The sequence below is a fragment of the Stutzerimonas balearica DSM 6083 genome (assembly GCF_000818015.1).
In the GTDB taxonomy this organism is placed as follows: Bacteria; Pseudomonadota; Gammaproteobacteria; order Pseudomonadales; family Pseudomonadaceae; genus Stutzerimonas; species Stutzerimonas balearica.
Genome location: NZ_CP007511.1, coordinates 2,177,266 through 2,233,285, shown reverse-complemented (window position 1 = coordinate 2,233,285; position 56,020 = coordinate 2,177,266). Strand labels below are relative to the sequence as shown.

55 protein-coding genes and 1 tRNA gene (2 of these 56 running past the window's edge) are annotated in these 56,020 nt (G+C 63.6%); 32 read left to right on the top strand and 24 right to left on the bottom strand.

Annotated elements, in window-relative coordinates:
• From CL52_RS10145 to CL52_RS10105, 10 genes are all read right to left on the bottom strand, one after another.
• Nucleotides 1-1,099: the 5' portion of an isocitrate lyase gene (locus tag CL52_RS10145; protein WP_043220327.1), read on the bottom strand. 500 nt of this gene lie to the left of the window's left edge; the window shows 1,099 of its 1,599 coding nt (coding positions 1-1,099); it begins with the start codon at nucleotides 1,097-1,099; the stop codon falls past the left edge of the window.
• A gap of 475 nt (nucleotides 1,100-1,574) precedes the next feature.
• Nucleotides 1,575-2,381: a secretin N-terminal domain-containing protein gene (locus CL52_RS10140; RefSeq protein WP_043220325.1), complete on the bottom strand. Its 807-nt coding sequence runs from the start codon at nucleotides 2,379-2,381 to the stop codon at nucleotides 1,575-1,577.
• Nucleotides 2,378-2,971 (bottom strand): DUF7931 domain-containing protein, encoded by a 594-nt coding sequence (locus CL52_RS21060; protein WP_143008628.1) that lies wholly within the window; start codon nucleotides 2,969-2,971, stop codon nucleotides 2,378-2,380. The genes CL52_RS10140 and CL52_RS21060 overlap by 4 nt, the downstream gene beginning before the upstream one ends.
• 29 nt (nucleotides 2,972-3,000) lie before the next feature.
• Nucleotides 3,001-3,435 carry a GNAT family N-acetyltransferase gene (locus tag CL52_RS10135; protein WP_043220324.1) on the bottom strand — a complete coding sequence of 145 codons (435 nt, stop codon included), beginning with the start codon at nucleotides 3,433-3,435 and terminating at the stop codon, nucleotides 3,001-3,003.
• The gene (locus tag CL52_RS10130) at nucleotides 3,428-4,594 is read right to left on the bottom strand and encodes a ribosomal protein uL16 3-hydroxylase (protein WP_043220322.1); all 1,167 of its coding nucleotides are present in this window, start codon (nucleotides 4,592-4,594) and stop codon (nucleotides 3,428-3,430) included. Before CL52_RS10130 ends, CL52_RS10135 begins: the two co-directional genes overlap by 8 nt.
• 76 nt (nucleotides 4,595-4,670) lie before the next feature.
• Nucleotides 4,671-6,041 (bottom strand): adenylosuccinate lyase, encoded by a 1,371-nt coding sequence (gene purB, locus CL52_RS10125; protein WP_043220320.1) that lies wholly within the window; start codon nucleotides 6,039-6,041, stop codon nucleotides 4,671-4,673.
• 93 nt (nucleotides 6,042-6,134) lie between these two features.
• Nucleotides 6,135-6,755 (bottom strand): high frequency lysogenization protein HflD, encoded by a 621-nt coding sequence (hflD, locus tag CL52_RS10120; RefSeq protein ID WP_041105570.1) that lies wholly within the window; start codon nucleotides 6,753-6,755, stop codon nucleotides 6,135-6,137.
• The gene (gene mnmA, locus CL52_RS10115) at nucleotides 6,752-7,882 is read right to left on the bottom strand and encodes a tRNA 2-thiouridine(34) synthase MnmA (protein WP_052264546.1); all 1,131 of its coding nucleotides are present in this window, start codon (nucleotides 7,880-7,882) and stop codon (nucleotides 6,752-6,754) included. The genes hflD and mnmA overlap by 4 nt, the downstream gene beginning before the upstream one ends.
• Nucleotides 7,883-7,950: 68 nt before the next feature.
• On the bottom strand, nucleotides 7,951-8,391 hold the full coding sequence (locus CL52_RS10110; protein ID WP_041105568.1) for an NUDIX hydrolase: 441 nt from the start codon (nucleotides 8,389-8,391) through the stop codon (nucleotides 7,951-7,953).
• A gap of 113 nt (nucleotides 8,392-8,504) precedes the next feature.
• Nucleotides 8,505-10,724 (bottom strand): NADP-dependent isocitrate dehydrogenase, encoded by a 2,220-nt coding sequence (locus CL52_RS10105; RefSeq protein ID WP_041105567.1) that lies wholly within the window; start codon nucleotides 10,722-10,724, stop codon nucleotides 8,505-8,507.
• A 352-nt stretch (nucleotides 10,725-11,076) separates the two neighbouring features.
• Here CL52_RS10105 and icd point away from each other — a divergent pair, with 352 nt between their 5' ends.
• The gene (icd, locus tag CL52_RS10100; protein ID WP_043220318.1) at nucleotides 11,077-12,333 is read left to right on the top strand and encodes an NADP-dependent isocitrate dehydrogenase; all 1,257 of its coding nucleotides are present in this window, start codon (nucleotides 11,077-11,079) and stop codon (nucleotides 12,331-12,333) included.
• Between the two features lie 112 nt (nucleotides 12,334-12,445).
• Here the strand turns inward: icd and cspD are convergent, their stop codons facing one another.
• Nucleotides 12,446-12,712 carry a cold shock domain-containing protein CspD gene (gene cspD, locus CL52_RS10095; RefSeq protein ID WP_043223101.1) on the bottom strand — a complete coding sequence of 89 codons (267 nt, stop codon included), beginning with the start codon at nucleotides 12,710-12,712 and terminating at the stop codon, nucleotides 12,446-12,448.
• A 207-nt stretch (nucleotides 12,713-12,919) separates the two neighbouring features.
• On the opposite strand from cspD, the gene clpS reads away from it, so the two are divergent.
• Nucleotides 12,920-13,288, top strand: coding sequence for an ATP-dependent Clp protease adapter ClpS (clpS, locus tag CL52_RS10090; protein WP_043220316.1), 369 nt, complete (start codon nucleotides 12,920-12,922; stop codon nucleotides 13,286-13,288).
• Nucleotides 13,289-13,317: 29 nt separating this feature from the next.
• Nucleotides 13,318-15,588 carry an ATP-dependent Clp protease ATP-binding subunit ClpA gene (gene clpA / locus CL52_RS10085; RefSeq protein WP_043220314.1) on the top strand — a complete coding sequence of 757 codons (2,271 nt, stop codon included), beginning with the start codon at nucleotides 13,318-13,320 and terminating at the stop codon, nucleotides 15,586-15,588.
• A gap of 83 nt (nucleotides 15,589-15,671) precedes the next feature.
• Here the strand turns inward: clpA and infA are convergent, their stop codons facing one another.
• The 4 genes from infA to trxB form a co-directional block, all read right to left on the bottom strand.
• Complete coding sequence (gene infA / locus CL52_RS10080) at nucleotides 15,672-15,890, bottom strand: translation initiation factor IF-1 (protein ID WP_002553999.1); 219 nt, start codon at nucleotides 15,888-15,890, stop codon at nucleotides 15,672-15,674.
• Nucleotides 15,891-15,981: 91 nt separating this feature from the next.
• Nucleotides 15,982-16,689, bottom strand: a complete 708-nt coding sequence (locus CL52_RS10075; protein ID WP_041105563.1) for an arginyltransferase — start codon at nucleotides 16,687-16,689, stop codon at nucleotides 15,982-15,984.
• 52 nt (nucleotides 16,690-16,741) lie between these two features.
• The gene (aat, locus tag CL52_RS10070) at nucleotides 16,742-17,422 is read right to left on the bottom strand and encodes a leucyl/phenylalanyl-tRNA--protein transferase (RefSeq protein ID WP_043220311.1); all 681 of its coding nucleotides are present in this window, start codon (nucleotides 17,420-17,422) and stop codon (nucleotides 16,742-16,744) included.
• A 45-nt stretch (nucleotides 17,423-17,467) separates the two neighbouring features.
• Complete coding sequence (gene trxB / locus CL52_RS10065; protein WP_041105561.1) at nucleotides 17,468-18,415, bottom strand: thioredoxin-disulfide reductase; 948 nt, start codon at nucleotides 18,413-18,415, stop codon at nucleotides 17,468-17,470.
• Nucleotides 18,416-18,627: 212 nt separating this feature from the next.
• Here trxB and ftsK point away from each other — a divergent pair, with 212 nt between their 5' ends.
• The 6 genes from ftsK (at nucleotide 18,628) to cysG (ending at nucleotide 26,321) form a co-directional block, all read left to right on the top strand.
• Nucleotides 18,628-21,036 (top strand): DNA translocase FtsK, encoded by a 2,409-nt coding sequence (gene ftsK, locus CL52_RS10060; protein WP_074519851.1) that lies wholly within the window; start codon nucleotides 18,628-18,630, stop codon nucleotides 21,034-21,036.
• 18 nt (nucleotides 21,037-21,054) lie between these two features.
• A complete protein-coding gene (gene lolA / locus CL52_RS10055) occupies nucleotides 21,055-21,681 on the top strand; it encodes an outer membrane lipoprotein periplasmic chaperone LolA (RefSeq protein WP_041105559.1) in 627 nt (208 codons plus the stop codon).
• A 43-nt stretch (nucleotides 21,682-21,724) separates the two neighbouring features.
• Nucleotides 21,725-23,050: a replication-associated recombination protein A gene (locus CL52_RS10050; RefSeq protein WP_043220306.1), complete on the top strand. Its 1,326-nt coding sequence runs from the start codon at nucleotides 21,725-21,727 to the stop codon at nucleotides 23,048-23,050.
• A complete protein-coding gene (gene crcB / locus CL52_RS10045; RefSeq protein ID WP_041105557.1) occupies nucleotides 23,047-23,421 on the top strand; it encodes a fluoride efflux transporter CrcB in 375 nt (124 codons plus the stop codon). Before CL52_RS10050 ends, crcB begins: the two co-directional genes overlap by 4 nt.
• A gap of 66 nt (nucleotides 23,422-23,487) precedes the next feature.
• Nucleotides 23,488-24,768, top strand: coding sequence for a serine--tRNA ligase (gene serS / locus CL52_RS10040; protein WP_041105556.1), 1,281 nt, complete (start codon nucleotides 23,488-23,490; stop codon nucleotides 24,766-24,768).
• A gap of 158 nt (nucleotides 24,769-24,926) precedes the next feature.
• Entirely contained in the window at nucleotides 24,927-26,321 is a 1,395-nt protein-coding gene (gene cysG, locus CL52_RS10035; protein WP_043220303.1) for a siroheme synthase CysG, read from the top strand.
• 49 nt (nucleotides 26,322-26,370) lie between these two features.
• Here the strand turns inward: cysG and CL52_RS10030 are convergent.
• Nucleotides 26,371-26,460: transfer RNA gene (locus tag CL52_RS10030), tRNA-Ser, on the bottom strand.
• 121 nt (nucleotides 26,461-26,581) lie between these two features.
• On the opposite strand from CL52_RS10030, the gene CL52_RS10025 reads away from it, so the two are divergent.
• From CL52_RS10025 to CL52_RS09960, 14 genes are all read left to right on the top strand, one after another.
• A complete protein-coding gene (locus CL52_RS10025) occupies nucleotides 26,582-27,247 on the top strand; it encodes a Bax inhibitor-1/YccA family protein (protein WP_041105554.1) in 666 nt (221 codons plus the stop codon).
• 92 nt (nucleotides 27,248-27,339) lie between these two features.
• A complete protein-coding gene (gene tusD, locus CL52_RS10020) occupies nucleotides 27,340-27,732 on the top strand; it encodes a sulfurtransferase complex subunit TusD (protein WP_043220298.1) in 393 nt (130 codons plus the stop codon).
• Complete coding sequence (gene tusC, locus CL52_RS10015) at nucleotides 27,732-28,091, top strand: sulfurtransferase complex subunit TusC (RefSeq protein ID WP_041105552.1); 360 nt, start codon at nucleotides 27,732-27,734, stop codon at nucleotides 28,089-28,091. Before tusD ends, tusC begins: the two co-directional genes overlap by 1 nt.
• On the top strand, nucleotides 28,091-28,393 hold the full coding sequence (tusB, locus tag CL52_RS10010) for a sulfurtransferase complex subunit TusB (protein ID WP_043220296.1): 303 nt from the start codon (nucleotides 28,091-28,093) through the stop codon (nucleotides 28,391-28,393). The genes tusC and tusB overlap by 1 nt, the downstream gene beginning before the upstream one ends.
• A complete protein-coding gene (locus CL52_RS10005; protein WP_043220293.1) occupies nucleotides 28,390-28,725 on the top strand; it encodes a TusE/DsrC/DsvC family sulfur relay protein in 336 nt (111 codons plus the stop codon). Before tusB ends, CL52_RS10005 begins: the two co-directional genes overlap by 4 nt.
• Complete coding sequence (locus CL52_RS10000) at nucleotides 28,722-29,696, top strand: glycosyl transferase family protein (protein WP_376752656.1); 975 nt, start codon at nucleotides 28,722-28,724, stop codon at nucleotides 29,694-29,696. Before CL52_RS10005 ends, CL52_RS10000 begins: the two co-directional genes overlap by 4 nt.
• A gap of 85 nt (nucleotides 29,697-29,781) precedes the next feature.
• A complete protein-coding gene (locus CL52_RS09995) occupies nucleotides 29,782-30,789 on the top strand; it encodes a glutathione S-transferase family protein (RefSeq protein WP_043220289.1) in 1,008 nt (335 codons plus the stop codon).
• A 189-nt stretch (nucleotides 30,790-30,978) separates the two neighbouring features.
• Entirely contained in the window at nucleotides 30,979-31,809 is an 831-nt protein-coding gene (locus CL52_RS20335) for a winged helix-turn-helix domain-containing protein (RefSeq protein WP_052264545.1), read from the top strand.
• Nucleotides 31,806-32,279: a hypothetical protein gene (locus CL52_RS09985; RefSeq protein WP_043220286.1), complete on the top strand. Its 474-nt coding sequence runs from the start codon at nucleotides 31,806-31,808 to the stop codon at nucleotides 32,277-32,279. The genes CL52_RS20335 and CL52_RS09985 overlap by 4 nt, the downstream gene beginning before the upstream one ends.
• 82 nt (nucleotides 32,280-32,361) lie before the next feature.
• Complete coding sequence (locus tag CL52_RS09980) at nucleotides 32,362-32,583, top strand: carbon storage regulator (RefSeq protein WP_041105546.1); 222 nt, start codon at nucleotides 32,362-32,364, stop codon at nucleotides 32,581-32,583.
• A 120-nt stretch (nucleotides 32,584-32,703) separates the two neighbouring features.
• Nucleotides 32,704-33,159, top strand: a complete 456-nt coding sequence (locus CL52_RS09975; protein ID WP_043220284.1) for a hypothetical protein — start codon at nucleotides 32,704-32,706, stop codon at nucleotides 33,157-33,159.
• Nucleotides 33,160-33,291: 132 nt separating this feature from the next.
• On the top strand, nucleotides 33,292-34,062 hold the full coding sequence (locus CL52_RS09970) for an EAL domain-containing protein (RefSeq protein ID WP_043220282.1): 771 nt from the start codon (nucleotides 33,292-33,294) through the stop codon (nucleotides 34,060-34,062).
• Nucleotides 34,063-34,215: 153 nt separating this feature from the next.
• Complete coding sequence (locus tag CL52_RS09965) at nucleotides 34,216-34,944, top strand: hypothetical protein (RefSeq protein WP_043220280.1); 729 nt, start codon at nucleotides 34,216-34,218, stop codon at nucleotides 34,942-34,944.
• 132 nt (nucleotides 34,945-35,076) lie between these two features.
• A complete protein-coding gene (locus tag CL52_RS09960; protein WP_052264544.1) occupies nucleotides 35,077-35,733 on the top strand; it encodes a response regulator transcription factor in 657 nt (218 codons plus the stop codon).
• On the opposite strand, the gene CL52_RS09955 is transcribed toward CL52_RS09960, so the two are convergent.
• Nucleotides 35,700-37,724, bottom strand: a complete 2,025-nt coding sequence (locus CL52_RS09955) for a sensor histidine kinase (protein WP_052264543.1) — start codon at nucleotides 37,722-37,724, stop codon at nucleotides 35,700-35,702. The two genes, CL52_RS09960 and CL52_RS09955, sit on opposite strands and share 34 nt — an antisense overlap.
• 129 nt (nucleotides 37,725-37,853) lie before the next feature.
• On the opposite strand from CL52_RS09955, the gene CL52_RS09950 reads away from it, so the two are divergent.
• The 7 genes from CL52_RS09950 to CL52_RS09920 all read left to right on the top strand — a co-directional run bounded on the left by CL52_RS09950 (nucleotide 37,854) and on the right by CL52_RS09920 (nucleotide 45,603).
• Nucleotides 37,854-38,288, top strand: coding sequence for a YqaA family protein (locus CL52_RS09950; protein ID WP_041105542.1), 435 nt, complete (start codon nucleotides 37,854-37,856; stop codon nucleotides 38,286-38,288).
• A 60-nt stretch (nucleotides 38,289-38,348) separates the two neighbouring features.
• Complete coding sequence (locus tag CL52_RS09945; protein WP_043220278.1) at nucleotides 38,349-39,413, top strand: AraC family transcriptional regulator; 1,065 nt, start codon at nucleotides 38,349-38,351, stop codon at nucleotides 39,411-39,413.
• Between the two features lie 133 nt (nucleotides 39,414-39,546).
• Complete coding sequence (locus tag CL52_RS09940; RefSeq protein WP_043220275.1) at nucleotides 39,547-40,314, top strand: SDR family NAD(P)-dependent oxidoreductase; 768 nt, start codon at nucleotides 39,547-39,549, stop codon at nucleotides 40,312-40,314.
• Nucleotides 40,315-40,325: 11 nt separating this feature from the next.
• On the top strand, nucleotides 40,326-41,510 hold the full coding sequence (locus CL52_RS09935) for an acetyl-CoA C-acyltransferase (protein WP_043220272.1): 1,185 nt from the start codon (nucleotides 40,326-40,328) through the stop codon (nucleotides 41,508-41,510).
• An 11-nt stretch (nucleotides 41,511-41,521) separates the two neighbouring features.
• Nucleotides 41,522-42,661: an acyl-CoA dehydrogenase gene (locus CL52_RS09930; protein ID WP_043220271.1), complete on the top strand. Its 1,140-nt coding sequence runs from the start codon at nucleotides 41,522-41,524 to the stop codon at nucleotides 42,659-42,661.
• Nucleotides 42,662-42,801: 140 nt separating this feature from the next.
• Nucleotides 42,802-44,427 (top strand): long-chain fatty acid--CoA ligase, encoded by a 1,626-nt coding sequence (locus CL52_RS09925; protein WP_043220269.1) that lies wholly within the window; start codon nucleotides 42,802-42,804, stop codon nucleotides 44,425-44,427.
• Nucleotides 44,428-44,496: 69 nt separating this feature from the next.
• Nucleotides 44,497-45,603, top strand: a complete 1,107-nt coding sequence (locus CL52_RS09920) for a CaiB/BaiF CoA transferase family protein (protein WP_052264542.1) — start codon at nucleotides 44,497-44,499, stop codon at nucleotides 45,601-45,603.
• A gap of 962 nt (nucleotides 45,604-46,565) precedes the next feature.
• Here CL52_RS09920 and CL52_RS09915 read toward each other — a convergent pair.
• Nucleotides 46,566-48,518, bottom strand: coding sequence for a DNA topoisomerase III (locus tag CL52_RS09915; protein ID WP_043220266.1), 1,953 nt, complete (start codon nucleotides 48,516-48,518; stop codon nucleotides 46,566-46,568).
• A 207-nt stretch (nucleotides 48,519-48,725) separates the two neighbouring features.
• On the opposite strand from CL52_RS09915, the gene CL52_RS09910 reads away from it, so the two are divergent.
• Nucleotides 48,726-49,097 carry a YgaP family membrane protein gene (locus tag CL52_RS09910; RefSeq protein WP_043220263.1) on the top strand — a complete coding sequence of 124 codons (372 nt, stop codon included), beginning with the start codon at nucleotides 48,726-48,728 and terminating at the stop codon, nucleotides 49,095-49,097.
• Here the strand turns inward: CL52_RS09910 and CL52_RS09905 are convergent, their stop codons facing one another.
• The 5 genes from CL52_RS09905 to CL52_RS09885 form a co-directional block, all read right to left on the bottom strand.
• A complete protein-coding gene (locus CL52_RS09905; RefSeq protein WP_043220261.1) occupies nucleotides 49,098-50,249 on the bottom strand; it encodes an acyl-CoA dehydrogenase family protein in 1,152 nt (383 codons plus the stop codon).
• Nucleotides 50,250-50,313: 64 nt separating this feature from the next.
• Nucleotides 50,314-51,405 carry an enoyl-CoA hydratase/isomerase family protein gene (locus CL52_RS09900; RefSeq protein ID WP_041105532.1) on the bottom strand — a complete coding sequence of 364 codons (1,092 nt, stop codon included), beginning with the start codon at nucleotides 51,403-51,405 and terminating at the stop codon, nucleotides 50,314-50,316.
• Nucleotides 51,398-52,297 carry a 3-hydroxyisobutyrate dehydrogenase gene (gene mmsB, locus CL52_RS09895; RefSeq protein WP_041105531.1) on the bottom strand — a complete coding sequence of 300 codons (900 nt, stop codon included), beginning with the start codon at nucleotides 52,295-52,297 and terminating at the stop codon, nucleotides 51,398-51,400. The genes CL52_RS09900 and mmsB overlap by 8 nt, the downstream gene beginning before the upstream one ends.
• Nucleotides 52,298-52,461: 164 nt before the next feature.
• On the bottom strand, nucleotides 52,462-53,235 hold the full coding sequence (locus CL52_RS09890) for an enoyl-CoA hydratase (RefSeq protein WP_041105530.1): 774 nt from the start codon (nucleotides 53,233-53,235) through the stop codon (nucleotides 52,462-52,464).
• 42 nt (nucleotides 53,236-53,277) lie between these two features.
• On the bottom strand, nucleotides 53,278-54,783 hold the full coding sequence (locus CL52_RS09885) for a CoA-acylating methylmalonate-semialdehyde dehydrogenase (protein WP_041105529.1): 1,506 nt from the start codon (nucleotides 54,781-54,783) through the stop codon (nucleotides 53,278-53,280).
• 143 nt (nucleotides 54,784-54,926) lie between these two features.
• On the opposite strand from CL52_RS09885, the gene CL52_RS09880 reads away from it, so the two are divergent.
• A complete protein-coding gene (locus CL52_RS09880; protein ID WP_043220259.1) occupies nucleotides 54,927-55,853 on the top strand; it encodes a LysR family transcriptional regulator in 927 nt (308 codons plus the stop codon).
• Here CL52_RS09880 and CL52_RS09875 read toward each other — a convergent pair.
• On the bottom strand, nucleotides 55,826-56,020 hold the 3' portion of the coding sequence (locus CL52_RS09875; RefSeq protein ID WP_249345531.1) for a hypothetical protein. 537 nt of this gene lie beyond the right edge of the window; only the last 195 of its 732 coding nucleotides appear in the window; its start codon lies off the right edge, out of view — the gene reads right to left on this strand; its stop codon occupies nucleotides 55,826-55,828. The genes CL52_RS09880 and CL52_RS09875 overlap by 28 nt on opposite strands.

Sequence of the window (56,020 nt, the reverse complement as noted above, 5' to 3'; positions counted from 1 at the left end):
CAACCATGCCCTTGATCTGGCCAACGTGCGGCTTCTCGGTCTCGATCCACAGCAGGTCAGCGCCGTTCTGCAGGGAGGTGATGCAGTCCAGGACGCAACGGTCTTCGCCAGTGCCCTTGCGGAACTGGAACAGACCGGAAGCGAGGCGCTTCGGCTTCAGCAGCTTGCCGTTGGCCTTGATGACCACGTCGCCGTTGGCGATGTCGGCAGCGGAGTCGATGTAGTCGCCGTCCAGGAAGCTGTTGTACAGGTCGCCCAGGTCGCCCGGCTCGTTGGTCACGGCGATCTGCTTGGTCAGGCCGGCACCCAGGGAGTCGGTACGGGCAACGATCACGCCATCGTCAACGCCCAGCTCGAGGAAGGCGTAGCGAACAGCGTTGATCTTGGCGAGGAAGTCGGCGTGCGGAACGGTAACCTTGCCGTCCTGGTGGCCGCACTGCTTCTCGTCGGAAACCTGGTTTTCGATCTGGATGCAGCAAGCACCGGCTTCGATCATCTGCTTGGCCAGCAGGTAGGTGGCTTCGGCGTTACCGAAACCGGCGTCGATGTCGGCGATGATCGGTACTACGTGGGTTTCGTAGTTGTCGATCTGGTTCTGGATTTCCTGCTCCTTGGCCTTGTCGCCAGCTTCGCGAGCGGCGTCCAGCGCGGTGAACAGCAGGTCCAGTTCGCGGGCGTCAGCCTGGCGCAGGAAGGTGTACAGCTCGCCGATCAGACCGGAAACGGCGGTCTTCTCGTGCATGGACTGGTCCGGCAGCGGGCCGAACTCGGAGCGCAGGGCAGCAACCATCCAGCCGGACAGGTACAGGTAGCGCTTGTTGGTGGTCTTCAGGTGCTTCTTGATCGAAATCAGCTTCTGCTGACCGATGAAGCCGTGCCAGCAGCCCAGGGACTGGGTGTACAGGGAAGAGTCGGCGTCGTACTCGGCCATGTCCTTGCGCATGATGGCCGCGGTGTACTTGGCGATGTCCAGACCGGTCTTGAAGCGGTTCTGGGCGCGCATGCGAGCTACGGATTCCGGGTTGATGGCGCTCCAGCTGCTGCCGAATTTCTCTTTCAGGGCGGCAACGGCCTTGATGTCGTCTTGATATGCGGACATGGTCAATCCTTTCAGGTGATTCGAGTTTGGTTGAACACTGACTATTCCCACCGAAACCTACGTGCTATCGCTGATCAGTGCGGGCAACACGCGGCAGATTGTCGATTTTCGACTGGCAGGAGCGAACCGGAGGAGGGGATTCGGACAGCGGCAACCTGATCGGCGTACCTGGCCCACAGCCGGCGTGGCTGCCGTGGGGCAATGGGCGACACATGACCTGGTTGATACGTCTAGCGCTTCCCCGTCCCTCGGGACGACTCGTTCCAGTCGCAACCTCGTCAGTCCGCCTTGTGGGCAGTGCAGTCACGGAACGGCTCGGCTGGTTGGCTTGAGCACGCTCCGGAGACCCTTTACCAGGGCCCCTGGTTAGCGGGAGCGGGCCAATGATGCGCCGGTGCCAGAGGTCCGTCAATGCCTTTTGTAGTGTTTTTTTCTCGTCACTACATGATTTATCCGAAGGTCTAGGTCGGCTCCTCTAGGGTAGCTGCTCGACCTTCAGCCTGACGCTTACATCCTGTGCGCCCTGGGTCGAATAGCGGCGGACGAGCCCGTGACCTTGCCCGCTTTCGCTTTCGCTGACACCGCCTATGGTGAGCCATTCGCCCAATCGCCCAGTGACGCGAGTATCGGCTGCCTGGGTGTGGATGACGCCCGGACGATAATCATCGGCGCGGTCGTTCGAGCTGCTGAGGGTCACTTGAACTTGCTCGCCGGTTACGTTTGCCGTCACGTAGAAGCCGCGGAGCACGTCCCGGTACTCGGTCTGCCGATACATTTGTCCATAGCCATCGGTGCCCGATGTCGTCAACGGTACGGTCTGTCCAACCTGAATCAGCGCCGGATACCCTTCGGTGACCTGGAGCTGCTGTACGCCGCCGTTTCGACTATGGGTGCTGCGGCGGATGATGCGCACCTGATTGCCGCTCGCGTGGCCCTCCCCGGTCGACAGTTCGACATCGCCACTTCGTACGCTGCCATCGATCGAGTATCCGCTTTGCGAAGACGTGCCTTGGTCCTGTGTATCGACAGTGATCAGCAGCCGCTTCGGCGCGGTATCAAGCTGGGCTACGACCGCTCGCAGTTCCTTGATCACGGGCTCAGGGGCATTGATGACCAGCTGGTTGCCGTAGGCGCTGACACGACCCTGATCGGCAACCACCGAGCGCGCTATGTCCAGCATCTCCTCCGCTTGGCGGTAGTTCAGCGGTATGACCTCGGTGGCGGCTGACAGCGGCAGGGCCACGCTGAATAGCAGCATGGCGACAATGGCTTTGAAGCTCATATGCGAAAGCTCCGTAGGTTCGGATCGGTAACGCTGAGTTCCCAGGCACGGTCAAACAGCGCTCTTTGTTGGCGGACCTTACCTGGTGCGTGATAACTGACACGTGCTTCCGGCCGGTCCGCCTGTGTCCGTACGATTAGCGCATTATCGTCGGCGATTACGAACTCGCAATTGTCGCAATCGCTGGCCGAAGCGAGACGGCGAATGCGAAGATTGCTGGTGAGTCTGTGGCTCAGGTCAAGCAATCGGTGACCGGTGCGCAAGGCGCGCGTCGGGTCGGCGACAATCACCGCAAGCCCGTTTCGCGGATGGCTCAGCAGCAGTCTGACGCAGGCCTCAACAAAGTCGGCGTCTCCGTACAGCCAGGGATCCAGTGCCTGGCTATAGATAAACAGTGACCGGCGTGCTTGTTGCGCGAGCGCTAGCGTGTGCTCGCGCAACTGGGTGGCCGTGGTGAGAAGCGTCGTCTCCGCAGACGGAGAGGGTGTATCGCCTTCGGCAACGCTTCGCGTGGACGCGTATGAAGGTTCCGGGTTGCATAACGCGAAGCGGCCTGGCGAAACGAATTCGACGGCCGGCAGCTCGGCCACCGAAGCCGCTTGACCAGGCCTGCGCTCAGTCACGCCTGGCTATCGCTGCGGCGCAGCATGTCGACGTGGGGGATGCCGGCCTCCAGGAACTCATCGCTGACGACCTTAAAGCCGAGGCGCTCGTAGAAGCGAGTTGCATGGACTTGCGCGGTCAGCTTTTGCTCAACCAGGCCTCGCCGCTCGGCTTCTCCGATCACGGCCTGCATCAAGGCATTGCCGACGTTAAGCCCGCGCCAATCCCGCAGGACCGCGACGCGCCCGATCTGGCCATCTGCGAGCAATCGGGCCGTGCCTATCGGATAGCCGCCTTCGGTCGCCAGAAAGTGAATGGCCTCTGCATCATCCGTATCCCACTCTTGCTCAGGTGGAACGGCCTGCTCGGCGATGAAGACCGCTTCTCGAATGCGGCGCAGATCGGCGTTGTCTTTTTGCCAATCGGCGATTCGCACTTGGACATCATTCATCGGCGAACTCCAGACTTCCTTGTTTTACCAATTCCCAGAGAAGGGTGCGCGCGTCTTCGTTATCGACCCAGGGCGAAAGATTATCAACATGCAGGGCATCAGCCGAACAGACAAGTCGCAGTAGATCCCGCAGACCTGCTGGCAGCAGCCGACTCTGACCGCTGGCAAACAACAGCAGGCCGATATCCACTTCGCTCCAGGCAAGCCTGGCCGATGGATTGCGAACCAGTACGGCGCCGTCACGAATGGCCGAGCGGAAGTCGGCAAGAGCGAGTTCGGCACCTTCGACACGCTCAGGATAGCGGGGCTCGGTCATGAACTGGCCGAACCAGGTGAGCAAAAGACGCTCGTCCCCCATGTGTTCGGCAAGCAGCCCCTTCAGCCGCTCAAGCGCATCACGCTGGATTTCGAAGGGATCTTCCACTGGCTGAAGATCGGCATCGCCATAGCGCTCTTCGTCCGGCAGGAATTGCGCGAGGAAGTCGGTGAAATGCGTCAGCACTTCTGCGGCGCTCGGGGCACGGAACCCTACCGAATAGGTCATGCAGGCGTCCTCGGCAGTACCGAAGTGCGCCAGGCGCGGCGGCAGATAGAGCATGTCGCCAGGCTCGAGTACCCACTCGTCGGTTCCCTGGAAGTCGGCAAGAATGCGCAGGTCGTCGTGCGGCAGGAGCGGGCTATCGCTGTCGCACATCTGACCGATGCGCCAGCGGCGCTTGCCGTGCGCCTGCAGCAGGAACACATCGTAGTTGTCGTAATGCGGACCTACGCCGCCCCCAGGCGCTGCATAGCTGATCATGACGTCGTCGATCCGCCAGTTCGGCAGGAAACGAAAATGCTCCAGCAGATCGGCCACATCGGGAACCAGCTGATCGACCGCCTGGACCAGCAGCGTCCAGTCCTTTTCGGGCAGTTGCTGGTAGGTGTCTTCGCTGAACGGGCCGCGGCGCAGTTCCCAAGGGCGGTCGCCACGTTCGATCACCAGGCGCGATTCGACCTCTTCCTCGAGGGACAGCCCGGCGAGCTCGTCTGGCGAGATTGGGCTTTGGAACTCCGGAATCGCCTGTCGAATCAGTAGCGGCTTCTTTTGCCAGTAATCGCGCAGGAACTGTCGTGCGCTGATACCGCCCAAGACTTGAAGTGGAATATCAGAAGTCATGCGTAAGACCTTGCCCCGAATAAGGGGCTGCAAATAAAAACGCCCGGCGCAGCCGGGCGTCCGTAAAGTAGATCGCTCAAATGCGCTTGGCCTGCGCCGTCGCGTTACCCACGTAGGTCGCCGGCGTCAGCTTGCGCAGTTCGGCCTTGGCCGACTCAGGAATGGCCAGGCCATCGATGAAAGTCTGGAGCGCTTCGGGCGTGATGCCTTTGCCGCGGGTCAGGTCCTTGAGCTTTTCGTAGGCGTTTTCCACTGCGTAACGGCGCATCACGGTTTGTACCGGTTCGGCCAATACTTCCCAGCAGGCATCCAGGTCGTCGGCCAGGCGCGGCGCATTGAGCTCGAGCTTGCCGATGCCCTTGAGGCTGGCTTCGTAGGCGATGACGCTATGGGCAAAACCGACGCCCAGGTTGCGTAGTACCGTAGAGTCGGTCAGGTCGCGCTGCCAACGAGAGATCGGCAGCTTGCTGGCCAGATGCTGGAACAAGGCGTTAGCGATGCCCAGGTTGCCCTCGGAGTTCTCGAAGTCGATCGGGTTGACCTTGTGCGGCATGGTCGAAGAGCCAATCTCGCCGGCGACGGTCTTCTGCTTGAAGTAGCCGAGCGAGATGTAGCCCCAGACGTCACGGTCGAAGTCGATGAGGATGGTGTTGAAACGGGCGATGGCGTCGAACAGCTCGGCGATATAGTCGTGTGGCTCGATCTGTGTCGTATAGGGGTTCCAGGACAGACCCAGATCGCTCTCGATGAACTCACGAGCATTGGCTTCCCAATCCACGTCAGGATAAGCCGACAGATGCGCATTGTAGTTGCCCACTGCGCCATTGATCTTACCGAGCAGCGGCACCGCTTCGACCTGAGCGATCTGACGCTCCAGTCGATACACCACATTCGCCAGCTCCTTGCCCATCGTCGTGGGAGAGGCGGGCTGGCCGTGGGTACGTGACAGCATCGGTACGTCGGCAAACTGAATGGCCAGGGCGCGGATGGCTTCGGCGATCTGACGCATCAGCGGCAGTAGTACGGTGTCGCGGCCTTCGCGCAGCATCAGGGCGTGCGAGAGGTTGTTGATGTCCTCGCTGGTACAGGCGAAGTGAATGAATTCATTGATCCGAGCAAGCTCCGGGAGGCGCTTGGCTTGCTCTTTGAGGAGGTATTCCACCGCCTTGACGTCGTGATTGGTCGTGCGCTCGAACTCCTTGACGCGCTCGGCGTGCTCGAGCTGAAAATCCTCCGCCAGCTGGTCGAGCAGTGCGTTTGCTTCGGCCGAGAACGGTGCGACCTCGGGAACGCCCGGATGGGCGGCCAGGCGCTGGAGCCAGCGAACCTCAACCTGAACGCGATAGCGTATCAGGCCGAACTCGCTGAAGATCGGGCGCAGGGCGCTGGTTTTGCCGGCGTAGCGGCCATCGACGGGGGACACCGCCGTGAGCGAAGAAAGCTGCATAAGGGCGTTCTCGACAGGTGAGGCACGAAAAGAGGGCGCAGATTATACACGAAAGCGCCAACCGGGCCGGCGCTCGCGTGCGTTGGCGTACGGTCAGGTGCGCAGCCTTGGGTAGAGCGCATCGAGCAGCTTGCGCCGGCTGAATATCAGTTGCCAGCGATGCCCACCCAACTGGCGCCAGAGCCGTGCGGAGCGGATTCCCGCCAGCAGCAGGGCGCGAATCTTGGCGGCGTTGTCCGATTGCTGCAGGTGCCGCATGTCGCCCTGGACCTGAATGCGTTGCCGGAATGTACTGAGCGTGTCCTGATAGAGCGAGGCAAACGAAGCGACGACGTTTGGATGATCGATGCCGAAGTGCCCCACCTGGGCCTCGATCTGGTCGAGACGGCTGGCTATCACTTCCAGCATGTCGCCGCGTTTGTCCAGCTGGCGCTCCAGCCCGATCATCGCCAGGGCGTAGCGCAACGGCTCGCGCTGAAGTGCACTGGACTCGCGCTCCAGTGCACCGACCAAGGCGCGATAGCCATCGCGCAGGTTCAAATCATCGCCGCCATAGATTTCGACGGTCGATTGCGGTGAGCGGATCAGGAGGCTTCGCAGCAGGCACGCTACCGGAGCCGGCGCAGACTGTCCGGTTCGGGCAATACGGTCAACCTGTGCCGCGGCTTCGAAGACTGCCCCGAGTGCGATCAACTGCTCGTCCAGGCGTGTCATGGGCGAGCGCCCTCGAACCAGGCTTCGGCGTGCTCGATGACGCCGCCACCGAGGCAGATATCACCGTCGTAGAAGACCACCGACTGACCGGGCGTCACGGCGCGTTGAGGGGTGTCGAACACCACGCGATAACCGTCGGCGGCAGGCTCTAGCGTGCAGGGCTGGTCATCCTGGCGATAACGCACTTTCGCGGCCAGGCGCAGCGGGCGCACCACCTCGATCGGGTTGACCCAATAGATTTCCGAGACCGACAGCGCGCGCGCGAACAGGCGAGGGTTGTCGTTGCCCTGGCCGACGATGAGCGCGTTGCGGGCGAGATCCTTTTCCACTACGTACCAAGGCTCATCGCCGGCGTCCTTCAGTCCGCCGATGCCGAGCCCCTGACGCTGCCCGATCGTGTGGTACATCAAGCCATGATGTCGGCCGATGACCTTGCCCTCGGTTGTCTCGATGTCACCGGGCTGGGCCGGCAGATACTGCTTGAGGAAATCGCTGAAACGGCGTTCGCCGATAAAGCAGATGCCCGTCGAGTCCTTCTTTCGGGCGGTCGCCAGATCATGGCGCTCGGCGATCGCGCGTACTTCGGGCTTCTCCAGTTCGCCCACCGGAAACAGCGACTTGGCGAGTTGCTCGCCAGCGACGGCGTGCAGGAAATAGCTCTGATCCTTGTTCGGATCCAGCCCCTTGAGAAGCTCGCTGCGGCCTTCGGTATCTCTTCTGCGGACATAGTGACCGGTGGCAATCAGGTCGGCACCCAGCATCAGGGCGTAATCGAGAAAGGCCTTGAACTTGATCTCCCGGTTGCAAAGGATGTCGGGGTTAGGTGTCCGCCCTGCCTTGTACTCGGCGAGGAAATGCTCGAACACGTTATCCCAGTACTCGGCCGCAAAATTGGCCGTATGCAGCTTGATGCCAAGCCGATCGCAGACCGCCTGAGCGTCTGCCAGGTCCTCCTTGGCGGTGCAGTATTCGGTGCCGTCATCCTCCTCCCAGTTCTTCATGAACAGCCCTTCGACTCGATAGCCTTGCTCGAGTAACAGGAGGGCTGACACGGAGGAGTCGACGCCGCCGGACATGCCGACGATAACGCGTGGTTTTTCGGGATTGACGGGTGTCGAGCTGGGCATAGGGATTCGCGGAGTATCCGAAAAGAGCGGGATTCTAACAGGGCGTCGGAGATGACACGAAACGGTCGTCAGTCACGCACGACCGCCAGATCGTGGAGCGGCCCTGACAGGTAGTCGTCGACGCAACGTAGGACCAGTTCGCTGCGCCAGCGTTGGGGCTGGCCAGCCAGCTCGTCGCGGGTTAGCCAGAGCGCCCGAACGATGCCATCGTCCAGAGCGCGTTGGGGGTCGTGAGCCAGGGGCCTGGCGGCAAAGCAGACGCGCTGATAGGTGACGCCATTGCTTGGTGCGGTGTACAGATATACGCCGACAACCCCCGTCAACTCGACTTGCCATGCGGTTTCCTCGAGGGTTTCGCGTATAGCTGCCTGGCGTAGGGTTTCATTCGCTTCCAGATGCCCGGCGGGCTGGTTGAGAACTGCGCGACCTGCCTTGATCTCCTCAACGAAAAGAAACGCGCCTTGATGTTCGACGATGGTGGCGACGGTGATGTGCGGTTGCCAGGTCATATGAGCGTCCGAGCGAAAGAATTCAGGATGATACCAAGCCGGCGTTCGTACAAAAAAAGAAGCCCCGGCGCGAGGCCGGGGCTTCTTCAGCTGCGTTACGAACGTCGACTGCGTTACGCCAGTGCAGCCAGGGCGGCGTTGAAGGTTTCGCTCGGGCGCATCACCTTGCTGGTCAGCTCAGGGTTCGAGCGGTAGTACCCGCCGATATCCGCTGGCTTGCCCTGCACGGCGGTGAGCTCGGAGACGATCTTCTCCTCGTTTTCGGTCAGCGCCTTGGCCAACGGTGCGAAGTGGGCGGCGAGCGCTGGATCTTCGGTCTGGGCAGCCAGCTCCTGCGCCCAGTACAGCGCGAGATAGAAGTGGCTGCCGCGGTTATCCAGGCCGCCAATTCGGCGTGCAGGCGACTTGTTGTTATCGAGCAGTTTGCCGGTAGCGGCATCGAGGGTCTTGCCGAGTAGCTTGGCCTTCGGATTGTCGGACTTGATGCCCAGCTCCTCCAGCGACACGGCCAGTGCCAGGAACTCACCCAGCGAATCCCAGCGTAGGTAGTTTTCCTCGATCAACTGCTGGACATGCTTGGGAGCCGAGCCGCCGGCGCCGGTTTCGTACATGCCGCCGCCCGCCATCAGCGGAACGATGGAGAGCATCTTGGCCGAGGTGCCCAGTTCCATGATCGGGAACAGGTCGGTCAGGTAGTCGCGCAGGACGTTGCCGGTGACGGAGATGGTGTCCTTGCCGCGGATCATGCGCTCCATGGAGAAACGAATAGCTTCGTTGTAGCCCATGATGCGAATGTCCAGACCACTCAGATCATGGTCCTTCAGGTAGGTTTCGACCTTCTTTTGCAGCTCGCAGTCGTGGGCGCGCTCGGGATCGAGCCAGAATACCGCCGGAGTATCGGACTGGCGGGCACGGGTGACGGCCAGCTTCACCCAGTCACGGATCGGAGCGTCTTTGGTCTGGCAGGCGCGCCAGATGTCGCCTTTCTCGACTTCATGCTGCATCAGCACGGTGCCGTCGGCCAGCACAACGCGCATGGTGCCGTCTGCAGTCATCTCGAAGGTCTTGTCATGCGAACCGTACTCTTCGGCCTTCTGAGCCATGAGGCCGACGTTCGGTACGCTGCCCATGGTGGTCGGATCGAAGGCGCCATTGGTCTTGCAGAAGTTGATCATCTCTTGGTAGATGCGAGCGTAGGTGCTCTCCGGCATCACCGCCTTGGTGTCCTTCTGCTTGCCATCCTTGCCCCACATCTGGCCGGAGTTGCGGATCATCGCCGGCATCGAGGCGTCGACGATCACGTCGCTGGGGATGTGCAGGTTGGTGATGCCCTTGACCGAGTCGACCATCGCCATTTCCGGACGGTGGGCGTAGACCTCGTGAATGTCGTGCAGGATTTCTTCCTGCTGCGACGCCGGCAGGGTCTTGATCTTGTCGTAGACGCTGGAGAGGCCGTTGTTGGGGTTGACGCCAATCTCTTCGAACAGTTTGCCCCACTTGTCGAACACGTCCTTGTAATAGACGGTCACGGCGTGGCCGAAGACGATCGGGTGGGAGATCTTCATCATGGTCGCCTTGACGTGCAGGGACCACATCACGCCGGTCTCCTTGCAGTCCTGCAGCGTGTCTTCAAAGAACGAGCGCAGCTTCTTGCAGCTCATGAACATGCTGTCGAGCACTTCGCCTTCCTGCAAAGCCAGCTGCTTCTTCAGCTCTACCTGGCCATCCTTGCCGACAAATTCGATGCGCACGTCGCCAGCCTTGTCCATGGTGATGGACTGCTCGCTGGAGAAGAAGTCACCGCCGCGCATGTAGTCGGCGTGGGACTGGGAGGCCTTGCTCCACTTGCCCATCGAGTGCGGATGCTTGCGGGCATAAGCCTTGACGGCAGCCGGCGCGCGGCGGTCGGAGTTACCTTCGCGCAAAACGGGGTTTACGGCACTGCCGAGGACCTTGCTGTAGCGGGCGCGGACTTCTTTTTCAGCCTCGCTGTGCGGCTCATCGGGAAAATCCGGAACGTTGTAACCCTGGGCCTTGAGTTCGGCGATGGCGGCCTTGAGCTGGGGTACGGAAGCGCTGATGTTCGGCAGCTTGATGATGTTGGCGTCCGGCGACTGGGTCATTTCGGCCAGCTTGGCCAGGTCGTCCTCAATACGCTTGTCGGCATCGAGTTGATCGGCGAACGCGGCGAGGATACGGCCGGCAAGAGAGATATCGCGAGTCTCGACCGAGATGTCGGCAGAAGCGGCGAAGGTTTCGACTATGGGAAGCAGCGAGTAGGTGGCGAGGGCGGGGGCTTCGTCGGTGAAGGTATAGGTAATCTTCGAAGGCATTTGGCGTTGACTCTCTCTCTTTGCTGAGCGTGCACAGAACCACGATGCGCGCGGGTAGGCGCTCCTGCACTCGTAGAGCCGGATATCGGGGTTCGCCGCGGTGATGTGAATGCACCCAAAGGACGAGCATCGAATGAGGTAATCACTCGGCGGGTCCAGATAGACGATTTGTCCGGTTAGGGATGGCTCGCCTGTATGACTCGGCAGTCATCGCCCGAGTATATCACTGCGGCTTGCTGTCCAAGAATGCTTTGCCGAATACGACGAACGAACTGTAGTTTCGCCCCTGTCGGTAGGCTACTCTCGGGGGTGAGTGCAACTGCTGTTTTTAACCAGAGAAACGGAGTCCAGCATGGGATACCAAAAGATCCAGGTGCCTGCCCACGGTGACAAAATCACCGTAAACGCCGACCACACCTTGAACGTGCCCAATAACCCGATCATTCCCTATATCGAAGGGGACGGTATTGGGATCGACATCACGCCGGTGATGATCAAGGTGGTCGACGCTGCGGTGGAAAAAGCCTACGGCGGTCAGCGCAAGATCGCCTGGATGGAAGTCTACGCGGGCGAGAAAGCTACTCAGGTCTATGACCCCGATACCTGGCTGCCGAAAGAGACGCTCGAGGTTGTCCGTGATTATGTGGTATCCATCAAGGGGCCGCTTACCACTCCGGTTGGCGGCGGCATTCGGTCGCTGAACGTTGCGCTTCGCCAGGAGCTCGACCTTTATGTGTGCCAGCGTCCGGTTCGCTGGTTTACCGGCGTGCCCAGCCCGGTCAAGAAGCCGGGTGACGTGGATATGGTGATCTTTCGGGAGAACTCCGAGGACATCTACGCCGGTGTTGAATGGAAGGCGGGCACTCCCGAAGCAGAGAAGGTCATCAAATTCCTGACCGAAGAAATGGGCGTCAAGAAGATTCGCTTTACCGAGAACTGCGGTATTGGCATCAAGCCGGTTTCTCAGGAGGGCACCAAGCGCCTGGTGCGCAAGGCGCTGCAATACGCGGTTGATAACGACCGTAGCTCTGTGACTATCGTGCACAAGGGCAACATCATGAAGTTCACCGAAGGTGCCTTCAAAGAGTGGGGCTATGAGGTGGCACGCGACGAATTCGGAGCGGAGCTGCTAGATGGCGGGCCCTGGATGAAATTCAAGAACCCAAACACCGGTAAGGAAATCGTCGTTAAGGACGCCATCGCCGATGCGATGCTGCAGCAGATTCTGTTGCGCCCCGCCGAGTACGACGTTATCGCGACCTTGAACCTCAATGGCGACTATCTCTCTGATGCCTTGGCTGCGGAGGTCGGCGGTATCGGAATCGCGCCGGGTGCGAACCTTTCGGACACCGTCGCGATGTTCGAGGCAACGCACGGGACGGCTCCCAAGTATGCGGGGCAAGACAAGGTCAACCCTGGATCGCTGATCCTTTCGGCTGAGATGATGCTGCGTCACATGGGCTGGGTCGAGGCCGCGGAGCTCGTTATCAAGGGTGTCGAGGGCGCCATTGCTGCCAAGACCGTGACCTACGATTTCGAGCGACTGATGGAGGGGGCGACCCTGCTGTCCTGCTCGGCTTTCGGCGACGCTGCCGTATCGCACATGTGAAGCAAGAAAGGCCGATCGCAGATCGGCCTTTCTTTCCGAGCGACTGGGCTGCCAGGCATTACCTATCGCCTAGCAGCTCATGCAGCCTTTCGCGGGTGTGGCAGAGCAGACACTAAGCGGGAGCCTTGATGTTTCCTTTCTCGGCAACCTGGGTCTGGGCGGGGGCCTCCACCGTCGCCTGCGGCCTGATCTCCACGGCGTGCAGCCCCTTGGGCCCTTGCAGAATGTTGAACATGACTGCTTGCCCGGCTTTCAGTGTCCGATAGCCTTCCATCTGGATCGCTGAATAATGGGCGAACAGGTCCTCATCGCCGCCGTCTGCTACGATGAATCCATAGCCCTTGGCGTTGTTGAACCACTTGACCTTACCGCTTAGCATGCTGTTGTCCCTCTGCAAAGGAGTCCGTCACCGGAGTAACATCCGTTTCATTCCGCGCTCGATGGGCGTGCTGCCAATGTTGCGCTCGTATACCCGTAGCAGGCATAGACTGTTTGTATCACTGTTTTTCGGTTAGTCAAGGCAGCTCGTCTGCCGGCTGCGAAGCTTTCATCCATTCGGCCTAGTGCCGATTCTCAGAACGTACTCATGCGTGCATTTGCTTATATTCGACTAACATTCAACCAGGATCGGGCGCCCGAGGATGACCAGCATCACGAGGGTTCCGGACTGGCCGTTGAAGAGGCCAAGCCGGCGCTGAAGGCACCCTCGATGTATAAAGTTGTCATGTTCAATGATGACTACACACCGATGGACTTCGTAGTCGAGGTGTTGCAGTCGATCTTCAACCATAACCGCGAACTGGCCACCAAGATCATGTTGGCAGTGCATACCGAGGGTCACGCTGTATGCGGGGTCTATACCCGTGACGTGGCTGAAACCAAAGCGATGCAAGTCAATCAATATGCAAGGGAATGCCAGCACCCGCTGCTTTGTGAGATCGAGAAGGACGGTTAACTCCGACTGCTGGGGTAAGAGGTGAAGCTATGTTGAACCGTGAACTCGAAGTCACCCTGAATCTGGCTTTCAAAGAGGCACGTGCCAAGCGCCATGAATTCATGACGGTTGAACACCTCCTGTTGGCCCTGCTGGACAATGAAGCGGCCGCCACCGTACTGAGGGCTTGTGGCGCCAGCCTTGATAAGTTGAGACACGATCTACAGGAGTTCATCGACTCCACCACGCCATTGATTCCCCAGCACGATGAGGAGCGCGAAACACAGCCGACGCTGGGTTTTCAGCGCGTTCTTCAGCGTGCGGTGTTCCACGTACAGAGCTCTGGCAAGCGGGAAGTAACTGGAGCCAACGTGCTGGTTGCCATCTTCAGCGAGCAGGAAAGCCAGGCGGTGTTCTTGCTCAAGCAGCAGAACGTCGCGCGTATCGATGTCGTCAATTACATTGCGCACGGTATCTCCAAGGTCCCGGGAAGTGGCGCCAGTCCCGATTCCGAGTCGGAGATGCAGGATGACGAGAGCGGAGATACCGCTGCCGGCAAGAATCCGCTCGATGCCTATGCCAGCAATTTGAACGAGCAAGCTCGCCAGGGTCGTATCGATCCCTTGGTCGGCCGCGAACACGAGGTTGAGCGTGTCGCGCAGATCCTGGCGCGTCGGCGCAAGAACAACCCGCTGCTGGTGGGCGAAGCCGGTGTGGGCAAGACCGCCATCGCTGAGGGCTTGGCCAAGCGGATCGTGGATGGACAGGTACCTGATTTGCTGCGCGACAGCGTCGTCTATTCATTGGATCTCGGTGCCTTGCTGGCGGGAACCAAGTATCGCGGGGATTTCGAGAAGCGCTTCAAGGCACTGCTCGGGGAGCTGCGCAAGCGTCCGCAGGCGATCCTGTTCATCGACGAGATCCACACGATCATTGGTGCGGGGGCAGCATCCGGTGGTGTCATGGACGCCTCCAACCTGCTCAAGCCGCTCTTGTCCTCAGGTGAGATTCGCTGCATCGGTTCGACCACCTTCCAGGAGTTCCGCGGAATCTTCGAAAAAGATCGCGCACTGGCTCGCCGTTTTCAGAAGGTCGACGTATCCGAGCCTTCGGTTGAGGACACGGTCGGCATCCTTCGAGGGCTGAAGGGCCGTTTCGAGCAGCACCACAACATCGAGTACAGCGATGAGGCGCTGCGCGCGGCTGCCGAGCTGGCGTCACGCTATATCAACGACCGTCACATGCCGGACAAGGCAATCGATGTGGTCGACGAGGCGGGTGCGTTTCAGCGGCTGCAGCCGGAAGAGGCTCGGGTCAAGCGCATTGGCGTCGAGCAGATCGAGGACATCGTGGCGAAGATCGCCCGCATCCCGCCGAAGCATGTTTCGAGCTCTGACAAGGAGCTGCTGCGCAATCTCGAGCGTGATCTGAAGCTCACGGTATTCGGCCAGGACGATGCGATCGATTCGCTGGCGACCGCGATCAAGCTTTCGCGCGCGGGCCTTAAGGCGCCAGACAAACCGGTCGGCTCGTTCCTCTTTGCCGGGCCCACCGGGGTGGGCAAGACCGAGGCCGCACGGCAGCTCGCTCGAGCCTTGGGAGTCGAACTGATCCGCTTTGACATGTCCGAATACATGGAGCGACACACGGTGTCGCGCTTGATCGGCGCGCCGCCTGGCTATGTCGGCTTCGACCAGGGTGGCTTGCTCACCGAGGCGATCACCAAGCAGCCTCATTGCGTACTGTTGCTTGACGAGATAGAGAAGGCGCACCCGGAGGTATTCAACCTGCTCCTGCAGGTCATGGACCACGGCACGCTAACTGACAACAACGGCCGCAAGGCTGACTTCCGCAACGTAATCATCATCATGACGACCAATGCCGGGGCGGAGACGGCTGCGCGAGCGTCCATCGGCTTCACGCTGCAAGATCATGCCTCTGATGCAATGGAGGTGATCAAGAAGAGCTTCACGCCGGAGTTCCGCAACCGGCTTGACACGATCATTCAGTTCGGCCGACTCAGCCACGAAGTCATCAAGAGCATCGTGGACAAGTTCCTCATCGAACTCCAGGCGCAGCTGGAGGACAAGCACGTCACGCTCGAGGTGTCGGATGCAGCAAGGGGTTGGCTGGCCGAACATGGTTACGATGCCAGAATGGGTGCCCGGCCGATGGCGCGTCTGATCCAGGACAAGATCAAGCGCCCGCTGGCAGAAGAAATTCTGTTTGGCGAGCTGGCCGATCATGGTGGGGTCGTGCGGGTCGATATACGGGACGACGAACTCTTCTTCGAGTTCGAGACAACCGCTGAGCTGGTGTAGTGGAGGAGGGCGGCGCAACGTCGCCTTCACCGGCCCCAAAACAAAAATGCCCGGTTTGAACCGGGCGTTTTTCTCGCGCTCGATTAGCGTGCGCGGTAGGTGATGCGCCCCTTGCTCAGGTCGTAAGGGGTGAGTTCTACACGAACCTTGTCACCAGTAAGAATGCGGATGTAGTTCTTGCGCATCTTGCCGGAAATATGCGCAGTAACGACGTGCCCGTTCTCCAACTCCACGCGGAACATGGTGTTGGGCAGGGTGTCGACGACAGTACCTTCCATTTCGAAGCTGTCTTCTTTCGACATTCAGCAAAGCCCTCGATATCAATGAACGCCGACTGATACGTCGGCAAAAACGGCAAGTATTGTGCCTGAATTCCCCTGATGCGCCAAGCCGTCAGCTCAGTGTTATCCAGCGCTGGCTGACCAGCAGTTCGATGGGGCGGTACTCGGTCTTGTAATTCATCTTGCGGCAGTTCTTGATCCAATAGCCCAGGTAAACGGCCTTCAGTCCCAGTCGCGCCGCTTCGGCGACCTGCCAGAGAATGGCGTAGCGCCCGAGGCTTCGGCGCTCTTCGTTGGGGTCGTAGAAGGTGTAGACCGCCGAAAGGCCGTTCGGCAGCACATCGGTGACCGCCACCGCCAGTAGCCGGCCGTCGAGTCGAAACTCGTAAAAACGACTGAATGGCAGGTCGCGCACGAGGAAGGTGTTGAACTGCTCGCGGCTCGGTGGATACATGTCGCCATCAGCGTGCCGCTTCTCGATGTAGGTCGCGTACAGCGAGTAGTACTCCTCGGTGAAGCCCGCGCGCACCGCTTGGACTTTCAGGTCCGCGTTACGTTTGATAATGCGTTTTTGCTGGCGGCTGGGTAACAGCGCGTTGGCGGGAATGCGGGCAGGAATGCAGGCAGAGCATCGTTGGCAGTGAGGTCGATAGAGGTGGTCTCCGCTGCGACGAAAGCCCATCTCGGAAAGCTCGGCATATACCTGCACATCCATCGGCTGGCTGGGGTCGAGAAACAGCGTCGTGGCCTGTTCGTCGGGCAGATAGCTGCACGGATGGGGCTGGGTTGCGTAGAACTTGAGGCGGGCCAGTGAAGTCATGGTCAACTCTCACGAAACTTGCGTTCAGTGTAGGTCAGCTTGCCTTGCTCGACTACGCACGCCAATTCGTTTCGCCAGGTCGTTGCAGATGCTGAGCGAGCAGCCGTTTGAACTCGCTGCGAGGAATCGGGCGGGCGCCGAAACTGGCTAGATGGTGCGTATGCATCTGGCAGTCAATCATTTCGAATCCCCAGTCGCGCAGTCGTTCCACCAGTTGCACGAAACCAACCTTGGAGGCGTCCGTCTCCCGGCTGAACATCGACTCGCCAAAGAACAGGCGCCCCATTGCCAGGCCGTATAAGCCGCCTACCAGGACACCCTGTCGCCACACCTCTACTGAGTGCGCAATACCCCGCTCATGCAGGCGGATATACGCGTGCTGCATAGCAGGCGTGATCCAGGTTCCTTCGGCATAGCTGCGGGGCTCGGCGCAGCCTTGGATGACCTCGGCGAACGCCTGGTCGAAGGTAACCCGCAGCTCGCCTTGGCGGATGCGCTTGCGCAGGCTTCGCGATACGTGTAGTTCGCCCGGGAACAACACGGTCCGTGGATCGGGAGACCACCAGAGTATGGGCTGACCCTCCTGGTACCAGGGGAAGCAGCCGTGCCGGTAGGCCGCGACCAAGCGCTCGGCGCTCAGATCGCCGCCGGCTGCCAGCAGCCCGTTCGGCTCACGTAGCGCCTGTTCAAGCGGAGGAAAGCCGAGATCATCGCGTTGCAGCCAGGTCAGCATAGGCCGTGCCGTCAGGAGGGGAGGCGGGCCAGGCCCGCCTTCGCGTCAGTTGTCGAGAAACTTCTCTGCATCCAGCGCAGCCATGCAGCCGGCACCGGCCGAGGTGATGGCCTGGCGATAGACGTGATCGGCAACGTCGCCGGCTGCAAAAACGCCTGCGATGCTGGTGGCGGTGGCGTCACCCTCACTGCCGCCTTTGATGGAGAGGTAGCCGTCTCGCATCGCCAGCTGGCCAGCAAAGAGATCGGTGTTGGGCTTGTGGCCGATGGCGATGAACACGCCTGCCAGGTCCAGGCGTGCCTCTTCGCCAGTCAGGGTGTGCTTCAAGCGCACGCCGGTCACGCCGCTGTCGTCGCCCAGCACCTCTTCGAGCGTATGGTTCCAATGCAGGCGGATGTTGCCGTTGGCAGCCTTTTCCATGATCTTGTCTTGCAGGATTTTTTCCGAGCGCAGCTTGTCGCGGCGATGGATCAGGTGCACTTCCTTGGCGATGTTTGACAGGTAGAGCGCTTCCTCGACCGCAGTGTTGCCTCCGCCCACGACAGCCACCACCTGGTTGCGATAGAAGAAGCCATCACAGGTGGCGCACGCTGAAACCCCGCGGCCCGCGAACGCCTCTTCCGACGGCAGCCCCAGATACTGTGCCGATGCGCCGGTTGCGATGATCAGGGCGTCGCAGGTGTAGGTGCCGCTGTCACCCTTGAGTGTGAAGGGGCGCTGCTGCAGTTCTGCGGTATGGATGTGATCGAAGAGGATCTGGGTATCGAAGCGCTCGGCATGCTTTTGCATGCGCTCCATCAGCGCGGGGCCGGTAAGACCTTCGACGTCGCCGGGCCAGTTGTCGACTTCGGTTGTAGTGGTCAACTGGCCGCCAGGCTGGATTCCGGTGATCACGAGCGGCTTGAGGTTGGCGCGTGCAGCATACACCGCGGCGGTATAACCGGCCGGGCCGGAGCCAAGGATGATCAGACGCGAATGCTTGACTTCACTCATAAAAAGCCCTCATAAGCCTTTGTTGCCAAATAGAAAAGCGTGCTCCAGTCGAGCCGCGCGGTGAAAAGTGGCGTTTATGCTACACCGAAGTCGAGGCGAATTGCCCGGGCAGCGGAACCGACATGCGATCAGGCCGACAAACCCGTACAATGCCCGGCTTACGGCTGTTACCGGTTCATCGAGCGCGCTGAAAGCGCAGGAAAAGAAGCGTTTTGAAGAACTCCTCTCCCTCTGCGACGGTCTCGTCGTGGCGACAGCAACTCCATTACCGCCTCAAGGAAGGCGCCTTGATTGCCCTGGGTGTGCTGTGCGCATACCTGTGGATGGCGCTGCTCACCTACGAGCCCTCCGACCCCGGGTGGACGCACACCAGTAATGTCCAGCAGGTACAGAACGCTGCCGGGCGTGCTGGTGCCTGGTTCGCCGACGTGCTGTTCATGGCGCTCGGTTATTTCGCCTACCTGTTTCCCTTGTTGCTGGCGATCAAGACCTGGCAGGTTTTCCGCGCACGTCATCAAGCCTGGCGTTGGAACGGTTGGCTATTCTCGTGGCGCCTGATCGGCCTGGTGTTCCTGGTCTTGTCGGGTTCGGCCTTGGCCTACATCCATTTCAATGCCGCCGAGGTCCTGCCGGCTTCGGCGGGCGGCGCACTTGGCGAGAGCCTGGGCCAGCTCGCGGTCAACTCGCTCAATGTGCAAGGCAGCACGCTGGGGCTGCTTGCGCTGTTTCTCTTCGGGCTGACAGTGTTCACCGATCTGTCCTGGTTCAAGGTGATGGACCTGACCGGCAAGATCACGCTCGATCTGCTGGAGTTGATCCAGAGCGGCTTCAGCCGGTGGTGGTCGGCACGCAGCGAGCGCAAGCAGCTGGTGGCTCAACTGCGCCAGGTCGACGAGCTGGTCAATGAGGTCGCGGCGCCTGTGGTGCGCGACCGGAAGGAGCAGGCGAAGGTCAAGGAACGTCTGCTGGAGCGCGAAGAATCGCTTGTTCGTCACATGAGCGAGCGTGAGAAGCGCCCGGCGCCGGTCATCGAGGCACCGGTTGCGCCGAAGGCACCCGAGCCGAGCAAGCGGGTCATGAAGGAAAAGCAGGCGACGCTGTTTGTCGACCCGCTGATCGAGGGGAGTCTGCCCCCCATTTCACTGCTCGACGTCGCCGAAAAGCAGCAGAAGCAGTACTCGCCCGAGTCGCTCGAAGCGATGTCGCGCCTGCTCGAAATCAAGCTCAAGGAATTTGGCGTCGAGGTGACCGTCGAGTCGGTCCATCCCGGCCCGGTGATCACGCGTTTCGAGATCCAGCCGGCTCCGGGGGTAAAGGTCAGTCGCATCTCCAATCTGGCCAAGGACCTGGCTCGCTCGCTGGCGGTGATCAGCGTGCGAGTGGTCGAAGTGATACCGGGCAAGACCACCGTCGGTATCGAGATCCCCAACGAGGATCGCCAGATCGTGCGCTTCTCCGAGGTGCTGTCGTCGACTCAGTACGACGATGCGAAATCGCCGGTGACGCTCGCCCTCGGGCACGATATCGGTGGCAAGCCGGTGATCGCCGATCTGGCCAAGATGCCGCACCTGCTGGTCGCCGGTACCACGGGTTCGGGTAAGTCGGTCGGTGTCAACGCGATGATCCTGTCGATCCTGTTCAAATCCACGCCAGAAGAGGCGCGGATGATCATGATCGATCCCAAGATGCTCGAGCTCTCCATCTACGAAGGCATTCCGCACCTGCTGTGCCCCGTTGTCACCGACATGAAAGAAGCTGCCAATGCCTTGCGCTGGAGCGTCGCGGAGATGGAGCGGCGCTACAAGCTGATGGCTGCGATGGGTGTGCGCAACCTTGCGGGTTTCAACCGCAAGGTCAAGGAGGCCGAGGAGGCGGGTGCTCCGCTGCACGACCCGCTCTACAAGCGCGAGTCGATGGATGACGAACCGCCGTACCTGAAAGCGTTGCCTACCATCGTGGTGGTCGTCGACGAGTTCGCCGACATGATGATGATCGTCGGCAAAAAGGTCGAAGAGCTCATCGCGCGGATCGCGCAGAAGGCCAGGGCCGCCGGCATTCACCTGATTCTCGCGACGCAGCGGCCGTCGGTGGATGTGATTACCGGCCTGATCAAGGCAAACATTCCAACCCGCATGGCCTTCCAGGTGTCCAGCAAGATCGATTCGCGCACGATTCTCGATCAAGGTGGCGCCGAACAATTGCTCGGCCATGGGGACATGCTCTATCTCCCGCCGGGAACCGGCCTGCCGATCCGCGTACACGGCGCTTTCGTCTCCGATGATGAAGTCCATCGCGTGGTCGAGGCCTGGAAGGCGCGTGGCGCCCCGGACTACATCGAAGACATTCTTGCGGGTGTCGAGGATTCCGGCAGCGGCTTCGACGCCGGTGGCAGCGGTGGCGAAGGCGGCGAGGGCAGCGAAGAGGATCCGCTGTACGACGAAGCGGTACGCTTCGTTACCGAGAGCCGACGAGCTTCCATTTCCGCGGTGCAGCGCAAGCTGAAGATCGGCTACAACCGTGCCGCGCGTATGATCGAAGCCATGGAAATAGCCGGCGTCGTCACCTCGATGAACACCAATGGTTCGCGCGAAGTCATCGCGCCACCGCCCATTCGCGACTGAGTCGTAGCGAGGCTTTTCATGCAGCTGATTCGCCTGTTTTCCCTGTTCGCCCTGTTGCTCGTGCTGGCCCCCGTGCAGGCCGACGAGAACGCCTCTACCAAGCGCCTGACAAGCCTGCTCAGCCAGGCCGACACGCTGACCGGACGATTCTCTCAGCTGTCGCTCGATGCCAGCGGGACCCAGCTGCAGGAAACCTCGGGGGAGCTTGCGCTAAAGCGCCCGGGGCAGTTCCGCTGGCATACCGATGAGCCGATGGAGCAGCTGCTGGTTTCCAATGGCGAAAAGGTCTGGCTCTACGATCCTGATCTGCAGCAGGTCACCATCCAGCAGCTGGACCAGCGGCTGACGCATACCCCGGCGTTGTTGCTGTCGGGTGACGTTTCGACGATCAGCGAGAACTTCGAGGTCTCGCACAAGGAAGTGGGCGACGTCATCGATTTCACGCTTCGGCCCAAGGCGCGAGACACCCTGTTCGACAGCCTGCGGCTGTCCTTTCGCGGCGGCGTCATCAACGACATGCAACTGATCGACAGCGTCGGTCAGCGGACCAACATCCTGTTCATGGGCGTGAAGATGAACGAGCCGTTGAAGTCGGGGCTGTTCCAGTTCGAGATCCCTGAGGGGGCAGATGTCATCTCCGAGTAATGGTCGGCCACGCGACGGCCAGGCGATCAAGGTAAAGCACTGAATGGACCTGTTCAGTCGGGAGCCCGTTGCCCAGCCGCTGGCGGCTCGCCTGCGTCCGGCAAGTCTGGACGAGTACGTCGGGCAGGAGCATCTGCTTGCCCGCGGCCGACCACTGCGCGAAGCGCTGGAACAGGGCGCGTTGCATTCGATGATCTTCTGGGGGCCTCCCGGGGTCGGTAAGACTACCCTGGCACGGCTCCTGGCCAAGGTGTCGGACGCGCACTTCGAGACAGTCTCGGCGGTGCTTGCCGGCGTAAAGGAGATTCGCCAGGCGGTCGAAATCGCCAAGCAGCAGGCGGCCCAGTATGGACGGCGGACCATCCTGTTCGTCGATGAAGTCCATCGCTTCAACAAGTCCCAGCAGGACGCTTTCCTGCCCTACGTCGAGGACGGCACGCTGATCTTCATCGGCGCGACTACGGAAAACCCGTCGTTCGAGTTGAACAATGCACTGCTGTCCCGAGCGCGCGTGTACGTCCTCAAGAGTCTTGATGAAAGCGCATTGCGCAATCTGGTCGCACGCGCGCTGAGCGAATCCAAGGGGCTTGGGGAGCTGCGTTTGCAGCTGCCGGAAGCCAGCTTCCAGATCCTGCTCGCGGCGGCCGATGGCGATGGTCGGCGTCTGCTCAACCTATTGGAAAACGCTTCGGACCTTGCCGAGCCTGGCGGCAGCATCGAACCGGAGTTGCTGCAGAATTTGCTGGGTGATAGTCGACGTCGTTTCGACAAGGGGGGCGAAGCCTTCTACGACCAGATTTCGGCATTGCACAAGTCGGTGCGCGGTTCCAACCCGGACGCAGCCCTGTACTGGTTCGCGCGAATGCTCGATGGCGGGTGCGACCCGCTGTACATAGCCCGCCGCGTGGTGCGAATGGCCAGCGAGGAAATCGGCAATGCCGACCCCAGAGCGCTGGCGCTGTGCCTCGATGCCTGGGATGTGCAGGAGCGCCTTGGCAGCCCCGAGGGTGAGTTGGCGGTCGCGCAAGCGATCGTCTACCTGGCCTGCGCGCCGAAGAGCAATGCCGTCTACACGGCCTTCAAGGCAGCGATGCGCGATGCGGCAGAGCACGGTTCGCAGGAAGTGCCGCTGCACCTGCGCAACGCCCCGACTCGCCTGATGAAAGAGCTCGGCTATGGCATGGAGTACCGCTATGCCCACGATGAGCCTGATGCCTACGCCGCTGGCGAAGACTATTTTCCGGAAGCGCTGCAGCCGCGCCGCTATTACCACCCAGTGCCGCGCGGCCTGGAGAGCAAGATTCGCGACAAGCTCGAGCACCTGGCACAGCTCGACAGTGCCAGCCCGATCCAGCGGAGGAAGCGTTGATGCGCATGCTGCTGGCCGTCGCGCTGGGTGGAATCGTCGGTACGCTGATGCGTTTCGGCATATCGCTATGGGTGTCCAACCAATGGCCGCGGCATTTCTACTTTGCCACCCTGACCGTCAATCTGGCTGGCTGCCTGATCATCGGCTTCCTCTACGCGCATTTTCTGACGCGCCCAGAGGTATCGCCGGAGCTGCGCGGGGCGCTGATCATCGGCTTTCTCGGTTCGCTGACGACCTTTTCCAGTTTTTCGCTCGATAGTTTGCGGCTCCTGGAAAGCGGCCAGGTGCTGACCGCGCTGCTGTATACGAGTGGCAGCGTCGTCGGCGGATTGCTGGCGGCATGGGCCGGCCTGGCGCTCGCCAGGTTATGAATGACGTGCGATCGCCAGTAAACTGCGCAACCCCTTTGCAACCCTTTCAGTCAGACGAGACCAACCATGCTTGATTCCAAACTGGTACGCACCCAGCTGCGCGAAGTCGCGCAGCGCTTGGCGACCCGAGGCTACAAGCTGGACGTCGAGCGCATCGAGGCGCTCGAAGCCCAGCGCAAGGTGGTGCAAACCCGTACCGAACAGTTGCAGGCCGAGCGCAATGCGCGCTCCAAGTCCATCGGGCAGGCCAAGCAGCGCGGCGAGGACATCGCCCCCTTGCTCGCCGACGTGGATCGCATGGGTACCGAGCTTGATTCCGGCAAGCAGGAGCTTGACCGTATCCAGAGCGAGCTGGACCAGCTGATGCTGAGCATTCCGAACCTGCCGCATGAATCCGTGCCGGTCGGAGACGACGAGGAGGGCAATGTCGAGGTGCGTCGCTGGGGTACGCCGCCGACGTTCGATTTCCAGGTACGCGACCATGTCGCGCTCGGCGAACAGCACGGCTGGCTCGATTTCGAAACGGCCGCCAAACTGTCCGGTGCACGTTTTGCGCTGATGCGCGGGCCTATCGCCCGGCTGCACCGTGCGCTGGCGCAGTTCATGCTCGATCTGCATACCCGTGAGCACGGCTACGAGGAAACCTACACGCCTTACCTCGTTCAGGCTCCGGCGTTGCAGGGCACCGGCCAGCTGCCGAAGTTCGAGGAAGATCTGTTCAAGATCAGCCGCGAGGGCGAAGCGGATTTCTACCTCATCCCCACAGCCGAGGTGTCGCTGACCAACATTGTCGCGGGCGAGATCCTCGATGCCAAGCAGCTGCCGCTCAAGCTCACGGCGCATACGCCATGCTTCCGCAGCGAGGCCGGTGCATCCGGTCGCGACACCCGGGGCATGATTCGTCAGCACCAGTTCGACAAGGTCGAGATGGTTCAGATCGTCGAGCCGGCGAAGTCCTTCGAGGCGTTGGAAGAACTGACCGGCCACGCCGAGCGTGTACTGCAGTTGCTGGAGTTGCCTTATCGCGTGCTCGCGCTGTGCACCGGCGACATGGGCTTTGGCGCGACCAAGACCTACGACCTGGAAGTCTGGGTGCCAAGCCAGGACAAGTACCGCGAGATTTCCTCGTGTTCGAACTGTGGTGACTTCCAGGCGCGTCGCATGCAGGCGCGCTATCGCAACCCGGAGAGCGGCAAGCCCGAGCTCGTCCATACGCTCAACGGTTCGGGCTTGGCGGTGGGCCGTACGCTGGTCGCGGTGCTGGAGAACTACCAGCAGGCCGACGGCGCGATCCGCGTGCCGGAGGTGCTCAAGCCCTATATGGGCGGTCTCGAGACGATCGGTTGACCGGGCCCGGGCGAGCGTGCCGAGGCCGGCCCTGGATGTGGTAGTCCGAAGGGCCAGGCCTCATCGCACGGTAGCCGCCGCGCGCTTACTTGATGCTCGACAAGGGCACGCGCAGCGGCAGCCGCTGTGATGGATACCCCAACTGCCAGGATTCGCTCATGGATTACCTTCCGCTGTTTCACGATCTAAAGGGCCGGCTGGTGCTCGTCGTCGGCGGCGGCGAGGTCGCCTTGCGCAAGGCGCGACTGCTGGCCGATGCCGGCGCCTGCGTGCGCGTGGTAGCGCCGAGCATCGATCAATCGCTGGTTGCGCTTGTCGCAGAAAGCGGCGGTGAGAGCCGGGCGCGCAACTACACGGCCGATGATCTGCACGGCTGCGTGCTGGCGATTGCCGCTACCGATAGCGAGCCTACCAATGCACAGGTATCCGCCGACGCCCGTACGATCGGGATCCCCGTGAACGTGGTGGATGCGCCGGAACTGTGCAGTGTGATCTTTCCGGCCATCGTCGACCGCTCGCCGCTGATGATCGCGGTATCCAGCGGCGGCGACGCGCCCGTACTGGCGCGGTTGATGCGTGCCCGCATCGAGACGTGGATACCTGCTGCCTACGGCCAGCTCGCGGGTCTGGCGCGGCGCTATCGGGCGAGGGTCAAGGCGCGCTTCGCCAACGTCCAGCAGCGCCGCATCTTCTGGGAAGAAGTGTTTCAGGGGCCGATCGCTGAACAGGCGCTGAGCGGGCGACAGGCGCAAGCCGAGCAGTTGCTGGAGGAAAAGCTCGCGGGCGACAGGGAGCAGCTGCTGGGTGAGGTTTATCTGGTCGGTGCTGGGCCCGGTGATCCGGATCTTTTGACGTTCCGTGCCTTGCGCCTGATGCAGCAGGCCGATGTCGTGTTGTATGACCGCCTGGTTGCCCCGGCCATCCTCGAACTGTGCCGGCGCGATGCCGACCGGATCTACGTGGGCAAGCAGCGGGCCAATCACGCGCTGCCTCAGGAGCAGATCAACCAGCAACTGGTCGCTCTGGCGAAACAGGGCAAGCGCGTGTTGCGGCTCAAAGGGGGGGATCCGTTCATCTTCGGGCGTGGCGGTGAAGAGATCGAAGAGCTCGCAGCCAATGGTGTGCCATTCCAAGTGGTGCCGGGAATCACCGCAGCCAGTGGTTGCGCCGCATACGCCGGCATTCCATTGACCCATCGGGATCATGCGCAATCGGTACGCTTCGTCACCGGTCACCTGAAGGACGGTAGCTGCGACCTGCCATGGGCGGAGCTGGCCGCGCCGGCGCAGACGCTGGTTTTCTATATGGGGCTGGTCGGACTGCCGGTGATTTGCGAGCAGCTCATCGCACACGGCCGCGCCGCCTCGACACCGGCGGCACTGGTGCAGCAGGGCACCACGCGCAATCAACGGGTTTTCGCCGCAACGCTGGCCGATTTGCCCGGGCGGGTGGCCACCGAACAGGTGCAGGCTCCGACGCTGCTGATCGTGGGGGAAGTCGTCCAGTTGCGCGAAAAGCTCGCCTGGTTCGAGGGCGCTGCGCAGACAGAATAGCGGTAGCCCGAAAAAAAGCCCCGGAGAACCGGGGCTTTTGCTATGCAGATGGCGGAGGCGGTGAGATTCGAACTCACGGAAGAGTTTCCCCTTCGGCGGTTTTCAAGACCGCTGCCTTCAACCACTCGGCCACACCTCCGCATGAAGCGGGCGCCATAGTACCGGATCGAAACAGACTGTCAAACTCTGAGCGCAGAGTTCTGCCTCGCCTCTGTTATAGTCCGGGCAAATTCTCTTCGATCATCGTCAGGAGCGTCGCCATGCGAGAACACGAATACGCGCTTAGCCACGCAGAAGTGGAGCAGCGCGAAGTCAGCAAAGTGCTGCGTAACACCTACGGCCTGCTGGCCATGACCCTGGCTTTCAGCGGCCTGGTTGCCTATCTGGCCATGCAGGCCAATGCCGCGTATCCCAACATCTTCGTGGTGCTGATCGGCTTCTATGGCTTGTTCTTTCTCACCGTGAAGCTACGCAACTCGGCCTGGGGCCTGGTCAGTACCTTCGCCTTGACCGGTTTTATGGGCTATACGCTGGGCCCGGTCCTCAACCTGTATCTCGGCCTCGCCAACGGTGGCGAGCTGGTGACGTCCGCGCTATCCATGACTGCCTTGGTGTTCTTCGGGTTGTCGGCCTACGTGCTGATAACGCGCAAGGACATGAGCTTCCTGAGCGGCTTCATCACCGCAGGCTTCTTCGTGCTGCTGGGAGCGATGCTGGTTGGCTTCTTCTTCCAGATCAGCGGTCTGCAACTGGCCATCAGCGCCGGCTTCGTGCTGTTTTCCTCGGCCTGCATCCTGTTCCAGACCAGCGCCATCATCCACGGTGGCGAGCGCAACTACATCATGGCCACGATTGGCCTGTTCGTTTCGCTCTACAACCTGTTCATCAGCCTGCTGCAGCTGCTGGGCATTGCGGGCGACGACTGACGGTTCGTGCTATCGAATCAGCCCGCTTCGGCGGGCTTTTTCATTTGTGTGCCTGGCGTATCATTGCAGCCCTGCATAACGATGGATGCGTCATGAAATTCGCAATCGCACTGTTTTCCCCGCCTCATTCGCCGGCCGCGCGCCGTGCCCTGCGGTTTGCCGAGGCGACGCTGGCAGGCGGGCATGAAATCGTGCGGCTGTTCTTCTACCAGGACGGCGTGCATAGCGCATCGGCCAACGTCGTGTTCGCCCAGGACGAGCTCGACGTGGCGGCGGCCTGGAGCCGTTTCGTCACGGACAATCAGCTCGACGGGGTGGTCTGCATTGCGGCCGGCTTGCGCCGCGGTGTGCTGGACGAGCAGGAGGCCGCACGCTACCGGCGTCCGGCTGCGAACCTGAGCGCGGGATGGACGCTGTCCGGCCTCGGCCAGCTCCATGAGGCCGCGCAGGAGGCCGACCGTCTGGTCTGCTTTGGAGGCAATTGATGACGCGTTCGATGCTGATCATCAGCCGGCAGGGCCCCTGGAGCGGCCCATCGGCGCGCGAGGCGCTGGACATCGCGCTCGCAGGCGGCGCCTTCGAGCTGCCGCTGGGCTTGCTGTTTCTCGACGACGGCGTGTTCCAACTCGCCGCGGCACAGCAACCTGCCGCCATCGAGCAGAAGAACCTCTCGGCCAACCTTCAGGCCCTGCCGATGTTCGGCGTCGATACCCTCTATGCCTGCGCCCGCAGCCTTGACGAACGTGGCCTCGACGCCGGGTCACTGGCGCTGCCCGTGGACGTGCTCGGCGAAGACGAGCTGCGCGCGCTTCTCAACCGTTTCGACCATGTGATTACGCTCTGATGGCCACTCTGCACCTGCTGTCCCACTCACCCTTCGACGATGGCCGCTTCGCCAGCTGCCTTCGCCTGCTGGAGCGCTCCGACGCCGTGCTGCTCAGTGGCGACGCGGTTTATGCCCTGCAGCCGGGCAGTGCGCCCCAAGAGGCGCTGGTCGGCCTCGACCCGAGCATCCATGTCTTCACCCTGGCCGAAGACCATGCGGCGCGCGGCGCGATACCGCTCGCCACGCGTGTTCAGTTGGTCGACTACCCTGAGTTCGTTGAACTCTGCGGTCGCTATGACCGGGTCAATAGCTGGTTATGAGTGACTTGAGCGTACAGGGCCGCGCCATCGCGCTGGACGCCGATGGCTACCTGGTCGACTTGAGCGACTGGAACGAGGCCGTCGCAGAGGCGCTCGCCGAGCGTGAAGGCCTCGCGCTGGAGGAGGCCCACTGGGAAATCCTGCATTTGTTGCGGCGCTTCTACGACCGCTATCAGCTTTCACCCGCGAACCGCCCGCTGGTCAAGTACGTGGCCACCGAACTCGGGCCGCAGAAGGGCAACAGCCTGCATCTGAACCGCCTGTTCAAGGGCACTCCCGCCAAACTGGCCGCGAAGCTCGCGGGCCTGCCGAAGCCGACCAATTGCCTATGACCTCTCCTGTAGAACATCCCTTCGCCGAATTCGTACGCATCCTGGGCAAGGGTAAACGCGGTGCGCGTGGCTTGACGCGCGACGAAGCCCGTGTGGCCATGGGCATGTTGCTCGACGGCGAGGTGGAAGATGTCCAGCTCGGCGCCTTTCTGATGTTGCTCAGGCACAAGGAAGAAAGCGCCGAAGAGCTTGCGGGTTTCACCGAGGCGGTACGGGCACGTCTGCCCAGCCCGGCCGTCCGCGTCGATCTGGATTGGCCAAGCTATGCCGGCAAGAAGCGCCATCTGCCGTGGTATCTGTTGGCGGCGCGCTGTCTGGCAGGCAATGGCGTGCGCATCCTGTTGCATGGCGGTGGCACGCATACCGCCGGGCGACTGTACACCGAGCAGCTGCTCGATCTGCTGGGTATCGGTCGCTGCGAGAACTGGACGCAGGTACAGGAGACGCTCGATCGGGACAGCCTCGCCTTCATCCCGCTTGGGGCCTGGATGCCCGTCCTGCAGCGCATGATCGATCTGCGCAACGTGCTCGGCTTGCGTTCGCCGATCCATTCGCTGGCGCGCATCCTCAACCCGCTCGGGGCGCGATGCGGGCTGCAGAGCATCTTTCACCCTGGCTATCAGGAGATCCATCGCCAAGCCAGTCGACTGCTCGGCGACACCGCCATCGTGGTCAAGGGCGAGGGCGGCGAGGTGGAGATCAACCCGGACAGCGCTGCGGTGCTCTACGGAACGGCCAATGGCGAAGCCTGGGACGAACCATGGCCGGCGCTTTCCGCGCAGCGTCACGTCAAGCCGGCCGAACTCGATCCGGCGCACCTGCTGGCGGTGTGGCGCGGCGAGCCCGATGCCTATGGAGAGCTCGCCACGACGGCCACCATGGCACTGGCGCTTCGCGGGCTGGGTGCCAGCCGCGACGAGGCCTTTGAACAGGCGCGAGCGTACTGGCAACAGCGGGACCGATCGATCTGATCGATCATAGGCTTCCGCGAATCCGGCCGATCGGCTGAACCATCGCCCCTAGACTGTTTTCCGAAGACAAACGACGGGAGGCAGCATGGGATTACTGATCGACGGGCGCTGGCACGACCGCTGGTACGAGAGCCGAGACGGGCGCTTCGAGCGGGAGCAGGCGAAACGGCGAAGCTGGGTGACGCCCGAGGGCAGGCCGGGTGACGATGGGCGCGGCGGTTTCAAGGCCGAGCCCGGGCGCTACCACCTCTACGTATCGCTGGCCTGCCCCTGGGCGCACCGGACGCTGATCGCACGTGAACTGAAATCGCTGCAGGGGCTGATCGACGTCTCGGTGGTGGGCTGGCTGATGCTGGAAAACGGCTGGACCTTCGAGCCTGCCAGTGGTTCGACCGGCGACCGGCTGGACGGCCTCGAATACCTCTATCAGCGCTATCTCCTCGATGACCCACGCTACAGCGGGCGGGTCACGGTACCGGTACTCTGGGATCGCGAGCGCCGCTGCATCGTCAACAACGAGTCGGCCGAGATTCTGCGCATCTTCAACAGGGCCTTCGATCATCTGACCGGCTCGCAGGTCGACCTCTATCCGGAGCCGCTGCGGGGCGAAATCGACGCGCTCAACGCGCGCGTCTATGCGGCGGTGAACAACGGCGTCTATCGCGCGGGGTTCGCCACCACCGAGGAAGCCTACGAAGAGGCCTTCGACGCACTTTTCCAGGAGCTGGACTGGCTGGAACGGCGTCTCGCCCGGCAACGCTACCTGGCGGGCCAATACCTGACCGAGGCCGATATTCGCCTGTTCACCTCACTGATCCGCTTCGATGCCGTCTACTTCGGGCACTTCAAGTGCAACTGGCGACGCATCGAAGATTACCCGGCCCTGTCCAGCTGGCTGCGCGAGGTATACCAGTGGCCCGGGATCGCCGCGACGGTCGATTTCCAGCACATCAAAGGGCATTACTACGGTAGCCATCGGCAGATCAACGGCAACGGGCTCGTGCCGAAGGGGCCATGGCTGGATCTGGATCGCCCGCATGATCGCGAGGCCTTGGCGGGCAAGGGGCTCTGGCTCCGTCAGGAGCACCGCTAGAGCGGCTCGCGCTGTAAGAAACTGACAGATTTCCGCTGCCAACTCCCTTCTAGAATGAAGGTAGATCAAGGCGACGCGTGGTTGGGAAGGGCCACGCGTCGCGAATGACGCCTACATCACAACAAGAAGGACGGACGGGACTGGCACAGCCCTCCTCATAGGGGACACGGATGTCTGCAGGAAGCCGCTATGAAGAGCCATCATCTGAGAGTCCACAAGGGCGCCGGGCGTGCCGAGTTCCGCCCGGAGCAGAACCTGCTGCTCATTCAAGATGCCAGCGGGAACGAAGAGAGCCTGACGATCAGTTACACCGATAGCCGCGCCCTGGAGCTGCTGCTGTCGGTTCCCGGGCAAATCCGCAGCCGAGAAGAAATACTGCGCTACGCCTGGGAACACCGGATCGTCAGTACCGGTAGCCTGAACCAGTGCATCTTCAACCTGCGCAACCTGATTGGCGACGAGAAGCTGCACGAGATCATCCAGACGGTCCCCCGCCGCGGATACCGCTGGAACCCCGATTTCGCCCTCACCGAGCCCAGCGCGCCAGCGACGCCGCTGCCGGCTGCGCCACCGTTGCTCACGACGCCAACCTGCGAAGCCGATGCGGATGCCGATGCCGTTGTCCGGCCAACCGTGAGCGCGGGGCAGGGGGCGGGGCTGCTCTGGGTCTGGAATGCCTCGCTCGGCCTGGTTCTGCTCATGTTCTGGCTGTGGCAGCAATACGACTACGCCAACTACACGCCCAGCCTGCTCGCTGGCCCGGTGGCGTTGGATACCCGGGAGCATCTCGGTTATCGGTTCAACATCGTGCGCAACGGCAATCCGGTCGACGAATTGCTGGAAGCTATCGTCGCGCCGGCGTTCGCCGAAGCGAGCGCCGACTACTGGGTCGTGCCGCGCAGCAATGACTTCAGCCTGTCCTGCGTGCCAGCCAGCGGCACTGCGGTCAACGCGATCATTCCGAAGGGCCGTGGCCTCGCTCCGGCCGTGTCGGCATTTCTCCGGCGGTGTTCGGCATGAACGCCGGCAAGCGGCTAGCCGTCGGCCTGTTGGGGCTGCAGCTGGCTTTGCTGCTGGTAGGCGTCGCGCTCGCCCTGTCGTTGCGGCTACCGGGCGGAGAGAGTGGCCGCTACCTGTCCGAGCTCATGGCGTTCTCCAAGAGTGGCGAGCCGCGCGCACGGCTGTTCCGAGAGTGGCGCAAGACCGGCCCGCGCCTGTTCGATGCCTGCCTGGACGAAAGCGGCCAGCCGATCGATACCGTCTCCGGTGCCTTGAAGGTGCGCACCGAGCGCTACATCAGCTACGAAGTCGTCGCGGTCACGCACACCGCGGCCGCGAACCGATGCTCCTACATGGCCAGCGGCTACTCCGAGGGCTTCGGCCTGTATGAAGGGGAGGTCGTGCAGCTACGCCTGCTCGCGGCGCCGGAAAACCATCTCTGCCTGTACCACTACGAGGGCGACTTGGTGCGCTGCTACAGCAGACGCTAGCCAGAGCGCCGGCTGCCGGACGCCACGATCCGACTATACGAACCATCACGGGCCAAGCGCCCTATACAAAGGAAGCGACAACATGGGTTATCTGACACTTTCCCGCCGTCCGGGCGAAAAACTGCGCCTGACGGTTGCGCCCGGCGCCAACCTCGACGACCTCGTCAGGCATCTGACCACCGATGGTGTGACCATCATGTGTGGCGAGGTGAGCGGTGGCCGGGTCCGTCTTGCCATTCACGCGCCAGCAGAGCTCAAGGTGCTACGTGCCGAACTGGTGGAAGACACATCGACCGAAGTCTGACGGGCTTGCAGGTCACGTTCCGCCCGTTCGCGACTGAACGCCACACCCTGGCTTGGGCACGGCGGCAGGCCCACAGCTATCCTGCCTATATGACCCCTGGCCCGAGCGAGGAGCGCTGCCATGAAAATCGAACGCTTCGAGGATCTCATCGACTGGACGCGCGACGCCCATGCGCAACTGGCCCGCTGCATGAGCGCCGGGGCCAGCAAGCAGGCGGAAACGCGTGCGAAGTGGCTGCTGCTCTACCTGGCGGATCACGAAAAGGTCCTGTCGGAAACCATCTCCAAGATCGAAGCGCACGCCGATGGCAAGGCGCTGCACACCTGGATTTACGACTACCTCGTGCGCGAACCCATGCACCTCGGCCAGAAGTGCAAGGCCTATCACCAGATGACGGTCGAAGAGATCTGTGCCGACGTGTTCGAAATGCACAACCGGATTCTCGACCTCTACCGCTCGCTGGCTAGACGCGCGGAGATCGACACGGCCCGTGAGCTGGCCCGCGAGCTGCTCGAGCTGGAGCAGCATGAAACGATGCGATTGGCGCAGCAGGTCAATCGCATCCACGAGATGTAACGACGGCTGCCGGCCCCGCCCATCAAGCTCATTTGTTGTTAAAACAACGGGTTCCTCCGACGCGCCCCGGGAACGTCCTGCTTTGCTGAAAGAAACGGACTCACCGCCGATGTCTGGCGGCTCGGAGGGCGCATGGGGATCAGCCAGAATCTTGATCGGCTCGTCGCGTTACATCGCAGCAGGCTGCGGAGCCACGGCGAAACCGAGTTTTTCCGCCAGCAGATCGTCGACCGGCATTTACGACTGCACGGCAGCCATTACTTCAGTTGCTTCGGCAGGTTGGGCCAGGCGCTCGCGCCAGACGACCGCCGTGCGATTCTCTGCGCCGAACTGCTCGAGCGCATTCGCCTGATTCCCGCGGCGGCCCGACGCCTGGCATTGCGCGGCGGGCGACCCTGGCCGCTGCGCTGCGTTGTCACGATTGATGAGTCGCTCCTGCTCGAGCATTCGCTGATGGACGATATGGCCTGGACTGCGGCCGAGCTCAAGCCATTCGGCCTGCAGCTGGTGCTGGAGCTGAGTGGACGGCTCGAGGCAAGCGGATTGGCCGCTGCCCCGCGAGCCAGCCGGGTGATCTTCGGGCACCTGTATGGCCTGCTCGATCACGGCGTCGAGCTGATGGCTCGGCTCGCTGCGCAGCAGGGCAGCTTGAGCGCACGCGTATTGGCGCTAGGGCTGTGCCGCTATGTAAAGGTCGATCTGCGCCAATGCTGCGTTGAGGCTGCGGCTGGGCAGGACGAGGTGCTGGACAGGACGCACGGGGCCATGACCGCACTGCTCGAGCGCTGCGACGTCTGCTTCATGGCCGACCGGATCGAGTGCCACGCCGACCACCAGCTCGCCCTGCGGCTACCGTTCCACTTGCTCAGCGGTGACTACTATTCGCCGCCTGAGCCCATCTGAATCGTCTGGTACCCAGAGGGCAACCGTAAGGTTCTGTCAGCAATTGCCGCGGCCACCGCCTTAATATCGTGACCGGCGTCACAACACGAATCTGGCGTGCTGGCGTCAGACCGAGCCGCGTTGCCGGAAGCACACCGGCGGTAAGGAGAGGCGATGAATCGCAGGCAGTACGAACGTGCGATCCGTGACATGGTCTGGCTGCCGGTCTTCGACCGGCGCCTGCGGCCGATAGGCTACGAAACATCAATGCAGGCGGGTTCCGGCCTCACTTATGCCGCCCCCCAGCATGGCAGGCCGGCCGAGTTGGCTGCGCAGTTTCTATTTCGCCTGCGGCTGCATGCCTTGACCCGTCCTCATGCGGACGGCGGGGCGCAGCCCCAGCTGTACCTCAACCTGAGCAAGGCGGTGCTTGGCAAACCCGAAGTGGTAGGGCTGCTGTCCGAGGCAGCTCTGGATCTCCGAGCGTGCGGTTATCGACTCAACGTGGTGGCCACCGCTGCGCCCTTCACAGCGCACGGCGGAGCGCAGCGCTACATCGATGCGCTGATTCGCCTACAACAGGCGAACATCGCCGTCGTCCTGGCGGACCCTGATCTGAGCGGTGTGCCTCCCGAGCTCGAACTCGGCCTCTGCCGCGCGGTAAAGCTGAGCATGGCGCATCTGGAGGTCGGCGCAGGCTTTCGCTCGGCATTTCTGCTGAGCCGCTACGAGACCTTGCGGTCTTTGTTGTACGCCATTGTCGAGCGCCATCGGGCCGAGCTCTGGGCCTCGAATGTCGTCACCGCCTGGCAGCAACGGGTGGTCAGCGGCTTGCCTTTTGCCTTGGGCCAGGGCGCCTACTGGGCTGGATCAGGCAACGAGGCGTACCAGGCGGCCGGCTGATCGGCCCACAGCGAAGCCGCTACCCTGGAAAAACCATACGACCAAAGCGACGCCGCGGTGGCCGACTGGCTGCTGGTCGTCACGGCATAATGCGTGGGTCTGGAACCTTGACGGCAATCCCGCGAGGCATGCTTGAACATTCTGCTGGTCGAAGACAGCGCTGAACTGCGCGAAGAAATCTCCGCGTTTCTCAGCCGACGCGGCTGGTCGGTGCTGTGCGCCGGCTCGCTGCAGGAGTTCGAGGCGCTCATGGATCAGGCCGGGCTGGCCATCATCGACATCATGCTGCCCGACGGCAGTGGCTTCGACGCCATCACCCGCTTGCGGCAAGCGTCACCCGGCGCCGGCATCATTGCGTTGTCGGCGCGCGGGAGTTCTGACTACGTGGTGCAGGGTTTGCACGATGGCGCCGATCACTATCTGGTCAAGCCGGTGAAACTGATCGAACTCGAAGCGGTGATCGTCTCGCTCAGCCGCCGGGTGCCCACCTCGTGGACCTTGCAATCCGGTGCGCGCCAGCTGATTTCGCCGCGCGGCCTGGCGCTGCAGCTCAGCCGCAACGAGTTCACCCTCGTGCAGCTACTCGCCGAGCGGCCGGGCGTTCCGGTTTCTCGCCGCGCCATCGTCCAGGCCTATGGCGAGCAGTGGCTGAGTTACGACCAGCGACGCATGGATACGCTGATCAGCCGCCTGCGCAAGCGCTGCCGCGATACGCTGAATGACGACTTGCCGCTGAAGACCGAACACGGCGAGGGCTACAGTTTCACTGCGCCGATCGTCGTGGCGTAGGGCGCATGCGGCAGTGTGAGCGTGACCTGGCAGCCTTCGCCCGGTGCGCTGGCGATGGCAACGCTGCCACCCTGCATCTGCATCATCCGCCTGGCCAGCGACAGGCCTAGCCCGGTACCGCTCTTGTCGCCAGCGGAGCGGCCACGGTAGTTGGGCTCGAACACATGCGGCAGGTCTTCGGCGGCGATGCCCGGGCCGTCGTCGGTGACCTGCAGGCTGACGCCCTCATCGCCGACCCGGCCACTGAGGGTGATCCTGGTCCCGGCCGGCGTGTACTTGACGGCGTTGTCGGTGATCGTCCGCAGTATCAGCAGCATCAGTTCGCTGTCGCAGCGCAGGCTTGGCGGCAGGTGGGATTCATCGACACGGATGATGTGCTTCTCGCCGAGCAGTCGTGCGGAGCTGGCGGCATCATGCAGCAACGGCGCGGTAGCCGTTTCGCGCAGGTGCGCCACGTTGCGCAGAAAGCCGAAATGACGCTCGTCGAGCGAGCTGCTGAGCAGCCGGGTCATACGCTCGGTTGCCCGCAGGATCTTGCGGTATCGCTCGAGGGTGGCGGGATCACCTTCATGGTCGAGCTCGAGGTTCTGCGCGGTGGCGTCGATAACGGCCAGCGGAGTACGCAGTTCGTGGGACGCGGTGGCGAGGAAGTGCCGTTGCTCCTCCTTGGCGTGCCGCTCGAGCGAAAGCGCAGCCTGCACCTGGGCAACCGTGGCTTCCAGCGCGCGGGTACGCTCGGCAACCTGGCTTTCGAGGTGTTGCTCGTTGCGCTGTGCCAGCGCCAGTGCCTCGGCCTGGGCGGCCTCCTTTTCCCGACGCAGGTTCTCGTGGCTGCGACTGACCGCCGAACTCATCACCAGCGCGTAGGCGGCCATGGCGAAATACAGGGCGTTGTCGATCAGCAGCCCGGGCTCGAACCAGCCGAGGTTGCGCCCGATCCGCAGTGCCAGGCTCAGCAGGAACAGCGCCTGCACCGCCGCCAACACCCGCGCTCGCTTGAGACCGCTGAGCCCGAGCCAGAAGGCGATCTGGCACAACGCGAATGCGCACAGAAATATCCAGCCCTGATAGATCAGTCGCCATAACGACCAGGGAATCAGCAGGTTCATCGAGGCGAGCAGCGCCGCCAGCAACATCGCCACCAGGCCCCAGCGTGCCAGGCTGGCCAACAGCCGCATCCGCAACAGGCCCAGGTACTGGACCTGGAAGATCGCACCGAGCACCGGCGCCCAGATCCAGGCGAGGGTACTCGGCAGATCCTTTGGCCCGGCCAGCGCACCGAGCAGGTAGTACGGCAGGTAGCCTTCTGCCCCGAGCATGGTGATCAGGTTGGCCAGGGTGAACAGGCTGAACAGCCCGAAGGTGGTGTCTCGGCTGGCGAAGTACAGCCAGAGGTTGCTGACGATCAGCAGGACGAAGGTTGCGAAGATCAGCCCATGCAGCAACTGCAGGCGGATGATCGAGCTGATGAAGCGCTCGGGCGGCCAGAGCACCATCGCGAAACTGATCGGATTGTGGCTCTTGATGCGCAGGTAGAGGGTGGTGCTCCCTTCGGCCGGGAGCTCGAGACGAAACAGCGGATTGCGAAAGTGGATGTCCTGCGCCTCGCTGTTGCGGTGGTCGCCGGCGACGGCCTGGCGAAAGCTGCCATCCGCTCGGCGCTGATACAGCACCACCTCGTCCAGCGTGGAGGACTGCAGGTCCAGCCACCAGATCGGGATGTCGGGGGCGGGCCTTTCGAGCTGCAGGCGCAGCCAGACGGCGCCGCTACGATAGCCAAGCCCGGGGTTGCCTTGCTGCGTCATGAAGCGAGCCGCCATGCCGGGACGTTCCAGATCTTCCACGCTCAGGCGCTCATCCGGGTCGACGAGCAGCGCCCAGCGGCCACCCAGCGCAACCGGCTCGGTACCCGTTTCATGCCAGCTGGCCTGCGCCAGCCCATGCGCCAGCAACAGGAGCCACAACCACCAGCTCGGAACGACGCGCTTCAATTCTCAGCTCCGATAGTCAAGGCGCCACTATAGCGGCGGCCCGGGTGGCTGCCTATTGACGGCCTGTCTCGTATCGCTTGGCGCAGGCATACTGGCGGGCTGTGCAACAGCGCGAAGGCAAGCAATCGAGTGGAGCTCACCGGCTACGCAGGACTTTTTCTGGCCGCCTTTGGCGCCGCCACGTTGCTGCCACTGGGCTCGGAAGCGCTGCTTGCAGGGCTGCTCGCCGCGGGCGGCCACTCGACCTGGGCACTGATCGCGTTCGCCAGCCTCGGCAATGTCCTGGGTTCGCTGGTGAACTGGCTGCTGGGCCGCTATCTGGAGCATTTTCGCCACCGCCGCTGGTTTCCGTTCAGCGAACGACAGCTGGACCAGGCGCAGCGCCATTACCATCGCTATGGTCGTTGGACGCTGCTGCTCAGCTGGGCGCCGCTGATCGGCGATCCACTGACGCTGGTGGCCGGGGTGATGCGCGAACCCTGGTGGAGCTTTCTGCTGATCGTCGGGCTGGCCAAGACCCTGCGTTACCTGGTCGTTGCCGGCCTGACGCTTGGCTGGCTATGACTGGCGATGCCTGGCACGGTGGACCATCATGGTGCGCTGTCACGGTCGCTTCAGCCCAGGATGAACCCGTTGCCTGAATCATTCGCCCTTCACGACAGCGCCTCGACCGCCGAGCGCGACAGCATTTCCGTGCGCCTGGTCCAGCAGGCTCTGCTGGCCTTTACCGACGCCGGCAGGTCGCCTGCGCAACTGCTCGAGTCGCTTGGCCTGTCGTCGGCGTGTCTGGCCGAGCCGGACGGACGCGTGAGCGTGGACTATTACCGGCGCATGTGGCTGGGGCTGGCCGAGCGCTTCGACGACGAGTTCTTTGGCATGGACGCACGGCGCCTGCGTTCGGGCAGTTTCGTCTTCATCAGTCGCTGCTGCGTCGCCCAGCCGACGCTGGAAGCGGCGCTGCGCCAGATGCTGCGCTTCTATGGCCTCACGCTCGAGCGCTTTCGCGGGCGCCTGGTGCGCCGCCACAGCCTGGCGGAGATCGTGCTGGAAGAGGGCGCTTGCACGCCCGGTCGCGCCTTTGCCTACTTCACCTTCTGGATGCTCGTCCACGGGTTGGCCTGCTGGCTCGTCGGCCGGCGGATACCCTTGCTGGCGGTGGAGTCGCGCTGCGCCGAGCCGGACTACACCGACGACTATCGGGTGATGTTCTCCGAGAACCTGCGTTTCTCGCAGGCCTCGACCCGCATCATCTTTGCCGCCGAGGTGCTCGACCTGCCGATACGGCGCAGCGAAGAGGAGCTGCGCGCATTTCTCCAGGACGCACCGGCCAATATCCTGGTTCGCTATCGCGACAGCAGCAGCCTGGCCAGCCGCATCAAGCAACTGCTGCGTGAACGGCCTGCCGATCGCTGGCCGGACAGCCAGACGCTCGCCGGCGAGCTGTGCATGTCCCCGGCCACGCTGCGTCGCCGGCTGGCCGAGGCCGGACAGCCGTACCAGGGCATCAAGGATGCCGTACGACGCGAGCTGGCGACGCGCTGGCTGGCCGATGCGGCCCTGAGCTACGCGGAAATCGCCGAGCGCCTCGGCTTCGCCGACGTCAGCTCGTTCTACAAGGCCTTTCGCAAGTGGTCGGGTACCAACCCCGGGCACTACCGCACGTTGATCCTGGGCACCGCCGACGAGTGAGCGGCTGATAGCCAGCGGCCATTGGCCAAAACGCTCAGTACGCTTGAGTGCATCGACCATTGCTGGCGGCCCGCATGGCGACCGAACATGGCTCCGGCTTCGATCCGAAGAACAACAACAGCGGGAGAACGCCATGCAGATTCGAGACAGCGTCTTTCTGATCACCGGCGGTGGTTCAGGTCTGGGCGCCGCCGCCGTACGCGAGCTGGCACAAGCCGGGGCGAAGGTGGTGGTGGCCGATCTCGACGAGGCCGCCGGCAGTGCCTGCGTCGAGCCCCTCGGCGCCGGTGCGATTGCCGTCCAGGCCGACATCCGTGACGAAGCGGCTGCCCGCCGCACCGTGGCCCAGGCCCGCGAGCGCTTCGGTGCGCTACACGGGCTGGTCAACTGTGCGGGTGTAGCCGGCGGCGAGAAAATCCTCGGTCGTCAGGGGCCGCATGGGCTGGACAGCTTTGGCCGCATCGTCGGCATCAACCTGATCGGTACATTCAACATGCTGCGTCTGGCCGCCGAAGCGATGGCCGACAACCCGCCGAATGCCGAGGGCGAGCGCGGTGTGATCGTCAACACGGCGTCCATTGCCGCCTTCGACGGGCAGATCGGCCAGGCCGCCTATGCCGCCTCCAAGGGTGGCGTGGTCAGCATGACGCTACCGGCGGCGCGTGAACTGGCGCGCTTCGGTATCCGCGTGATGACCGTGGCGCCCGGCGTGTTCGAGACGCCGATGATGGCCGGCATGAGCCAGGAAATCCGTGATTCGCTGGCCGCCGGCGTACCGTTCCCGCCGCGCCTGGGCCGCCCGGCCGAATACGCCGCGTTGGTACGGCATATCTTCGAGAACCCCATGCTCAACGGCGAGGTGATCCGCCTCGACGGTGCGTTGCGCATGGCCGCCAAGTGAAGGAAGCAAGCATGAAACAGGATCCGATCGTCATCGTCAGTTGCGCCCGCACGCCCATGGGCGGCTTCCAGGGCGACCTCAAGAGCCTGACGGCGCCACAATTGGGCGCTGCTGCCATCCGCGCTGCCGTCGAGCGTGCCGGCCTGCCGCCGGAGAACGTCCAGGACGTGCTGATGGGTTGCGTACTGCCCGCCGGGCAGGGCCAGGCACCGGCACGCCAGGCCGCTCTAGGCGCCGGCCTGACCCGCGCCACGACCTGTACCACGGTCAACAAGATGTGCGGCTCGGGCATGCAGACCGCCATCCTCGCCCATGACCAGCTGCTGGCCGGCAGCAGCGACATCGTTGTCGCCGGCGGCATGGAGAGCATGACCAACGCCCCCTATCTGCTGGAGAAGGCCCGAGCCGGCTACCGCATGGGGCACGGCCGGGTGCTCGACCACATGTTCCTCGACGGCCTGGAAGACTCGTTCGACAAGGGCCGGTTGATGGGCAGCTTCGCCGAGGAGTGCGCCGATGCCTTTGGCTTCACCCGTGAGCAGCAGGACGCCTATGCCATCGAATCGCTATGCCGGGCGCAGGCCGCCATTGCCGGCGGCGCGTTCGCCGACGAAATCGTCGCGCTGGACGTGACCGATGGCAAACAGCAGCGCCAGGTGCGCGATGACGAGCAGCCGCCCAAGGCGTCGCTGGACAAGATCCCGCAGCTGCGCCCGGCGTTTCGTGAAGGCGGCACGGTGACCGCGGCCAACTCCAGCTCGATTTCCGACGGCGCCGCCGCGCTGGTGATGATGCGCCGGTCCGAAGCCGAACGCTGGGGCCTGCAGGCGCAGGCGGTGATCCACGGCCACGCGGCCTATGCCGATGCCCCCAGCCGCTTCACCACCGCGCCCATCGGGGCGATCGGCAAGCTCATGGAACGCACCGGCTGGCGCCTGGCCGACGTCGACCTCATCGAGATCAACGAAGCCTTTGCCGTGGTGCCGATGGCGGCGATGCGCGAGCTGGACATCGATCATGCGCGGCTCAACGTCAATGGCGGCGCCTGTGCTCTGGGCCACCCCGTTGGCGCTTCCGGCGCGCGCATTCTCGCGACGCTCATTCATGCGCTACGCGCGCGTCAATTGCGCCGCGGCGTGGCAGCCATCTGCATCGGTGGCGGCGAAGCGACGGCGATGGCCATCGAACTGATCTGAGGAGGCGGCCGATGCTACCGAACGAGGATCAACAAGCCATCGCCGCGATGGCGCGGCAGTTCGCCCGCGAGCGGCTCAAGCCCTTCGCCGAGGCCTGGGACCGCGAGCACCGCTACCCGGCCGAGGCGATCGCCGAAATGGCCGGGCTCGGCTTCTTCGGCATGCTGGTACCCGAACAGTGGGGCGGCAGCGATACCGGCTACGTGGCCTATGCCATGGCCCTGGAGGAGATCGCCGCCGGCGACGGCGCCTGCTCGACCATCATGAGCGTGCACAACTCGGTCGGCTGCGTGCCGATCCTGGCATTCGGCAACGAACAGCAGAAGCGTGACTTCCTCGTGCCCCTGGCGCGCGGCGAGCAGATCGGTGCCTTCGCCCTGACCGAGCCGCACGCCGGTTCGGATGCCAGCAGCCTGCGCACCCGAGCGGTGCGTGATGGCGACAGCTACGTGCTCAATGGTGCCAAGCAGTTCATCACCTCCGGTCGCCACGCCGGGACGGTGATCGTTTTTGCGGTCACCGATCCACAGGCCGGCAAGCGGGGTATCAGCGCCTTCATCGTGCCGACCGACACGCCCGGCTATGAGGTGGTGCGCGTCGAGGAAAAGCTCGGCCAGCATGCCTCGGACACCTGCCAGCTGGCCTTCAACGACCTGCGCGTGCCGATCGCCAATCGCCTCGGCGAGGAGGGCGAGGGGTACCGCATCGCACTGGCCAACCTCGAGGGCGGCCGTATCGGTATCGCCGCGCAGGCGGTGGGCATGGCGCAGGCGGCATTCGAGGCGGCACGCGACTATGCCGGCGAACGCGAGGCATTCGGCAAGCCGATCCTCGAGCACCAGGCGGTGGCGTTTCGCCTGGCCGACATGGCCACGCAGATCGCCGTTGCGCGGCAGATGGTGCGGCACGCCGCGGCACTGCGCGAAGCCGGCAAGCCGGCGCTGGTGGAGGCCTCGATAGCCAAGCTGTTCGCCTCGGAGATGGCCGAGAAGGTCTGCTCGGCCGCGATCCAGACCCTTGGTGGCTATGGCTACCTGCGCGACTTCCCGGTCGAGCGCATCTACCGCGACGTCCGGGTCTGCCAGATCTACGAGGGCACCAGCGATATCCAGCGGCTGGTGATCGCGCGCAACCTGCAGGAGTTGAAGTAAAACCTCACGCGGCTTGAGCTTTAAGCCATAGCGCGTTGATTGATAAGCCTTTTTTGCCGTGCCAATTGGTTGGCCGGAGTGCTCCGGTCGCCACTCTAAAACAAAAACAAGATGAGGTCGGAAACATGCAAACAGGACTGATGCAGCAAGCCCCGTTGTCCATCACCTCCATCCTCACCCATGCCGCCGCCGCCCACGGCGACCGCGAGATCGTCTCGCGTCAGCTCGACGGCCCGCTGTGGCGCTACGACTATGCCGGCCTTGCCGAGCGTGCCGCGCGGGCCGCCAGCATGCTGCGCAGCCTTGGCATCGCGCCGGGCGACGCGGTCTCGTCGCTGGCCTGGAACACCCATCGCCATTACGAACTGTTCTTCGCTGTGCCGGGCATCGGCGCCGTACTGCATACCGCCAACCCGCGGCTGTCCGACGACCAGATCGTCTACACCATCAACCATGCCGGCAGCCAGGTGTTGCTGTTCGACCAGAGCTTCATTCCCTGCGTCGAACGTTTGCGCGATCGGCTGCCGAACATTCGTCATTTCGTCATGCTCGCCGAGGAGGCCGCCCTGGCCGAAGCCGGCGCCGGGGTGCAGGCCTACGAGGCGCTGATCGCCAACGAGGCGCCGGTCGTCTGGCCGCAGTTCGATGAGAATGCCGGCGCCATTCTCTGTTACACCTCCGGTACCACCGGCGACCCCAAGGGCGTGCTCTACAGCCATCGCTCGGTCGTCTTGCACGCGATGGCGGCGGGGTTGTCCGGCGCGTTCGGGCTTTCCGCCTTCGATTGCGTGATGCCCTGTTCCTCGCTCTACCACGGCACCGCCTGGGGGCTGCCGTTTGCTGCGGCGATCAACGGCTGCAAGTTCGTCCTGCCATGCGACAAGATGGACGGCACGAGCCTGCAGGCGTTGATCAAGGGCGAGGGGGTAACCCTTTCCGGCGGCGTACCGACGATCTGGACCATGTACCTCGACCACCTGGAACGCACCGGCGAGGATGCCGGCAGCCTGGCGCGCCTGGTCATCGGTGGCTCGGCCGTGCCGCGCATGATGGCCGAGACCTTCCAGCGCAAGTACCGCGTCGCCGTCTGCCAACTCTGGGGCATGACCGAGACCAGCCCGCTGGGCGTGGTGGCAACGCCAACGCCGAAGCTCATGGAGCGTGGTCATGCGGCGACCAACGACACCATCTGGAGCCGTCAGGGCCGGCTGCAGTTCGGCATCGAGCTGAGAATCGTCGACGACCAGGGCCGCGAGCTGCCACGCGACGGGCAGAGCTCGGGCAAGCTGTTGGTGCGCGGGCCCTGGACGGTCGAGCGCTACTACCGCAGCGATAGAAGTGCACTGGATGCCGAGGGCTGGTTCGACACCGGCGACATCGCCACCCTCGACGCCGATGGTTTCCTGCGCATCACCGACCGCAGCAAGGATGTGATCAAGTCCGGCGGGGAATGGGTCAGCTCCATCGACATCGAGAACGTCGCGGCCGCCTGTCCCGGCGTGAAGGTGGCCGCCGTCGTCGGCGTGTTCCACCCCAAGTGGGAGGAACGCCCGCTGCTGGTGATCGAGCCGCACGCCGACGCCGAGGTCAGCGCCGACCAGGTGCTGGCCCATCTGGAGCCGAACCTCGTCAAGTGGTGGATACCTGATGCGGTGGTGTTCGACCGGGTGCCGCTCACGGCCACCGGCAAGATCGACAAGAAGGTGCTACGCGAGCGCTACCGCAACCACCTCGTCGAGAATCAGCGCAACGCGGCGAGCTTCTGAGCCGCCCGCCGCCTGGCTGCTGGTCGGGCGGCGGCGTTCCGCCATGAAGAGCCTAGCTCTGGAGGTCATGTGAGCGACACGCAGGAATCAGGCCCTGGCCCGCTTGCCGGGCTGCGCGTGCTGGAGTTCGCCGGCATCGGCCCGGGGCCGCACTGCGCCATGCTGCTGGCCGATCTGGGGGCCGATGTCATACGCGTTCAGCGTGAGGGCGGAACGGGCTGGTCGAACCCGGTGGTGGACCGCGGCCGGCGCGTCGTAACGCTCGATATCCGCAGTGCAGCCGGGCGCGAGCGCTGCCTGAGCCTCGCTGACCAGGCGGATGTGCTGATCGAGGGCTTTCGTCCCGGGGTGATGGAACGCCTGGGGCTCGGGCCCGAACCGCTCCTGCAGCGCAACGCCAGGCTGATCTACGGACGCATGACCGGCTGGGGGCAAAGCGGGCCACTGGCCGGTGCGGCGGGCCACGACATCAATTACATCGCGCTGACCGGCGCGCTGGCGGCGATTCGCGGCGCCGAGGGAACCGCGATCCCACCGCTGAATCTGGTCGGTGATTTTGGCGGGGGCTCGATGTTCCTCGCCGTGGGTATCCTCGCCGCGCTGTTCGAGCGTGAGCGATCAGGCAAGGGCCAGGTCGTCGATGCGGCCATCGTCGATGGCGTCTCGTCGTTGATGAGTTTCTTCTCGGGCCTTCTGGCCACTGGCCGGCTGTCGATGGAGCGTGCGGCCAACCCGCTGGCCGGGGCGGCGCCCAACTACCGCTGCTATCGCTGCGCCGACGGCCGCGAAATCGCCATCGGCGCGCTGGAGCCCAAGTTCTGGGAACTATTGTGCGAGCGTATCGATGCGCCGGAATCGCTGCGCCGGGTCGGCCGCGATCCCGCCGCGTGGGCCGAGCAGGGCGCCGAACTTCAGGCGCTGTTCGCCAACCGCAGCCGTGATCAGTGGTGTGCGCTGCTGGAGGGGACCGATGCCTGCTTTGCACCGGTGCTCGAATTGAACGAGGCACCGGAGCACCCGCACCTCAAGGCACGCGGCGTCTATCGCAACCAGGAGGGTGGCCTGCAGGTGGCGCCGGCACCACGCTTCTCACGCACGCCTGGTCAAGCCCGGGTTTCGGTCGAGCTGTCGGCGAGCGAGATCGCCTGGCATCCGCGGGTAACCACCTCGCGGTAACGCTTGCCGAGTGTTACCGCGGCCGGCCGGGCGTAACGCCTGCTGGGCAGGGCGGTAACGAAATTCCCGTTCCGGCGGCCCTGGAAAATCTCATACGCTTCACAAGTCATTGATATAAAAGGCTTTCGTAAAGTTGGCACGACTGCTGCTCTATTACTGGCACAACAAAAACAAAAAACCAGAAGCACCCATAACAAGAACAAAACGAAGCGGCTCCTGAATAACAAGAACAACAGGATGGGGACGTAGCAAACTGATTCTTTTGGAGAGGAGTTGCCCAGAGGTTTCTCTCGACCGGAGCGAGAACAACAAAACTGCCATGCAAGGCAGCACCAGAACCGGTTGGCCCGCGAGGGCAGGCAGCATCAGCGACCAAAATAATCCGTTTGTTCCTCGGTTCCATTTGGAACCATGGGCCCTGAGGCCCGGCCGGGCTGCAAACAAGAACAACAAGCCCGTCAGCAGAAGAAGAACAAAGCACGATCCCTTCAAGGGGAAGCCTCACGGCTTCCCCTTTTGCTTTTCTGCGGTCTGCCATTTTGGTGTGCGCGCACCGGGTTGCCGACAAGGCCGGCCACGCTCCCGGCTGCGCGGCCCGTGGGCACGGAGCAGTCTTGTCGGCGTCATCGCTTGGCTCGGGAGGTCGGCGGCGCAGTGCCGTTGCGCCGCATCTCGCGCACGCGTGTACGCGCGTGGAAAAAGCCCCGTGGTCGCTTTCCACCCTACGGCGCGGTGCGGGATCCGGCAGCGATAGGGATGGCCACTCTCACGAGTTCAGTGCGGGGTGCAACAGGGGCCGATGGTGGAAAAGGATCCCGTAGCGCCAGCCGGCGCTGATCCGGAGGGTGGGCAACGGTGCAGCCTTGCCCACCGCAAGCCCTGCCGGCCAAACCATTGCCCCGTTCCCCTACCTGACGCCGGGTCGTCCAACGCTCGAGTAGCAGGCACGTTATGCACGCCCCTCACTTCGGTGCGGCGCGCTTCCTGCCCTTGGCACCCGTTGCCTTCGTGGAGGTACCCGGCTTGCCGTAGCGCGGGCGCTTGCCACCCTTGCGCCTGGCGGGCGTGCCGATGGCGGGGCCGCTGATGCTCAGCTGCAGCCCTGCGCAGCGTTCCACCAGCTTGCTCATCCAGGCGGACTGCTTTGCAACGAATTCGTCCAGCGGCATTTCACCGGCCTGGACCATGTCCAGTGCCTGCTCCCAGATCGCTGTGGTGCCCGGATCGGCGATCGGCCGCGGCACGGCGTCGATCAGGCTGAACGCGGCGGGTGTAGCCGCCAGCGCCTTGCCTTGGCGGGTCAGATAGCCACGCTCGAGCAGGCCCTGAATGATCCCGGCGCGCGTCGCTTCGGTGCCGATGCCGGTCGTGTCCTTGAGTTTCTGCTTGAGGCGCGGATCTTCGACCAGGCGGGCGACGTTCTTCATCGCCTGGATCAGGTCGCCCTCGGTGTAAGGCTTGGGCGGCTGGGTGAACTGATCCTTGAGGGCTACCGCGGGCACGTTGCAGGTCTGCCCGCGAACGAGCCTCGGCAGCACCTGGGCAGTAGGCGCCGGGCGCGGGCCGGCCGCAGCCAGCGCCTCGGGCAGCGCGCGTTTCCAGCCCGGCTCGATCACCTGCTTGCCTACTGCCCGCAGTGCGTGGCCGGCGCAGTCCAGCTCGGCCTGGGTCCGGTCGTACTCGTGCGGCGGCAGGAACTGCGCCAGGTAGCGTGCGCGGATCAACGTATAGACGGCGCGCTGCTTGCCGCTCAGGCGGGCCAGGGCCCCGGCCGCTGCGGTGGGAATGATGCCGTGGTGCGCGCCTACCTTGGCATCGTTCCAGGCGCGCGACTTGCGGCTGGGCAGCAGGTGGGGGCGCAAGGCGGCGAGCACCGGGTCCGCCTGTTCCAGCGCGGCAAGGATGGTGGGCGCTTCGCCATGCTGGCTGAGTGGCAGATAGCCACAGTCGCTGCGTGGATAGGTGATGAGCTTGTACGTTTCGTAAAGCGCCTGGGCGATATCGAGGGTTTCCTGCGCGCCCAGCCCGAGCTTTTTCGAACAAACCGATTGCAGCGTGCCCAGGTCGAAGGGCAGCGGCGCGGCCTCGCGCTGGCGTTCGGTCTTGATCTCCCTGACCTGTGCCAGAGCCGCCAAGCGCATGGCTTCGGCAGCCTCTGCGGCGAGCGCCTGGTTCAGACAGCGGCCCTGATCGTCGCAAACTGCTTCGGGCGCGATCCAGTCGGCCTTGAAGGTTTCGCCGTCGGCTTGCAACGTCGCTTCGATTCCCCAGAACGGCATCGGCACGAACGCGGCGATGGCGCGGTCACGATCGACCACCAGGCGCAGCGTGGGCGTTTGCACACGGCCAACCGTGAGCACGCCCTGGTAGCCGCTGCGGCGGCCGAGCAGGGTGAACAGCCGGCTCATGTTCATGCCGATCAACCAATCGGCGCGCGAGCGTCCCAACGCCGCCTGATACAGGTTGAAGGTTTCGGCGCCGGGCTTCAGTGCGGCCAATGCCTTGCGGATCGAGGCCTCATCGAGCGCCGACAGCCACAGACGCTGAATCGGCCCACGGTAGCGGCAGTGCTCGACCAGCTCACGGGCAATCATTTCGCCTTCGCGGTCGGCATCGGTGGCGATCACCAGTTCGGCACATTCGCCGAGCAGGCGCTTCACCGCCTTGTACTGGCTTGCCGTCTTGCCCTTGATCTGCAGCTTCCAGCGCTGCGGCACGATTGGCAGGTCGGCCAGCGCCCAGCGTTTGTAGCGGCCGTCATAGGCGTCCGGCGGTGCCGTTTCGAGCAAGTGGCCGATGCACCAGGTCACGGTGACGTCACTACCGATCCAACAGCCCTCACCGCGGCGCCGCGCGCCGAGCACCTGGGCGATGTCCTTGGCCTGGGAGGGCTTTTCGCAGAGAAACAGACGCATGCTTGGCGGGCCGCAGGGATGACTGGCACAGCATGGCGGGCCCGTCGAGATCAGGCAATGTTTTTATGTATGGATATACAGCTTGTGCGGCCGCCGTTACCCGCCGACGAAAGCCTGGGGCACAGAAGTCGCGTCGTCGGCTGGACCGGAACGGCTTGGGGTTCACGCAGTCAGCTATAAGGACCGAAAACACACGAGGTGACCACCATGAACCGCCTGTACGACAAGAACGCACCGCAAAACGTCCACGGCTGGGAGCGTACCGCTTCGGTGGCCGGCGGTGTGATGCTGCTGGCCAAGGGCCTGCGCCGCGGCGGCCTGTTCGGCCTGGTGGAGCTGGCCCTAGGTGGCATGGCGCTGGCTCGCGGCGTAACCGGGCGTTGCGAGGCCAAGCGCATGTTGACCGAGCATGAGGCCAGTGGCGCTCGGCATGACCACAAGGGCCATTTTCCGCCGGAGCGCTACGCCCACATGCCGCTGGATTCGGAAGTGCACAGCCCGGATTTCCAGGCCCCCGACGTGCAAATCCCCGACGCTACGCCGATGGGCCACGAGTCGCGCCGCGGCCCGGCGGTGTAACTACAGCGAATAGCTGGCCAGCTCGCGGGCGATCAGCAGGCGCTGGATCTCGCTGGAGCCCTCGTAGATCTGCGTGATGCGGGCGTCGCGGTAGTAGCGCTCGACCGGGTAGTCCTCCAGGTAGCCGTAGCCGCCATGGATCTGGATCGCCTGCGAGCAGACCTTTTCGGCCATCTCCGAAACAAACAGCTTGGCCTGTGAGGCTTCGGAAAGGCAGGGCAGCCCCGCCGACTTGAGCCGCGCTGCATGCAGAATGAGCAGGCGCGCGGCGTTGAGCTGTGTCTGCATGTCGGCGAGCAGATTGGCGATGCTCTGGTGCTCGGCGATCGGCTTGCCGAACTGTACCCGGTCACGGGCATAGCGCAGGGCTGCTTCGAACGCCGCGCGGGCGATACCCAGTGCCTGCGCGCCGATGCCGATGCGCCCGCCCTCGAGGTTCGACAGGGCAATGGCCAGGCCCTTGCCGCGCTCGCCCAGCAGGTTCGCTTCGGGCACCCGGCAGTCGGTCAGCGCCAGGGCACAGGTGTCGGAGGCACGAATACCCATCTTGTGCTCGCTGCGTTCGACCACGAAGCCGGGCGTGTCGGTCGGCACCAGGAAGGCCGAAAGGCCCTTCTTACCAAGGTCCGGATCGGTCACCGCGAACACGATCGCCAGCTTCGCGCGCTTGGCGTTGCTGCAGAATTGCTTGGCGCCGTTGAGCACCCAGTGGCCGTCCACCCGTTCGGCGCGGGTGCGCAGGTTGTGCGCTTCGGAGCCGGCCTGGGGTTCGGTCAGGGCAAAGCAGCCGATAGCGCGCCCGCTGGCCAGCTCGGCGAGCCACTCGTCCTTTTGCGCCTGGGAACCGTACTTGAGTACCGGGCCGCAACCCACGGAATTGTGAATGCTCATCAACGCGCCCACGGCACCATCGCCGGCAGAGATTTCCTCCACCGCCAGCGCATAGGCGACGTAGTCGACGTAGCTGCCGCCCCATTGTTCCGGGACGACCATGCCCAACAGGCCGAGCTCGCCCATCTGGGCGACCAGTGCGTCGTCGATCCAGCCGGCCTTTTCCCACGCCTGGGCGTGCGGAGCGATCTCGCGACGGGCGAAGTCGCGGGCCATGTCGCGGATCATGCGCTGGTCTTCGGTGAGTTCGAGGTCGTTCATCGCAGGGTTCTCTTTATCGTTGTTCAGGCCGGGGCGGGCGGTCGATAACCGCCGCCCGCCGGCGTCAGGCCGTGGCGGTTCGCCGCGAGCGGGTGGCCGGCTTGAAGTCGGCGAAGAAGCTCTGAACCTGCTCGGTGGTGACTTCGGACAGTTGCGGCGGGTTCCAGCGTGGGCTCTTGTCCTTGTCGATGATCAGCGCGCGCACGCCTTCCATGATGTCGCCGCGGGCGAACCACTGCCGATCCAGATGCAGCTCCAGCGCAAAGCAGTCGGCCAGCGCCAGTTCGCGGCCGCGCCTGAGCATGGCGAGGGTGACGCTCATGGCCAGCGGCGAGCGGCTGTCGAGCACCTTGACGGTCTCCCGTGCCCAGTCCTCGAACTCGGGCCGCCGCTCGGCGGCCAGCGATGCGCGAATCGCCTGAACGTCGGCGTGCGCGAAGTGCTCGTCGATCGCCTGGCGCACCGCCTTGAGCTCGGAGCCCGGCAGATCTCGGGTGGCCAACGACCCGACCAGTGTCTGGAGCGCTTCGCGGGGATGCACTGACCAGCTCATGCGGTCCAGGCAGCGGTCGAGCTCGGCGATCTGCTCATGGCTGATGCACCAGTCAGCCAGCCCCGTGTAGAGCGCATCGGCCGCACGAATCGGCAGGCCGGTCACACCCATGTAAGTGCCCAGCTCGCCGGGCAGACGCGAGAGGAAATAGCTGCCGCCGACGTCAGGGAAGTAGCCGATGCCGACCTCGGGCATGCCCATGCGCGCACGCTCGCTGATCACCCGCAGCGCCGCACCCTGGACCAGGCCCATGCCGCCACCGAGGACGAAGCCGTCCATCAGCGCCAGCAGGGGCTTGGGATAGGCATGGATGTACTGATCGAGCGCATATTCCTCCTCGAAAAAGGTCTCGTGCTCGGTATCGCCACGCTTGAAGCTGTCGTACAGCGAGCGGATGTCACCGCCGGCGCAGAACGCCTTCTCGCCGTTGGCGCGCAGCACCACGGCGTTAATCGACGGGTCGGCGGCCCAGGCGCGCAACTGCTCGTCGAGCAGGCGCACCATCTCCAGATTGACGGCGTTGAGCCCGGCGGGGCGGTTCAGCGTGAGGTGGCCGACGTGGTTGCGTACGGCTGCCAGCACGGGGCGTTCGGCTTCACTCATGGGGAGAATCCTTGCGGTACTGATTGATGATCGCGGAAAAATCCAGCGCGCCGTGCCCCCCGGCGCTGAAGGCCTGGTACAGCTGCTGCGCGACCGCGCCGAGCACGACCGGCTGGCGCGCCAGGCGTGCGGCCTCGGTGGCCAGGCCCAGGTCCTTGAGCATCAGGTCGGTGCCGAAGCCGCCGCTGTAGCCGCGCGAAGCGGGGGCGTTGTCCAGCACGCCGGGAAAGGGGTTGTAGGTGTCCGAACTCCAGCAGCGGCCGCTGGAGGTATTGATGACGCCGGCCAGGGTCTTGGCGTCCATGCCCAGCGCGACGCCCAGTGCCATCGCCTCGGCGACGCCGATCATGGAGATGCCCAACAGCATGTTGTTGGCGACCTTGGCCACCTGGCCGTTGCCGGTATCGCCGCAATGGATGATGTTCTTGCCCATCGCCTCGAGGATCGGCCGTGCGCGCTCGAAGTGCTCACGGCTGCCACCGACCATGAACGTCAGGGTGCCGGCTGCGGCGCCGCCCGTGCCACCGGAGACCGGCGCATCGAGCATCGGGTTGCCGTGCTGTGCGGCCACGGCGGCGACGTCACGCGCGCTGTGCGGGTCGATCGTCGAGCTGTCGATCAGCAATACGCCGGGGCGCACGTTCTGGATCAGCCCGTCGTCGCCCAAATAGACGCTGCGCACATGGGGCGCGGCGGGCAGCATGGTGATGATGACGTCGGCGTTGCCGCGCGCGATGGCGGTCGGCGACTCGGCCGGCAGTGCTCCGGCCTGCGCCAGCGCCTCCATGACCTGGGTATTCAGGTCGAACACGCTGAGCGTGTAGCCAGCCTTGAGCAGGTTGCGCGCCATTGGCGCGCCCATGTTGCCTAATCCGATGAATCCGATATGCATGGCTCGTTCCTTTTGCAGCCCATCCGAAAGTTACCGCGCCAGGCGCTGCGGCGTTGAAATCCCCTCGAAAGCTCATTCACGACTTGTAAACTCCGCTTCCTCGGGCGATTTCGCCTGGCATAGCCGTCGCTCGCGACGCTTTCGAACGGCCTGTTGAATGTGGCTCAGCGGTTCTTGAAGTCCGGCTTGCGCTTTTCGGCGAACGCCGCCATGCCTTCCTTCTGGTCGGCCGTGGCGAACACCGCATGGAACACGCGACGCTCGAAGCGAATACCTTCGGCCAGCGTGGTCTCGAAGGCGCGGTTGACGCTTTCCTTGACCATCATGGTGGCCGGCAGCGACTTCTCGGCGATCACCCGGGCGGCCTTCAGGGTTTCCTCCAGCAGGCTTTCCTGCGGGAAGATGCGTGCCACCAGGCCGGCGCGCTCGGCTTCTTCGGCGTCCATCTGACGCCCGGTCAGGCACAGGTCCATGGCCTTGGCCTTGCCCACGGCGCGGGTCAGTCGTTGAGTGCCGCCGATGCCCGGCAGCACGCCGAGGTTGATCTCCGGCTGGCCGAAGCGGGCGTTTTCGGCGGCGAAGATCATGTCGCACAACAGCGCCAGCTCGCAGCCGCCACCCAGTGCATAGCCGGCCACCGCGGCGATCAGCGGTTTGCGCCGGTTGGCGATGCGATCGGCTTCGGCGAAGAAATCGTCGAGGTAGATCTGCGGGTAGCTGAGCTCGGCCATTTCCTTGATGTCGGCACCGGCGGCGAAGGCCTTGGCCGAGCCGGTCAGCACGATGCAGCCGACCTCAGGGTTGGCTTCGAGCTGGCCGAGCGCGCTGTTCAGCTCGCTGATCAGCTGGCTGTTCAGCGCATTGAGTGCCTGCGGGCGGTTCAGGGTGATCAGCGCAACGCGGTCCTGGATGTCGACGAGCAGGGTTTCGAATGTCATGGGGCTTCCTTCGGGCCGGCCCGCTGGCCGGCCCCGTGTGGGTTACTTGAGGTTGATGGTGGTGTTGACCGTGGAGCCGACCGCCTCTTCGTCGAACCAGCGTTCGGTGACGGTCTTGGTCTGGGTGTAGAACTGCACCACCTGCTTGCCGTAGGGGCCGAGGTCGCCGAGCTTCGACGCACGCGAGCCGGTAAAGGAGAACATCGGCACCGGCACCGGAATCGGTACGTTGATGCCCACCTGACCGACGTCGATCTCTTCCTGGAAGTGCCGCGCCGCGGCGCCCGAACGGGTGAAGATGGCGGTGCCGTTGCCGTTGGGGTTGGCATTGATCAGCTCGATGGCTTCGTCCATGGTCGCCGCGCCCATCACGCAGAGCACCGGGCCGAAGATTTCCTCGCGGTAGATGCTCATCTCGGCCTTCACGCCGGAGAAGATCGTCGGCGCGACGAAGTTGCCTTTCTCGTAGCCGCTCACCTGCGGGTTGCGACCGTCGAGCTCGAGGGTTGCGCCTTCGGCAACGCCACGCTCGATCAGCCCGCTGACGCGATCCAGCGCCGCGCAGGACACCAGCGGGCCGAGGTCGGCACCCGGCTCGGTGCCGGCGCTGAGTTTCAGCGACTTGGCCTTGGCGACCAGGTCGGGAATCCACTGCTGCGCCTCGCCGACCAGCACCACCACCGACAGCGCCATGCAGCGCTGGCCGGCCGCGCCGAAGGCCGCTCCGGCGATGGCGTTGAGGCTCTGCTCCTTGTGCGCATCGGGCAGCACGATGGCGTGGTTCTTCGCGCCCATCATGCACTGCACGCGCTTGCCCGCCTGGGAGGCGCGGTTATAGACGTGGGTGCCGACCCTGGTCGAGCCGACGAAGGAGACGGCCTTGATGTCCGGATGGTCGCAGATCGCGTTCACCACGTCCGGCCCACCGTGCACCACGTTGAGCACGCCCGGCGGCACGCCGGCTTCGAGCGCCAGTTCGCATAGCCGCATGGTGACCATCGGGTCCTGTTCGGAGGGCTTGAGCACGAAGGTGTTACCGGTGGCGATGGCCATGGGGAACATCCACAGCGGGATCATTGCCGGGAAGTTGAACGGGGTGATGCCGGCACAGACGCCCAGCGGCTGCAGCAGGGTGTAGGTATCCACCCCGCTGGCGACGTTGTTGGCCAGCTCGCCGAGCTGCAGGTTGCCGATGCCGGCGGCATGCTCGACCACTTCCAGGCCGCGGAACACGTCGCCTTCGGCATCGGCCAGGGTCTTGCCCTGCTCGGCGGTGAGCATCGCCGCCAGCTCTTTCATGTGCTCGCGGATCAGCTGCTGGTACTTGAGGAAGATGCGCGCACGGGCACCGATCGGTGTCTTGCGCCAGGTCTTGAAGGCCGTCTTGGCACTGGCCACGGCGCGATCGACTTCCTCGGCGGTGGCGAAGGGAACCTGCGCGAGGATTTCCTGCGTGGCCGGGTTGATCACGTCGCGCCACTGCTTGCTGTTGGACTCGATGAGCTGACCGTCGATGAGCAGTTTGACGGTGGGGATGCTGCCGGTCATGGGACCTCCGCGTGGTTTGTTGTTGTTCTTGTCGCCCGGCGAACCGCGGCGAGGGTGCTGACTTGATCCTAGCTGCGAAAATTCTCATTACAATGCGGCTGGCTGCAGAGTCGCTCTGCAAAAATGCACAGCCGGAGGGCCGTATGGACTGGGACAACCTGCGTTATTTTCTCGAAGTCGCGCGCGCCGGGCGGCTGACATCCGCGGCGCGGCGCTTGAACGTTGACCACACCACGGTATCGCGCAGGCTGCAGGCGCTGGAAAAAAGCATGGGCATGCAGCTGTTCGTGCGTGAGCCCGGCGGCTATCGGCTCACCGAGGCAGGGCGCAACCTGCTGCCCCGGGTCGAGGCGATGGAAAGTGCCAGCGTCGCCATCCAGCAGTCGCTACCTGATCTGGATCACGGTCTCTCCGGCCAGGTGCGTATCGGCGCGACCGAGGGTTATGGCTCGGTGATGCTTGCCGGGCAGCTGGCCGGGCTGGGCCGGCGCCACCCGCATCTGAACATCGACCTGCTGGCGCTACCGCGCGCGGTGCAGCTGTCACGCCACGAGGCGGATATCGTCATCACGCTTGAACGCCCCGAGCGCGGGCCATTCATCATCACCCGGCTGACCGATTACCTGCTGCGCCTGTACGCGGCACCGAGCTACCTCGACGAGCACCCGCCGATCACCGCGCGCGACGACCTGCAGCGCCACCGCTTCGTCAGCTATGTCGATGACCTGCTGTTTTCCCGCGAGTTGCTGTTTCTCGACGGGTTGGTCGACAGCCGCACCGTAGCGCTGCGCAGTACCAGCGTCCTGGCGCAGCAGGAGGCGGTTGCCGCCGGCGCCGGTATCGCCATCCTGCCGGCCTTCACCGCTGACGCCGACCCGCGCTTGCAGGTGCTGCTGCCCGAGCAGGTCAGCTTCACCCGAACCTTCTGGATGCTGATGCCGATCGAATTCAAGGACGTGGCCCGCATGCGCACCACCTGGGACTTCCTCAAGGAGATGGCGCAGACGCACCAGGCGCGTCTGCTCGGCCAGGCCGCCGACGCCTACAACCCGAGCAGCACCAGCGCGTAGCCCGCCACGCCAAGCACGAAGGCGCTGAAGCGGCTCTCCCGCTCGGCCGGCAGTTCCTCCTTGAGCACGTTGAGGATGACGCCGCCGGCGAGCAGGGCGATCCAGGCGGAAATCGCCAGATCGGATATCTCGATCACCAAGCCCAGCGCCCAGCCCAGCAGCAGCGC

Bases quoted from the DNA above. Each gene is read 5' to 3' on its own strand.
- CL52_RS10140 (WP_043220325.1), bottom strand. From the start codon at position 2,381: ATGAGCTTCAAAGCCATTGTCGCCATGCTGCTATTCAGCGTGGCCCTG.
- CL52_RS09975 (WP_043220284.1), top strand. From the start codon at position 32,704: ATGAAAATCGAACGCTTCGAGGATCTCATCGACTGGACGCGCGACGCC.
- CL52_RS10000 (WP_376752656.1), top strand. From the start codon at position 28,722: ATGACCTCTCCTGTAGAACATCCCTTCGCCGAATTCGTACGCATCCTG.
- CL52_RS09945 (WP_043220278.1), top strand. From the start codon at position 38,349: ATGAACCCGTTGCCTGAATCATTCGCCCTTCACGACAGCGCCTCGACC.
- clpS (WP_043220316.1), top strand. From the start codon at position 12,920: ATGCGTGCATTTGCTTATATTCGACTAACATTCAACCAGGATCGGGCG.
- CL52_RS09970 (WP_043220282.1), top strand. From the start codon at position 33,292: ATGGGGATCAGCCAGAATCTTGATCGGCTCGTCGCGTTACATCGCAGC.
- trxB (WP_041105561.1), bottom strand. From the start codon at position 18,415: ATGAGTGAAGTCAAGCATTCGCGTCTGATCATCCTTGGCTCCGGCCCG.
- CL52_RS10110 (WP_041105568.1), bottom strand. From the start codon at position 8,391: ATGACCTGGCAACCGCACATCACCGTCGCCACCATCGTCGAACATCAA.
- CL52_RS10075 (WP_041105563.1), bottom strand. From the start codon at position 16,689: ATGACTTCACTGGCCCGCCTCAAGTTCTACGCAACCCAGCCCCATCCG.
- CL52_RS09890 (WP_041105530.1), bottom strand. From the start codon at position 53,235: ATGACATTCGAAACCCTGCTCGTCGACATCCAGGACCGCGTTGCGCTG.
- clpA (WP_043220314.1), top strand. From the start codon at position 13,318: ATGTTGAACCGTGAACTCGAAGTCACCCTGAATCTGGCTTTCAAAGAG.
- CL52_RS09905 (WP_043220261.1), bottom strand. From the start codon at position 50,249: ATGAACGACCTCGAACTCACCGAAGACCAGCGCATGATCCGCGACATG.
- CL52_RS10050 (WP_043220306.1), top strand. From the start codon at position 21,725: ATGGACCTGTTCAGTCGGGAGCCCGTTGCCCAGCCGCTGGCGGCTCGC.
- purB (WP_043220320.1), bottom strand. From the start codon at position 6,041: ATGCAGCTTTCTTCGCTCACGGCGGTGTCCCCCGTCGATGGCCGCTAC.
- CL52_RS09995 (WP_043220289.1), top strand. From the start codon at position 29,782: ATGGGATTACTGATCGACGGGCGCTGGCACGACCGCTGGTACGAGAGC.
- CL52_RS09930 (WP_043220271.1), top strand. From the start codon at position 41,522: ATGCTACCGAACGAGGATCAACAAGCCATCGCCGCGATGGCGCGGCAG.
- tusC (WP_041105552.1), top strand. From the start codon at position 27,732: ATGACGCGTTCGATGCTGATCATCAGCCGGCAGGGCCCCTGGAGCGGC.
- CL52_RS10130 (WP_043220322.1), bottom strand. From the start codon at position 4,594: ATGACTTCTGATATTCCACTTCAAGTCTTGGGCGGTATCAGCGCACGA.
- CL52_RS10135 (WP_043220324.1), bottom strand. From the start codon at position 3,435: ATGAATGATGTCCAAGTGCGAATCGCCGATTGGCAAAAAGACAACGCC.
- CL52_RS10025 (WP_041105554.1), top strand. From the start codon at position 26,582: ATGCGAGAACACGAATACGCGCTTAGCCACGCAGAAGTGGAGCAGCGC.
- CL52_RS09935 (WP_043220272.1), top strand. From the start codon at position 40,326: ATGAAACAGGATCCGATCGTCATCGTCAGTTGCGCCCGCACGCCCATG.
- CL52_RS09925 (WP_043220269.1), top strand. From the start codon at position 42,802: ATGCAGCAAGCCCCGTTGTCCATCACCTCCATCCTCACCCATGCCGCC.
- tusD (WP_043220298.1), top strand. From the start codon at position 27,340: ATGAAATTCGCAATCGCACTGTTTTCCCCGCCTCATTCGCCGGCCGCG.
- CL52_RS09985 (WP_043220286.1), top strand. From the start codon at position 31,806: ATGAACGCCGGCAAGCGGCTAGCCGTCGGCCTGTTGGGGCTGCAGCTG.
- aat (WP_043220311.1), bottom strand. From the start codon at position 17,422: ATGCTGACCTGGCTGCAACGCGATGATCTCGGCTTTCCTCCGCTTGAA.
- hflD (WP_041105570.1), bottom strand. From the start codon at position 6,755: ATGACACGCCTGGACGAGCAGTTGATCGCACTCGGGGCAGTCTTCGAA.
- CL52_RS09980 (WP_041105546.1), top strand. From the start codon at position 32,362: ATGGGTTATCTGACACTTTCCCGCCGTCCGGGCGAAAAACTGCGCCTG.
- CL52_RS09965 (WP_043220280.1), top strand. From the start codon at position 34,216: ATGAATCGCAGGCAGTACGAACGTGCGATCCGTGACATGGTCTGGCTG.
- CL52_RS09910 (WP_043220263.1), top strand. From the start codon at position 48,726: ATGAACCGCCTGTACGACAAGAACGCACCGCAAAACGTCCACGGCTGG.
- serS (WP_041105556.1), top strand. From the start codon at position 23,488: ATGCTTGATTCCAAACTGGTACGCACCCAGCTGCGCGAAGTCGCGCAG.
- lolA (WP_041105559.1), top strand. From the start codon at position 21,055: ATGCAGCTGATTCGCCTGTTTTCCCTGTTCGCCCTGTTGCTCGTGCTG.
- CL52_RS09915 (WP_043220266.1), bottom strand. From the start codon at position 48,518: ATGCGTCTGTTTCTCTGCGAAAAGCCCTCCCAGGCCAAGGACATCGCC.
- tusB (WP_043220296.1), top strand. From the start codon at position 28,091: ATGGCCACTCTGCACCTGCTGTCCCACTCACCCTTCGACGATGGCCGC.
- cspD (WP_043223101.1), bottom strand. From the start codon at position 12,712: ATGCTAAGCGGTAAGGTCAAGTGGTTCAACAACGCCAAGGGCTATGGA.
- CL52_RS09900 (WP_041105532.1), bottom strand. From the start codon at position 51,405: ATGAGTGAAGCCGAACGCCCCGTGCTGGCAGCCGTACGCAACCACGTC.
- CL52_RS09880 (WP_043220259.1), top strand. From the start codon at position 54,927: ATGGACTGGGACAACCTGCGTTATTTTCTCGAAGTCGCGCGCGCCGGG.
- cysG (WP_043220303.1), top strand. From the start codon at position 24,927: ATGGATTACCTTCCGCTGTTTCACGATCTAAAGGGCCGGCTGGTGCTC.
- CL52_RS09940 (WP_043220275.1), top strand. From the start codon at position 39,547: ATGCAGATTCGAGACAGCGTCTTTCTGATCACCGGCGGTGGTTCAGGT.
- CL52_RS09885 (WP_041105529.1), bottom strand. From the start codon at position 54,783: ATGACCGGCAGCATCCCCACCGTCAAACTGCTCATCGACGGTCAGCTC.
- mnmA (WP_052264546.1), bottom strand. From the start codon at position 7,882: ATGCCCAGCTCGACACCCGTCAATCCCGAAAAACCACGCGTTATCGTC.
- CL52_RS10005 (WP_043220293.1), top strand. From the start codon at position 28,390: ATGAGTGACTTGAGCGTACAGGGCCGCGCCATCGCGCTGGACGCCGAT.
- CL52_RS10105 (WP_041105567.1), bottom strand. From the start codon at position 10,724: ATGCCTTCGAAGATTACCTATACCTTCACCGACGAAGCCCCCGCCCTC.
- infA (WP_002553999.1), bottom strand. From the start codon at position 15,890: ATGTCGAAAGAAGACAGCTTCGAAATGGAAGGTACTGTCGTCGACACC.
- mmsB (WP_041105531.1), bottom strand. From the start codon at position 52,297: ATGCATATCGGATTCATCGGATTAGGCAACATGGGCGCGCCAATGGCG.
- CL52_RS20335 (WP_052264545.1), top strand. From the start codon at position 30,979: ATGAAGAGCCATCATCTGAGAGTCCACAAGGGCGCCGGGCGTGCCGAG.
- icd (WP_043220318.1), top strand. From the start codon at position 11,077: ATGGGATACCAAAAGATCCAGGTGCCTGCCCACGGTGACAAAATCACC.